Here is a 55,860-nt window from a genome sequence, read left to right on the forward strand (position 1 = left end):
CAAAGCTTGAATACCCATAGCCTCTGGCATAACAACAGTTGTAGATGTGTGGTGCTCAAGAGCTCCAAAACCTTTAGCGTCGTCTTTTGCCATTGTAGATAGATACAACAAAATGTCATAAGTCTTGGTACTATTGATTTCTCCAAGAAAAGTTTTTTGTGCTTTCATCATTTTTTCCATTGCTGGTTTTATGGCTGCTGCCGTAATAGAACCTGATGGAGAAAATACCGATAGTGTTACTTCAATATCATTTACCTTAAATTTGGCTTGATCTAATTTTGAATACATGATAGGATTATCAGTTACTTCAAAATATCTGTCAGCGTAGAAAACATCTGTATTTGGTGTTGCTGTCTCAGTTTCTTCAGATCCGCTAGGTAAAGAAGTAGAAGCTTCAAATCCTGCCGGATGTTTGAAAGTAAGTTGGTATGGTCTTTCAGCCAAATCAGAAAAATAACCAACTAACATATGAAGGTTCAAAAAGAAATTTTTTCCTTCTAAAATATTGGTTCCCGCTGGTGAAAAAACATCTTCTCTATCTTGAAAAGAAGCACCGCTTTCGGAATCAAAAGTATCGTTTACCCAATATGTAACTTTATCTAATTGAGTTGCATTACTAATAACCCAAGAGTTTACATCTCCTTTGGTTACTGTAAGTTCGTTACCTTCATAATCATACGCTTTGAAATCGTCTATGAACTGACCGTAATTGTCTGCGCTATACGTTCCAGGAACGGTTTTAGGAATATAAAAAGTAATGGTTTCTGTAGTGAATCTTCCCGGATCTATTGTAGACATTACTTTGTCGTCTTTTACATTGGTAAGATCTACCATTGCTTTAACCGGACTGTTTGTTGCTAAATCATTCGCTGGTTTGGTTCCACAGCTTACAATGAATCCTGCTGTTACGAAGGATAATACAAGTTTTTTAATCATAAAAAAGTGCTATTTATTGCGTCAAAATTAATCATATGACGAACTTTTCTTTTGTTGTTACAGTAATTAACAAAAAATTAGGAGAAAACTTTGGTTAGATATTTAGCTACTCCATCTTCTTTGTGATGAGCGGTAATGTCTTTGGCAACAGCTTTTACTTCGTCTCTGGCATTTTCAACGGCAATTCCCCAACCAACATTACCAATCATTTCAGCATCATTATAATTATCGCCAAAAGCAATAACATCTTCGGTGATGAACTGTGGATATTTAAATTCAAATACCTTTTTGATACCAGTAAGCTTAGAAACTTCTTTTGGAGCAATTTCTATATACGTATCTTTTGCTCTGTATAAATGTAAATCGTTCTCAAATTTTTCTTTGAAATGAGCAAAGGCTTCTTCTATCAAATCAGCATCACCCATGCAATTGATTTTGTGAAGTCCTTTACCTTCTGATTTAAATTTAGCAATGGCTTCTTTATTCGATAAAAATTCAGGAGTTACTTTGGTGTTGTTTTCTTCCCGTTTTGCCCAAAAGTCGTTTTGAGGAGCATACCATTCATCGTGATGATATAAACTAATGTGAAACTGACCTTTTGGGTTACTTTCGTTATACTCCATTAAATATTCGGCAGTTTCTAGTGGAACTTCAACAGAATGTACTGGTTTATTATCTACCAAAACCAAAGCGCCATTATAGGCAATAAGTGGTTCATAACCCACGCCAAGTTTTTCTTGAATATGTTTCATTTGTTTTGGCATTCTTGCGGAAACTAAAACAAATGGAATGTCTTTTTTAATTTTTTCTACAATGGATAAAGTTGCTTCAGAAAGATCTCTGTCAGCATTTAAAAGGGTACCGTCAATGTCAGTAAAAACAATATTAGGCTTCGTCATCTTTTTTATCTTTTGGTTGTCTGTTTGCGTTTTTTAGGGTTTGCATTAGCATCCATTCAATTTGGCCATTGGTACTTCGAAACTCGTCCGAAGCCCATTTTTCAATGGCCTTGAGCATATCTTCATTTAATCGTAATGCAAAAGCTTTCTTCTTAGACATGTTATTGTTTAATAAATTCTGAAATAGTATCTACTAGTTGAGATGATAATGGGAATTCTGAATTATAATATGACTGTTGATTTTCGTTTGGATTTTCTACAGTTTTCAGAACGTGATTCATTTTAGTTACCAAAACTAACTGCGCTTTTGGTTGAGCGGCTTGTAGCATTTTAGCATCTTCCAAACCAACCTGTAAATCGGCTTCTCCCTGAATGATTAAAACAGGAATCTTCAATTTTGCAATTTCCAAGGTAGGGGAATAACTATTCCAGTTTTTTAAGAACTTTTGATTTTGAGGAACAAAGATATTCATTAAAAACGGATGCACCTGAACGATGGTGTCTGTTTTCTCTAATTCGTCAAAATGTTCTCTAGCTTTGGTAACCAATTCAGGATAATCGCCAATTTGTTCTATGATAGTTTCGCTGATTTTATTACCAGGTCCGTTTAAAGAAATGTATTTAGAAACTGTTCCTTTTTGTGCAACCAGCATGGCAATAAGAGAACCTTGACTGTGACCAATAAGTACAATTTCTGAAAAACGTTTGTCGCCTTTAAAATGATCAATAGCAACTTCTGCGTCTTCTACAAAATCATCCAGTGTTACATTGGTTGATTTTTCAAGGTTTGAAACAGTAGCCGTACGTTTATCGTATCTGTAAAACGCTATATTTTCGGTGTTCAAAGAATCGGCGAGTTGCTGAATGTATGCTGCATTGATGTTAACGCCAGCTTGATTTCCATTTCGGTCTACATTTCCGCTTCCATGAATAAATATAACTAGTGGAATTTTTTCCGAAGTTTTTGGATAACTTAATGTTCCCGGAAGCTCAATATGATCATTAAAAAGCTGAATTTCTTCAGTACCAACTTCTTGTGCTTGGGAAATTTGACTTACCAAAAATGTGATGAGTATGAATGCAATTTTATACATAATCTATTTCTTCAGTATTTTTCAATTTATGTAGGGTGTTGTAAAATTCGGTAGCCTTGTCTGTCGCAATAAACAAAGGTTTTTTAGCATGATACACTATTCTGATAGCTTTATCGGTTCCTATGGTATTGACCGAATCTTTCTTAGAGAACCAGTTCCATTTTCCAACCGAATAGCTATGATTCATACTAGCATGATTTTCTATGGAGTATTCAGTTATCTGATGTAATTCGATAGTTTTCCACTGATTACAAAACGGCGGAAATCTGTAATGAACACCAGATGTGTTTACTTTGGTGTACAACACGCTTTTGTAAATGAAAAAAGCTATCAGCGAATTGATTATAATAATGCTGCCAATACTCCAAAGTAATTGATTTAATGGGATTTGGGTTTTGTTATATTCGTTGTAAAGAATGGCACTCACTACAAAGAAATCTGCGCCAAGTAACATGTAAATCCAACTCCCAATTCGTTGTTTTTCATTGAATTCCTGATTCATCTTTCTCGTTCTAGAATAGCTTTCATATAATGTCCGCCTTGGCCGGCAACAACACTTACCAAACGCCAGCCGCCACGTGCTTCTTGATTTAATAAATCCATGAATTCTTCATCTTTCAGAACTTTCAAGAAGCCTTGGGCTTGTTTTACCATTTTGTATTCCTTCATTTTTTAGTGATTTAGGGTTCCTGCATTTACTACCGGAGAGGCATCTTTATCTCCACAAAGTACCACCATAAGATTGCTTACCATGGCAGCTTTTCTTTCTTCATCTAGGTCCACAACTTGCTTTTTACTAAGTTCGTCGATAGCCATTTCTACCATGCTCACGGCGCCCTCCACAATTTTATGTCGGGCAGCAACAATGGCGGTGGCTTGTTGGCGTTTTAGCATGGCATTGGCAATTTCTTGTGCGTAAGCCAAATAACCTATTCGTGCTTCCAAGACTTCAATTCCTGCCATAGCCAAACGTTCTTGCACTTCATTTTCAAGATTTTCACTAACCTCGTTTACACTGGAACGTAGCGTAATATCTTCATCATGGCCTTCGTCATTAAAATTATCGTACGGATACATACTTGCCAGTTTTCTCACGGCAGCATCGGTTTGTACGCGGACAAAATTTTCGTAATTGTCAACATCAAAAGCAGCTTTGTAAGTATCAATAACTCTCCAAACTAGGATAGTGCTAATCATAACTGGGTTTCCTAGTTTGTCATTTACTTTTAAACGTTCACTATCAAAATTACTGGCTTTTAAAGAAACTTTCTTTTTGGAGTAGAAAGGATTTACCCAAAACAAACCGTTTTTCTTTACGGTTCCCACATATTCTCCAAAGAGAAGCAACACTTTGGAATCGTTTGGATTGATGAGAATGAATCCGAAGAACAAAACGAAAATAACCCCTGTTAGAATAAATAGAAACGGTAATTCAAAGTGAATTGCCAGAAATATACTGGAAGCAAAAAGAGCTAATAATACTATGAGCATAAAATAGCCGCTCGACGGAACAATAGTTTTTTCAGAAGTCATGATTAAATTGATATTAAAATGATATCATAAATATATGTAATTAAATTTTAATTACAGCTTGTTTTTAACAATTTGTTTAAAATAGCATCTGTACATTTGCAACGAATAAATAATGAGAACATGAAAAAAATAGCTTTTATACTGACTTTACTAATAACAAGCATTTCATTCGCTGGGAACGAAAATCCTTTTTTTTGGGGTCCAACAGGCCATAGGGTAGTGGGAGAAGTTGCTTCAAAATATATTAAGAAGAGTACGGCAAGGAAAATAGAGAAGTTGTTAGACGGGCATTCTATTGCCGAAGTAGCTACGCATGCCGATGACATCAAATCTGATAAGCGCTTTAAAGGTTTTGGACCTTGGCACTATGTAAACATGGAATTAGGAAAGTCCTACGGAGATGATCCAGTTAGTGAAAAAGGAGATCTTGTAAAAGCTATAGATACCTGTATGACGGTTTTAAAAAGTGATACATCAAGCAGAGAAGACAAGCAATTTTATTTAAAATTGTTAATCCATTTTGTTGGTGATTTGCACCAGCCAATGCATGTAGGTCGATCAGAAGATTTAGGTGGAAACAAAATAAAGGTAACTTGGTTTGGTGATAAAAGTAATTTACACCGTGTTTGGGATAGCGATATGATTAATGGATATGAAATGAGCTACACGGAAATTGCAGATAACTATCCGAAATTAACGCGTAGACAAGTAAAGTTTCTTCAAAAAGGATCTGTTTTAGACTGGGTTGCCGATACTCAAAAATTGGTAGAAGAAGTGTATGCTTCTGCGGAAGATGGTGACAAATTAAGCTATCTCTACATGTATGAGAATTTCCCGAAAGTAAAAGTACAATTAGAAAAAGGAGGCGTTCGTTTGGCTAAAATGTTAGATGAGGCTTTCTAGGTTTTTCAAAATAAAATAATGTATTAAAAACCGTTTCCTTTGTATCTTCGTAGGAAACGGTTTTTTTATGAAGAATTTCTTTTCAGAATTGATAGATTATAATCAAGTGAGCAACCAAGCTTTGTTCGTGGCTTTTCAAGAAAATCAAGTTCCACAAAAAAGTATGCAGCTTTTAAATCATATGATTATTACACATCATGTTTGGAATCATAGAATTATAGGGGAGCCCTCAAGTATTGAAATTTGGGGAGATTTTCCGTTGGAAGAATTGATAAACATGAACCAACAAAACTTTATTGATACTGAAACTATTTTGTCAAAATTTCCGGAGGAAGAAGTCATTCACTATCAAAATAGTAAAGGAGTGCCGTATGAAGCCACAGTAAAAGATATTCTTTTTCATGTGATGAATCACTTTACGTATCACCGCGCACAAATTGCTACTAACTTTCGTGAAAACGGATTAGAACCCGTGGTTACAGATTATATTTACTACAAAGTGCGCTAATTCGTATTGTTAAAAACTTTTCGTTTTCAGACTGTTAAAGTACTTTTTTCAAGATGTTCTAAATTTTATTTTTGAAAAAATGCAGGGATGAATTACGATCGAATCAAAGAGAAATTAGAGATTTTAGCAGACGCAGCCAAGTACGATGTGTCTTGTTCTTCCAGTGGTGGAAACCGGCAGAATAAGAACAAAGGTTTGGGAAATACTGGTAGCGGCATTTGCCATACCTATACGCAAGATGGTCGCTGTGTTTCGCTCTTAAAGATTCTGTTGACCAATCATTGCATTTACGATTGTGCGTATTGCGTTTCTCGCCGAAGTAACGATGTAAAACGCGCTGCTTTTACTGTGGAAGAGGTGGTAGATCTTACGATTTCTTTTTACCGAAGAAATTATATTGAAGGACTTTTTCTAAGTTCTGGGATCTTTAATAATGCCGATTTTACGATGGAACGTTTGGTTCGAGTAGCGAAAAAACTCCGTTTAGAACATAATTTTCATGGCTATATTCATTTAAAAACCATTCCTGGAGCTTCGGACGAATTGATGCGAGAAGCTGGTTTGTATGCCGATAGATTAAGTGTGAATATCGAAATTCCTACGGAATCGGGGTTGAAATTATTAGCTCCTGAAAAAGATCACAAGCAAATGATGGAGCCGATGGGTTTTGTGAAAAATCAGTTGATTCAATATAAGGAAGAAAAGAAAATTATTAAAAGTACACCTAAGTTTGCACCAGCCGGACAAAGCACACAGATGATTGTTGGGGCTACTAACGAAAATGATTTACAGATCATAAAAGTGGCAGATCATTTTTACAATAACTTCAAATTGAAGCGCGTATATTATTCGGGTTACGTTCCGGTGTTGGCCGATGATCGTTTGCCGGCTTTGGGTTCACAAGTGCCTATGGTGCGCGAAAATAGATTGTATCAAGCCGATTGGTTGATGCGATTTTATGGTTTTCAGGCTGATGAAATTTTAGATAGAAGCAATCCTTTTTTAGATTTAGAAGTTGATCCCAAAATGGGTTGGGCACTCAGAAATGTGCATCAGTTTCCGGTGAATGTGCAAACGGCTTCGTTAGAAATGATTTTGCGTGTTCCGGGCATTGGCGTTACTTCGGCTCACAAAATTGTGAAAGCGCGTAGGTACCAAACCTTATCCTTAGAACATTTAAAACGAATGGGCGTTGCTACAAATAGAGCAAAGTATTTTATCGATTTTCAATACGGAAATCAGCATTTGAAATTCTTGCAGAAAACCGATTTAAAGCAAATATTGGTTAACCAGACCAAAAGCAAATTCAAAAGTCCGTTTAACGCGCAATTATCCTTGTTCTAATGCATTTTTTAGTGTACGATCATACATTTGACGGATTTCTTTCGGCTGTTTTTCATGCTTATGAATACAAGTTGAAAGCTGTGCGTATTATGAAACGTGAGTTGTTTCAACCAGGAATGTTTCAGGAAGCAGAAGAGATTTTTACCGATGTTGAAAAAGCAAAGCGTGTTTGGAAACGATTGGAAGAAATTCTAGGAAAACAAGCTGTTCAAGTTTTATTGTTGAGTTTTTTGTCTGAAGAGGAATCGGTAGAAATTCCTTTGTTAGAAGTAATCCGAATAGCTTTTGCAAATCCGAATCAAAATGTATTGCAAAATTACGGGAATGAACATGTGGTTGCACTTCAGAAATTGACAAAAAGTGTGAGTAGAGAACGCCACCGTATGAAAGCTTTTGTACGTTTTGAATTGCTAAAAGACGAAATTTATGCGGCAAAAATAGATCCGGATTTTGATGTGTTGTTGCTCATCAAAAATCATTTCAAGAATAGATATCAAGATCAGAAATGGTTGATTTATGACATCCGAAGGAATTACGGTTTGTTTTACGATTTGGAAAAAGTTGAGGTAATTCAATTAGATGCGGAGTTTTCAAAATCGGTCCGATTTCAAAAAGAAATACTTTCAGAAAAAGAGCAAAAATACCAACACCTCTGGCAAGAATATTTTGATCATACAAATATTGTGGAACGCAAAAATACCAAGCTGCATTTGCAGCACGTGCCCAAACGTTATTGGAAGTATTTAACAGAGAAACGGTAATATCTGTTATTTTGCAGATAAAAAATGTTATCGGCTTTTTATCAGATATATTTAATTATCGGCTTTTTATCAGATATTTTGTTATCTTTGAAGTCTAAGAGGTTGTAAATGATAGCAGTATTAACAGGCGATATAGTCAATTCCAGAAGTTTAGATAGCGCAGTTTGGCTTCCAAAATTCAAAGAACAATTGCGTGTCTTTGGAAGTACTCCAGCCGATTGGGAAGTTTTTCGGGGTGATAGTTTTCAGTTAACCATTACTCCTGAATATGCTTTGTATGCGGCGTTCATGTTGAAAGCAACTATCAAACAATTTAAAGATTTAGATATTAGAATTGCCATTGGTTTGGGCGAGCAAAGTTATAAAGCAACTCATGTAACCGAATCTAACGGAAGTGCTTTTGTGAATTCGGGAGAATGTTTTGATGAGATGAAACCTTTGATGGCTGTAAAATCTACAAATCAAGAAGTTGATGAGGTAATGAATTTGTTGCTTGATGTAGGTTTACTTACTTTTAATACTTGGAAGCCAATGAGTGCTTTGTACATGAAAACCGCTTTGGAACATCCAAATTTATCGCAAACAGCATTGGCTAAATTATTAGGAAAAAGTCAAGGAAGTGTGAGTGAAGGATTGTCGAGAGCAGGATTTGATCAGCTTCAAAAAATCATTACATTTTATAAAACGAACTATACATACTAATGGGATTATTCTTTTTAAAAATACTTTTGGCACATGTAATAGGTGATTTTCTCATTCAACCAACAAAATGGGTGAAAAGTAAAGAGAAGAAAAAGATTCAATCTCCTTATTTGTATGCGCACTTGGCTGTTCATGCCTTGTTGCTGCTTATTTTTTTAGCTTTTAATTCCACTTATCTTTTAGGAATTGTAGTGATTTTAGTCTCTCATTTTGCGATAGATGTGGCTAAACTATACTTCACAAACAAAAAGAACAGAAGAATCTTGTTTGTAGCAGATCAGTTTGCGCATTTATTGGTTTTGTTCATAGTCGCTAATGCTTATTATTCGGAGCTAAAATGGTCTATGTTAGCTACTTATGAATATTCAATTTTATTAAGTATTTTATTTTTGTTATTGGTAACCGTAGTGGCTTCAATACTCATAAAAGTATTGACTTCTGCTTGGGATGTAACCACCAAAAAGGAAGAATCACTCTCCAATGCAGGGATGTATATTGGAATGTTAGAGCGTTTGTTTGTTTTCGGTTTTGTGTTATTAGATTTTTGGGAAGGAATTGGATTTTTACTTGCCGCCAAGTCGATATTTAGATTCGGAGATTTGACAAGAGCAAAAGATAGAAAACTCACAGAATATGTTTTAATAGGAACTTTGTTGAGTTTTGGAATTGCGATTCTTTGCGGAGTTCTGTTTCGGTATTATTTATAATAAAAAAACCGGCCAAAGTTTTTGACCGGTGTTACTAGGGGATGTAAACAGAATTGTTTGATACTATGATTAAGTTTCTAGAACCAAATCAAACTTAAAAATCTAAAAATGTAAATAAGAATTTAGGATGTGACAAAATGTGACATACAAATGTTATTCCTTGATAAACTTAATGTTTTTGGTATTCCCTTGCTCACTCATGATTACTGCAAAGTAAAAACCTTTGGAAAGTTTTGAAACATTGATGTTTGTTCCTTTAGTTTCTTGCAATACTCTTTGTCCATTCACATTGTAAATAGAAATGTCTTCAATAGCAATGTGATTTGGGTTTGCAATAGAAAGTGTATTTGTGACTGGGTTATTAGAAATGCCTATCGTTTCCAATTCGTATTGATCTGTGTTCAATCCACAATCATCTCCATATACTACGGTATAAGTAGGGCTAGTTTGAGTTACGTCTGGGCAGTATTCTGGAGCAGCAGTTACATAATAATCGCCAGGTTCTGTAATTACAAATGTGGTGTTTGTAGCGCCTTCAATAGCTTGGCCATCTTTGTACCACTGAGCTATAGTGTAAGGTTGGCTAATGGTGTTCGTAAGTTCGTCTCCTGGACACATTATAAAGTTGCCATTACTTTGGTCTATAGTAATATCATCTTCAGATTCGTGTTCAACGAGTAATCCTGCCCAGTTATAGGAGTCAATCTGTATTGTGTTGGATTCATAAGTGTTACCGTTTTTCGTGGCAATTACTTTTATAAGTGCTTGGTCATAAGTATACCAATCATACTCAAAAGTTGAACTTGTGGCGTTTGGAATACTTTCAAAATCACCACTTAGAAACCAATATTTATAATACCATTGGTAAGAGTCATACGTTTCGTCATTTACAATGCTTGCAGTACCATCAGAGTATGGACAAAGCATGGTGTCTCCTTCAATAACAGGAGCTTCGGTTGTTTGTGCATTTATCAAATTTAGACTACCAATGATAAGTGCGATGTAGAATAGTTTTAATTTCATAAGCTGTAGTGATTTTATGTATTTAGTGGAAAAAATATTTTTGCTAAATACTATAATATTTTTCTAAAGCTTGATTATGAATTGGCTACAAGTTGTGACAGTAAGTGTGACAATTTGTGACCTTTATAAGGAGGAGAGATATTCAAATAGGGATTTTCCTGATGAAAGTTCCATTTTCTTTGTGACACGTTCTTTTCTCTTACGGCAACTTTCTGGTGAAATGTTTAGCAATGATGCAATTTCTTTATAAGATAGATTCAGGTATATGAAAGATAGAAAACGAATGTCGTTTGCGTTTAAATTTGGATGTTTTTTCTTTAATTTGAGGATAAATTCATTGTTCACATTTTCAAAATTTGAAGTAAATTCTTCCCACTTTGTATCTTCTTTCAAATGTAGTTTTAGATGATTGATTGATTTGTAAAGTTGGCTGTCTTTCTTTATTTGTGGTAAATCAGAAACTTTTGCAATGATATTTTCAATAAGTTCGTTTCGGGTATTTTGAAACAAGATTTTATCAGAAAGTTGTTTGTTGCTTTGCGCAACTTCTTGTTTTAGTTGCAACTCTTTTTCTTTTAATTTCTCTTTTTCAAGCTGATTTCTTAGTTCTTTTTCTTTCAACTCCTGATCTAATAATTCTGTTTTTTGTTTTTCCTGAGCAAGTTCGAGATCTGTAATTTTTAAATTTTGTTCAGCTAAAATGTGTTTTTGCTTTGAAGCTTCGTTTCTTTTATAAAAAGCCCAAATTGTGATAAGTGAAATAATGAGTAGAAAAACAATAGAAATGGTGTATAATAGTTGCTGATTTGCAGTTTTTTCTTTGTTGATTTCTAGCTCATGATTACTAGCAGCAAGCTCAAACTTAAGTTGAGAGTTTACTAAAATCTCTTTGTTTTTATTGGTGTTGATACGGTTGTTAATGGCTACAAGACTATCTTTTGTAGCGTAAATAATGTTGATTTTATTGGTTTTTAGAGCAAGAAGTGATTTCAATTCGTAGAGATCTAACTTATAAAAATCGTTTGCAGCATTGTTGAGGGCTTGTTCTACAATTTCATTTGCTTTGGTGTAGTTACCTTTCTCATAGTATGCCTTCGCAATTAAATATTCAAACTCTGATGCAGATTCGTGCAGTTGGTATTTTTGACTCTCTTTTAAAGCGCTGTTGGAAACTTTGATAACGCTGTCAAAAAGTTGATGTTGAAATAATAATTTATTTTGAGTACTGAAGGCATTCAAACGAACTGCCGGATTTTTAACCGGGTGTTTGAGAGTAAGCTGAATAAATTCCTTAGCTTTTTCTGTATCGCCTTGTTCCAGATTTAATTTTGATAGGTTTGATGCATAGAGTGCTATTTTTTCAGGAAGTTGTAATTTCTTGGCAATCAGTAATGATTTTTCAAAATACTCTTTTGCTTTTTCTGCATTTTCATCTTTTACATATACAATGGCAATATTGTTTAAAACCGTCATTTCGTCCATCGCATCACCATTTTCAATAGCAACTTCATAGGCTTTTAGATAATGTGTAATGGCGTTTCCATAATCTAGCATGTTATAATAGGCTGCCCCCAGATTGTTTTCTGCCAGAAAATGTTGCCTTTGAAAACGCTTTTTCGATGCAATGTTTTTAATTTCATTCAATCGGTTTATGGCGGAAGCATAATCTTCCTTTTGGAAAATTTCTTGTACAGCAATATTGATGATAGAATCGCATTCTTCCTTACTTTGAGCTGATGATATGAGAGATATCAGCAAAAAAAGAAAGCAGAAAAAGTAACTCTTGAATTTAGAAAATAACATTGATCAATGATAATTTTGGCTCAAATGTAGTTAGTTTTTAAGGTTTTATAAAGCAGATAACTTTAGATACCCAATATGTAGTTTATCTTCTTTAGTTGAAGTGGTTTCAGTAATAGAGATACTATATTTTTCTTTGAATTTTGGATGTAAAATATCTTCCACCTTGTAAACATCATCCACATCAATGCCATATTTGTCATCAATATGAGATTCGGCTCCTTTAAATCCGTAATGTTTGTAAAAAGTTGTCTTTTTAGCTTTTTTGATCGCTTCACTCTGTTTGGTTGCGATTGCTAATTTTTTATAGTGATATTCTTCAAATTCTCCTTCTTTGTAACCTCCTAAATTCAGAAAGAACAAATGTTGCTCTTTTTCAATACCTGAATTTTTAGAAATAATGGTTATTTCATAATCATCTACAACTGTAATTTTTCGCCATGCATCAACATGGATTTTGCCTTTTGCTTCTGGCCAAAAATCAATTAAATCCTGTTTAAGGTCAGAAATGTTTTCAGCGATTCCAAAAAAAATATCGTGTTGTTCTGTATACCTGCCTTCTGGAGTGCAGCCAATCATAATCATGAAAAGATTCATTTATGCGTGTTTTAATTAATCTTAAGATAAAGTTATGATAATTCTGTTTGGAAGATCATATAGAGCCTTGTTAATTTTGCGGAAATTTTTTTCATATGAAATACCTATTACTCTGGTTAACCATTTTCATGTTTGTAAACGTTTCAAGAGCTCAAATTATAGACAGTTTAGTTGATATTGAAGAAGAAAATCCAAAAGAGCAAAATGTTTGGCAACGTTTTAAATATGATGGTTTAACTGCTTATCAGGGGTTAAAGTATACGTACTCACGACCTTTCCATTGGAAAGAAAAAGATTTTTTAACTGCTGGAGCTTTTGTGGCAAGTGAAGCCATTTTATATTCAGTAGACACCAATCTTAATAGATATTTTCAAGATCAATCTCCACATGCACCACAGTTTTTAAAAGATTTTGGTTGGTACTACGGAAGTCCTCAGAATAATTACATGGCCATGGGAGGGGTTTATCTTTTTGGTCTTTTTACCAATAATCAAAAAGTAAGGAGAACAGGAGTTTTAATGATTTCGGCAGCATCAGCAGCAGGATTGATTCAAACTATAACTAAAAATGCAATCGGACGGGCTAGACCTGGAACAGGAGACGGAAAACATTTTTTTAAGCCTTTTAGTAAAGAAGGTGGATACCATTCAATGCCATCAGGACATTCAATTTTAAGTTTTACCATGGCGCACGCAATAGCAAAACAGTTTGATAATATTTGGGTGAAGTCGGGGATTTATGCTGTAGGGTTAGTAGCTCCGGTATCACGTTTATGGGCAGGAGCGCATTGGGCAACAGACATAGGCGCAGGGATATTTATAAGTGTTGTTACTGTAGATGCCGTTGATAATTTCTTGTTTAAAGAAAGAAAGTATGATGTAGATGTTCCTTACAAACAGCAAAGGAAAATTTCATGGCATTTTACACCTGGAGCTGGAACTATAGGTTTTGTGGGTGTTTTTTAAAATTATTTTTTTAGAAGATTATTTTCCCAAGTATTGTGAGCTTTGCGGTAATGTGCAATTTCTTTTCGAAGCAAAGCAACATAATCCCTAGAATGCTCATATCTTTTTTCCAAATAGTCACAATATCTATATATACGAATCAAAGTTTTTTTCATTCTTCTAATTCGATATCTTTTTAATTTAGAATCGTATGTGATAGATGCTTCAGCAATATCGGGAGCTAGGCTCATGGAATCCATTACCAATTGTAGGGAGTAACTATCCGATGTATTTCCTGATTGGTACATGTTATTAATATCTTTATTATCGGTGATATAGGTAGCCAAATGTCTGCTCATTTTAAAAAGAGAAATAGCTCTTTTGTACACTTCTAAATGAGTGACAATATTGCCGCTAGGATGATGTGCTTCGGGTGATGACATGGTAAACTTGGATTTATTCAAATTTAAGAAGATGAAAAGTTAGTTTGATTTAATTTTTTAGGTAGAAATTAATATTTACCTTAGTATTTAAGGTTTTTATAAAATATTTCCTTTATGTTGAAAGATGAAATCAATTGGTCAATTTTACTGCTGCTGCAGCAGAATGCTAGATTTACCAATGCAGAAATAGGTAGGCGAGTAGGTTTATCATCGCCGGCTGTTGCAGAACGTATTAAAAAGATGGAAGATTTGGGTGTAATTAAGGGATACTCAGCCAATATAGATCATAATGCAACGGGGCATCAGTTGAAAGCAATTATTACTCTTAAAGTGTTTTCTGGTAGGTTGAAACCTTTTTTAGAAACGGTAAAGAAATATGAAGAAGTAATTAACTGTTACCGAATTACCGGAGTTGAAAACATTATTATGGAAGTGTTACTTTTTGATCAGCAACACTTAGAAGATTTTATAGACAGAGTTATTCAGTACGGAGAAACAAGAACACATATTGTACTTTCAAATGTTGTGGAGAATAGAGAAATACGTAAAACTCCACGAAAGCGTACTTAAACACTTTCGCGAAGTTGAACCTCTGTTTCTTTTTGTAAAATGGATTTCAATACAAATAGTAGGGCTATCCCGGCAATTCCAATGGTAAACATAATGATCCATGTGTTTGTATAGCCAATTTTTGAAATACTCATCATACCGCTGAAATGGGCAAAAATATGAGCTAATGATATGGAAACGCTATACATTCCCATGTATTCTCCAAAATTTCCTCTCTTTGCTCTTTTAACTGCGAAAGCGTTAGAAAATGGAAATGCAATCATTTCTCCAAATGTTAATACAATCATACTTACAACAACAGAGTATTCCCAAAACGTCCAAAGCATGATACCAAAACTTAGCGAGGTTAACGCGAGGCCTACGATAATACTTGTGATATTATCTATTTTCTTTTTCTCAAAATAACTCACTAATGGCATTTCGGTTAGAAAAATGATAAAGCCATTCATTCCTAAAATCAGACCAATTGAATCTTCTGGTAGTTTATGAAATTCTTTGTAGAAAAGTGGAACAGTTGAAAAAAATTGAACAAAAATGAATCCAAAAATTACCATTGCAAAGAAGAAAATCCAGTAAGGGAAATCAGTATAAACAGATTTTGGATTTTGATTTCTAAATGAATCCAATTCTTTTGCTTTTTTTGGGTGCAATACTTTTAATAGCAGTAAACTAGCTAAAATACAGGTAATGGCATCTACCCAAAATAAACCTGCAAAACTCAAAGAAACTATAATGAGTCCACCAACCGCAGGTCCGGCTGAAAATCCTAAATTGATAGCTAATCTAATGAGTGTTAATGATCTGGTTTTGTTTTCTTCTTTGCTGTAAGCATTTAAAGCTGTGAAAACAGCAGGACGAAAAGTGTCTCCAAATGTCATTACAATAAAGATTCCAAAACAGAATTCCCGAAATGTACTTAAAAACTGGAGTCCAAAAAATAATATTCCGGTAAGCAATAAACTACCAAACATTACTTTGTAGTAGCCTAATTTATCAGTTAGTTTTCCACCTATCCAAGAACCACAAACAGATCCTAAACCAAAAAAGAGCATTACAAGACCAACTTCTTCTTTTGAGAAATTTAAATGTTCATTCAAATAAATAGATAAAAAGGGAATAACCATTGTGCCTGCTCTGTTAATAAGTGTAATAAATGCAAGCCACCAAACTTCTGTTGAAAGTCCTTTGAATGTAGAAATGTAATTGAGTACAACTTTTTTCATAATGGTATAGCAAAAAAAATCCCGATATTTTCATATCAGGATCTGGTTATATTTGAATTTATATTTCAAAAAATCACAGCACAGCCCGATGTTGCCATATATATTTATATGAACAATTCACGGTATATGTTGTAATTCTTTGCACGGATTTCTTTTCTTTGTTTCTCAAATGTAGTTAAAAAATCAATCCAAAAATAAATCGAATTAAAAAAATAACATGATTTTGAAGTTAAAATATGTATTTATTGCGTTTTTACTGTTAGGATGGGCTTGTAAAAATGATAAACGCTATTTGTCTCATGAAGAGGTAAATGGCTTTCAGATTACAGATAGTACGGATGTTGTTCAAGATGTAAAAGCATTTCAGGCAGAATTGAATGAAGAATATAAGAACCCCGATACGTCACCACTTGCGGATAAGGATAGAAAGAAATTTGTAGCATTAGATTTTTTTGAAATAGATACTACCTACAGGGTTGAGGCGAGGTTTGAAGAAACGCCTTTCGAAAACTCTTTTTACATGCAAACCACTACAGATAGAGCTCCGGAGTATAAACGTTTTGGAATTGTATATTTCACTTTAAAAGGAAAAGAGTATCAGTTAAATGTATATCAAAGTCAGGAACTGAAACTTCAGGATGAATATAAAGACTATCTTTTTATTCCTTTTTTAGATGATACCAATGGAGATGAAAGTTACGGTGGTGGACGTTATTTAGATGCCACAATTCCAGATGGTGATAAGATGATTATAGATTTTAATAAAGCTTATAATCCTTATTGCGCCTACAATAAAAAGTACTCATGTCCGGTAGTTCCACAAGAGAATAGGTTGGATGTAGCCATTAAAGCTGGAGTAAAGAAATTTCATTAAATAAAAAAACCTCCCAAAACTTTGGGAGGTTTTTTTAACCAAAAAATTATATTACAACTACTTAAAAAGAATATACAACTGCTACTAAGAAAGAAGCTAAACTCTTTGAAGCCATTAAATCATTATCAATAAATGCTTCTTCTGAAGCGCTATCCAATCTTAATTCTGGCTTTATGGTTAAATCTTCAACCATGTAGTTTCCTGTAAGTGTCAAAGCCATTACACTTGAATCTTCTACACCGGTACCAATTGCTCCGAAATCTCCGTTTTCGCCAAAGTATTCAGCTCTTAGTCCAAGAGCAAAATCTTCTGAAACAGAGTATTGAGGGTAAAGTGCAGCACCATAGAAACCAACACCGTCTGTATCATTATACGTTGCATTTATTCCAAGGAAAAAGCTGTCAGATAAATCGAATCCTCCAGTGTAGTCAATTTGGAAAGTAGGTTCTGTTGCTAACCCCATTGTAGAAGTTTGATTTCCGTATAATAAATTTAAGAACTGACCTTTGTAACCAAGTTGACCACCTAATGTATATTTTCCATCAGGATTAAATTCTGTGAAGTCTGTACTGTTCATAACAGCTAACATTGCTGAAAAATCTTCAGAAATTGCAAAATCAGCTTTTAAACCAGTATGAGAGAATGGTCCATATGAGAACATGTAAGAAGTACTGTAGTTAAAGTTTCCAACAGGTGAAATAACTTCATAACCTAAGAATGTATTGAAATTACCAAAAGTGAAAGTAACTGCATCGCTCACATTCCAATAAGCGTATAGCTGATTTATAATATCACCAGTTGCAGAATACATAGGTGAAACAAAAACAGCATCTGTACCTCTTGGACCAAATACAAGGTCGGCTACAAAACCAACTTTTTCACCTTCGTAACTAGCTACAACATTTGCCATACCTAGGGCAAAACCAGGTAAATTTGCAAAAGAAGTTCCTGGAGCTATGGCGTTTTCATCATTTGGTGCGGTAATGTTTGCACGGTAATATGCGTCTACAGATCCGCTTAAAGAGAATTTCTTTGTTGCGGTTGAGTCAGCATCTTGAGAAAATACTGAGGAAGTACCTAGTACTGCTAGTATAAAAACAGATTTTTTTACGATATTTGCAAGGTTAATCATTTTCATTTTTCTGAATTGTTTAAGATTATAAGTTTGACCAATTAAATTGTAATTGAAATAATTCTTAGAAAATGGTTTTTTAGAGGAGCGTTCTGCCAAACGCTCCTTTTTTATTTTCTATTAATTATTTTCAGTACTTGTTTTAAGAAATTTTATTTAGTAAAAGAGATATTGTTGTTTTATTCTCTTTCATTAGAAATATGTTCAGGATAAGCATCCATTCCGTGTTCATGAATATCAAGTCCTTCGATTTCTTCTTTTTCAGATACTCTAAGACCAATAGTAGCTTTTAAGATGAATAACAATACAAATGTTGTTACCATTGCCCAAAGTACGTACGATAAAGAACCATAGAATTGTACCCAAAGTAAACCAGCTCCACCACCGTGGAAAAGTCCACCATCTGTGGCAAATAATCCTACTAAAACAGTTCCAAGGAAACCACAAGTTCCGTGGACTGAAATAGCACCTACTGGATCATCAATTTTAATTTTTTGATCGATTAGCTCAATAGAAAGAACTACAGCTATACCACAAATAAGTCCTATGGCTAAAGCTCCAAATGCATCTACAGCACCACAACCGGCGGTAATACCTACAAGTCCTGCAAGAGCACCGTTTAAGGTCATAGAAATATCTGCTTTACCATATTTTATCCATGTAAGGAATAAAGCTGCAATAGCACCAATAGCTGCTGCTAAGTTTGTATTGATGATTACCCTTCCTGCTGCAATGGTGTCATCACCACCCCAAGCTAATTGCGATCCTCCGTTAAAACCGAACCATCCTAACCAAAGGATAAGAACTCCTAAGGCTCCAAATGTCATATTGTGCCCTGGAATTACATTTACTTTTCCATCAGGACCATATTTTCCAATTCTTGGACCAACCATTTTAGCTGCCACTAAAGCTGCTCCACCACCTACTGCGTGTACTACTGAAGATCCTGCAAAGTCTACAAATCCTGCAACGTTTAACCAGGCATTATCATCAAAAGGCCAATACCAGCTACCTGAAATTGGATAAATAATGGTAGTTATAATCGCTGAAAAGATTAAATAGGTTGAAAATTTTGTTCTTCCTGCTACAGCTCCAGAAACAATTGTGGCAGCTGTTGCACAGAAAACAGTTTGGAAAAATAAGTTATACCAGTCATCAGCACTAAAAAAGAAGTATCCTTGATCACTAGGGCTTGTTCTAAAAAAGCCTCCTAGAACAGTATCACTACCATACATAATGCCATATCCCAGAGCCCAGAACATGATAGATCCAATACAAAGGTCCATTATGTTTTTCATGATAATGTTACCTGAGTTTTTACTTCGTGTAAAACCTACTTCAACTAGTGTAAATCCTGCTTGCATGAAGAATACCAAAACTGCTGCAATGGTAATCCACAATGCGCCCATATCTCCTTTTACAGCATCTAAAGCTTCTTGTACTTCGTTCATAATTAATAGTTTTTTAGTTATTTGTTAGAGGGTTTAAATTGTTACTTTAAAGAAATTTCATCTTTCTCTCTTGTTCTAATTCTATAGGCACTGTCTACGGGCAATACAAAAACTTTTCCATCACCTACATTACCGGTGTAGGCTGTTTTTAGAATTGTTTCAACAGTTTTTTCTACAAATTCATCGGAGACTACAATAGATAAAAATCTTCTTTGAATATCCGAAGTACTGTAAGTTACCCCTCGATACACATGGCCCTGTTTCTCGTTTCCAACGCCAGTGACATCCCAATAGCTGAAAAAATTAACTTCAATTTTATGAAGTTCATCTTTCACCTCGTCGAATTTCGACTTTCTGATAATCGCTTCAATTTTCTTCATGTTGCTAAATTTTATGAATGTTAAATTTATATTAAATTAGTTATAGATGAAATAAAAAATAGATTATGTTTTGATATTTATTTATTTGATAAAATAAACGGCAATGTTTTTTGTCTTTTGTAAAATAAAACACAATACGTTAACATATCTGTGTTTTTGAATTAGGATGAAGTAATAAAAAATAAAAGTTTTCTCTTAAATCTATAACGAAATTACTTTTTTTAAGGTTTTTATGTAACAAATTGAAATGTAAAATTCTAGATTAGATTATAGAGTATAAAAAAACTTCTAATTCTCAATTGAATTAGAAGTTTTAAATTTTTGTTTAGGGAGAATTTAGTGTTTCATCAGCTTATAGAATACTGATGTCCTTCTTCAACCTTCATTTTGGCTAAACTTGGTTTAAAATAAACCTTGTTTAGATCAGATGAAGAATTTTTGTTGGTCTTGTTTACACTGAATACCAACAAAAGTAAATTCAATACAAGAAGAATTGATAGAGTGGTAAAAAACAAAATCATAGCAACGTGTTTTTGGGTTTCACATGTTAAAAGTACAAAGAATATCTTCTGTAATTACATGTACACGTTATTTTTGTCAGAAATTAAAAATTAATTAACTCTATCCGTTAAATTAGTTAATAATGTAGTGTTTAATTAAAATTATCGTAAGAATAAACAGAAGGAAGGCTACTAAAACCCATACTACACCGTTGTAATTTTTCTTGTGTAACTTTTTATCTCTTGAATAACTGATAGTTATGATTGTAATAAATACAATTACAAAAGCTGCTGCAAATATCCATTGTCCGGTACTGAACATATTTTTTTATTTTTGAGCAAATTTAATACAATACATTTGATGAAAAATAAAATAGCAGCAGTTTCTGAATTTCATAAGGCTTTTGGATTGGGAAAAAGTGAGTCTCCTATTACTGATTTAGGAGAAGCAAAAATCCGTTTACGACACAATTTGATGGCTGAGGAAAATGATGAATATTTAGAAGCAGCTTTGAATGGTGACCTTGTTGAAGTAGCAGATGCGCTGGGTGATATGCTCTATATTTTGTGTGGAACTATCATAGAACATGGCATGCAGGATAAGATTGAAGAAGTTTTCAATGAAATTCAAAGAAGCAATATGAGTAAACTAGGTGAAGATGGGAAACCTATTTATAGAGAAGATGGAAAAGTGATGAAAGGGGCAAATTACTTTAAACCAAATATTAAAGATATTCTAGAGAGTAAATAAAAAAAGCCGTAGAATTTCTACGGCTTCTAACAGTGCTATATATAATATGGTGTAAAACTTTTTATTTTACCTCATACCTCCATCCAAAAGGATCTTCTGCTGCATTGTATTGAATGTCTAAAATTCCTTTTTTGATTTGAGCAGAATAACAATCTTCTGGTTTCACTAAATCATATGTTTTGTCTTTATAACCAATAGTTCCTATTGGGCTAATTACCGCAGCGGTTCCACTACCAAAACTTTCTTTCAAGCTTCCGTTTTCAGCAGCTTCAATTATTTCTTTTACCGTTACTTTTCTAACTTCAACTTCAATACCTAGTTTTTCTGCCATCGCAATAACACTTTTACGAGTAACACCGTCTAAGATACGATCACTAGTTGGGCACGTAATTAATTTATCGTTTACACGGAAAAAGATATTCATAGTTCCTGCTTCTTCTAAATATTCATGAGAAGTATCGTCTGTCCAAATTACTTGATCAAATCCTTCTTCTTGAACAAGCTTAGTAGGGTAAAATTGTCCTGCGTAATTACCTGCGGCTTTTGCAGCACCAAATCCACCGTTCGCAGCTCTACTGTAATAGTCTGCAATTTTTACTCTTACATCTTTAGTATAATATGCTTGAACAGGACAACAAATAATCATGAATTTATATTCAGTTGCAGGAGAAGCCATTACGCCAGGTTGTGTGGCAATTACAAATGGTCTAATGTATAGCGCATTTCCAGCTTCTTGTCCGCTTCTAATCCAATCTTTATCGAGTTTTAATAACTCATTAAGCCCTTCAAAAAAGAAATCTTCCTCAAATTCAGGAATATTTAATCTTTTGGAAGACTTGTTAATTCTTTGAAAGTTTTCTTCAGGTCTGAAAAGCCAAACTTTTCCTGCTTCGTCTTTGTAAGCTTTCATGCCTTCAAAAACAGCCTGCCCGTAGTGGAATACTTTGGCAGATGGCTCAATAGTGAGCGCTTGGTAAGGTAAAATTTCAGGAGTTTGCCATTTACCGTCCTTGTAATCGCAAACAAACATGTGGTCTGTAAAAGTTTTTCCAAATACCAGATTGTCAAAATCAATCTGTTCTAATTTACTTTTCTCAGCCTTAGAAACTTTAACTATACTTGTGGTTTTCATATAAAATAACTTTAAAGGCCAAATTTAAGCAAATATTGCGTTTTATATGAGTACTTATTGCGGTAAAATTTATTTACTTTTTGTCTAATACCGTTATATTTGTAAAATAACTACTACCTAATTTTAAATTTGAAACAATGAAAAAGCTACTTTACACTTTGGCAGCCACTTTAATTCTTACAGCATGCACAAAAAAAACAAATTATAAATCTTTTGGTGAACAAATTGAAGCAGATGGAGCTGTAGAGGTTTCTAAGCTAGCTGCTGAATATAAAGATCTAAAACCGGGGGATTCTTTAGAGATAAAATTTGAAGGAACTATAGACGAAGTTTGTCAAAAGAAAGGTTGTTGGATGACGGTAGATCTTGGTGATAATAAAGAAACTTTTGTGCGCTTTAAGGATTACGGATTTTTTGTTCCGTTAAATGCTGGTAAAAGAGAAGCTGTGGTAAGTGGTAAAGCTTTTGTTACCGAAACTTCGGTAGATGAATTAAGACATTATGCAAAAGATGCCGGAAAAACAGAAGAAGAAATATCTCAAATAACTGAGCCAAAAAAAGAATATGCATTCTTAGCTAATGGTGTTCTAATTGAAGAGAATGAGGTTGTTACAGAATAGATTTTTAACCAATACTTTTAAATTTTTACTATTGATGATTTTAGTTTCTTGTGATCAAAACAAGAAAGATCAAACTAAACAGTCTTCAAATGAAAATTTCCAGATGTACTCCATGTCTGAAATGGCCAGATTAATGGAGAACATGGCTCAAGAACATAAGAATGTAAAAACAAAGGTTTTGGCTAATGATAGTCTAGGAAGTATTCCAGATTATTATTATGACATTCACTTTGCAACGTTTACAGATGAAAGTGATAACGATGAATTCTTTAAAAAATGGGCAGACTTGTATCTGGCTGCTGAAGAAAATTTGTATAAAAAACAGACTGTTGAAGCTTTCGATAATGCCATAAACGTTTGTTTGCAATGCCATCAGCAAAAATGTGGCGGACCAATTCCTAGAATTAAAAAGCTTTTTATAAATTCCTATGAATAGAAAAGTTGTAAAAACAGCAGATGGTTCTACCACCATACATATTGAAGAATGGAATGAAAATTACCATTCCTCACATGGCGCCATTCAAGAGGCATATCATGTTTTTATAAAGTCAGGACTCAATCTTTTTCCAAACGATAGTACGTTGGGGATTTTAGAAATTGGGTTTGGTACAGGTCTTAACGCTTTTATCACTTTTTTGGAAGCCGAAAAACGAAATTTACATATAAAGTATCATGGGGTAGAAGCATATCCCGTTCAGCAAGAAGAATTGGACGTGCTTAATTATGTAGAACAATTGCAAGCACAAGAAAAGCAGTCTTACTTCAATGTAATGCATGCTGAAGAATGGGAAAAAGAATTTGAAATAGCAGAAAATTTTATACTGAAAAAAAGAAAACAATTCTTTTCAGAGATTGAAGATAAAAATTCATTTAATCTCATCTATTTCGATGCTTTTGGAGCCCGTGTGCAACCTGATTTATGGACGGAAGAGATTTTTCAAAAAATGTATGATGCTTTGGAAACAGGAGGAGTTTTGGTAACGTATGCTGCAAAAGGTAGTGTTCGTAGAGCTATGCTTTCTGTTGGGTTTTCGGTTGAAAAATTGGCAGGTCCTCCAGGGAAAAGAGAAATGCTTCGAGCTACAAAAAATTAACAAATATTTGTAGTTGAAGGTTTTGTTCTTCAATTTGTTAACAGCTTTTTGTCCGTAATTGTTAAACCTAATTTAATTAATATACAGTCTTGTAGAAAACCTAGTAAATTTGAAGAAAAACTACGAATGAAGATATTAATTACGGGAGCGACAGGATTAATTGGGAAAGAAGTAGTTAAAGCATGCAGGAATAAAAATATAGCTATTAATTATCTTACAACAAGCCGGGAGAAGATTGAAGATAAAGAAGGAGTAAAGGGGTTTTTCTGGAATCCAAATGCAGGAGTAATTGATAGCAATTGTTTTAGCAATGTAACTACCATCATTCACTTAGCGGGCGCTAGTATAGCAAAGCGCTGGACACCATCGTACAAACAAAAAATTGTGGAAAGTAGAACGCTGTCTACAAGTTTACTTTTCAATTCTTTAAAAAAACTTTCAAACCATAGCGTGAAGCATGTTATTGCGGCTTCGGCAATTGGCGTATACCCAACCTCGTTAACCGCGTATTATAATGAAAATGATAACGAAATTGATGATTCATTTCTGGGTGAAGTTGTAGAGAAATGGGAAAAATCAGTTGACAATTTCGAAATGCTTGGAATTCCAGTGACGAAAATTAGAACCGGACTTGTGTTAACATCCAAGGGAGGAATGTTAGAACCATTAGTAAAAACGGTTAAATATTATATGGGCGCGCCACTCGCTTCAGGAAAACAATGGCAATCTTGGATTCATTTAGAGGATATGGTAAATATCTATTTACATGTAATGGAGCACAAATGCTTTGGCGTTTTTAATGCAGTAGCTCCAAATCCTGTTACCAATGAAAAAATGACAAAAGAGATAGGTGTTATTATGGACAAGCCTGTTTGGCCATTTCATGTTCCAAAATTTATGTTGAAATTGGTGTTAGGTGAAATGAGTTATTTGCTATATGCCAGTCAGAGAGTAGATTCAAAAAAAATTGAAGCTCAAGATTTCACATTTAAATATCCGCAATTAAAACCTGCCTTGAAAAATCTTTTAATACACAAATCCATTTTTTAATTCTGAAGAAAAATTACATCTATAAATTTCGGTGACATTTTGGCATTTTGAATATAATGGCAGTACTTTTGCCAATCTTTGCATATCAAAATAAAAATTTTTTGACCGTCATGAGTAAAAAAGATATCGAACAGAATAAAGCAGAAGTAGAAGAGCAAACTACAGATGCAACACAAGCTACAGAAAATCAGAATGAAGCAGCAGAAAAAGAAGAACTCTCTGCAGAAGAAAAGCTAAAAGAAGAGCTAGGGAAAGAGAAAGACAAATTTCTTAGATTGTTTGCAGAGTTTGAAAACTACAAGAGAAGAACAGCAAAAGAACGTGTCGAAAACATGAAATCGGCCAACAAAGAAGTCATGTTGGCAATGTTGCCGGTTTTAGACGATTTTGATAGAGCGTTGAATGAATTAACAAAATCTGAAGACAAGGAAATGTTGAAAGGAGTTGAGTTAATTCATGGAAAATTCAAAAATACATTACAACAAAAAGGATTAGAGCAAGTAGAAGCGGCAGCTGGAGAAAGCTTTGATGCTGATATTCACGATGCAATTACTCAAATTCCTGCACCTACAGAGGATTTAAAAGGAAAAATTGTTGATGTAATTGAAAAAGGATATAAGTTGGGCGATAAAATCATACGTCACCCAAAAGTTGTTGTAGGACAATAATAACCGAAACTAATACCAATGAAGCAAGATTATTACGAAATATTAGGATTAAGTAAAGGAGCGTCTGCAGCTGAAATAAAAAAAGCATATCGCAAGAAAGCAATTCAATATCACCCAGATAAAAATCCAGGTGATAAGGAAGCTGAAGAGAAATTTAAACTTGCAGCAGAGGCATATGAGGTATTAAGTGACCCTAACAAAAAAGCAAGATACGATCAGTATGGACATTCTGCTTTTGAAGGTGGTCAAGGAGGCTTCGGAGGCGGAGGTATGAATATGGATGATATCTTCAGTCAATTTGGAGATATTTTCGGTAGTGCTTTCGGAGGCGGTTTTTCAGGATTTGGCGGTGGCGGTGGCCAGCGCAGAATGAAAGGGAGTAACCTGCGTATTCGCGTAAAACTTACGCTCGAAGAAGTTGCCAATGGAGTAGAGAAAAAAGTAAAAGTTCGCCGAAAGGTTAAGGCCGAAGGTGTAGATTATACCACATGTCCAACCTGTCATGGTACTGGTCAAGTTACTAAAATTGTGAATTCTATTTTAGGTAGAATGCAAACATCAGCTCCTTGTAATCATTGTGGTGGAACTGGTCAAATTATAGGAAATAGACCAGCCGGAGCGGATGCGCAAGGAATGAAAGTATCAGAAGAAACTGTATCAATCAAAGTTCCTGCGGGTGTTGCTGATGGAATGCAGTTGAAAGTAGGCGGAAAAGGTAACGATGCTCCAGGTAATGGAATTCCAGGAGATTTGTTGGTAATGATCGAAGAGGTTGAGCACGAAACTTTAAAGCGTGAAGGTGAAAATCTTCATTACGATTTATATATTTCCATGCCAGATGCAGTTCTTGGAGGATCAAAAGAAATTGATACTGTGTCGGGTAAAGTGAGAATTAAAATTGAAGCGGGTATTCAATCAGGAAAAATTTTAAGATTAAGAGGTAAAGGTATTTCTAGCTTAAATGGATATGGTGCGGGAGATTTATTAGTTCATGTAAATGTTTGGACACCAAGAACTTTGAGTAAAGAACAAAAAGATTTCTTTGAGAGAATGAGAGATGACGATCACTTTTCTCCAAAGCCGGAAAAGAGCGATAAATCATTTTTTGAGAAGGTAAAGGACATGTTTTCTTAATTTAACATAAACTTTATCAAAAAAAATGTATATTTGACACATGCTAGTTGAAATACTAGCATTAATTTTTTCTTTTTCATAGCAATTTTTTCCCATCCTTACAACCTAAGGATGGGTTTTTTTAGGCCAAATCAAAAGCTTAAAGCAAATCAAAAGCTTATTTAAACTACTATTTATCTTCCCTTTTATATACCTTTGGTAAAAACTTATTAGAGATATGAGTAATCTGTTAGTAGCTACTAACGTTTCCAAAAGATACGGCGACTATACGGCGTTGAATAACTTATCTTTAGAAATTCCTAAAGGAAGTGTTTTCGGACTTCTTGGTCCAAATGGAGCGGGTAAAACTACCTTTATAAGAATCATTAATCAAATCACATATCCAGATCAAGGTGAAGTGCTTTTAAATGGAGAAAGACTTCAGCCTAAGCATATTGCTAAAATTGGTTACATGCCAGAAGAGCGTGGCTTGTATAAAAGTATGAAAGTCGGTGAACAAGCTTTGTACTTGGCTCAATTAAAAGGTTTGAGTAAAAAGGAAGCTAAAGAAAGACTTCAGTTTTGGTTTGATAAGCTGGAAATTGGCGGTTGGTGGAGCAAGAAAATTCAGGAGCTTTCAAAAGGAATGGCACAGAAAATTCAATTTGTAGTAACTGTTTTGCACGAACCAGAGTTATTGATATTTGATGAGCCTTTTAGTGGCTTTGATCCAATTAATGCAAATATCATCAAAGATGAAATTCTCGAATTGAAGAAAAATGGAGCTACAATCATATTTTCAACACATAGAATGGAATCTGTTGAAGAATTATGTGATGAAATTGCCTTGATAAATAAATCTAATAAAATATTGGACGGTAAGTTAATTGACATCAAAAGGCAATTTAAAAACAATGTTTATGAAGTTGCTTTAGAAGCAGAAAACTTTGGAAGTTTGAAAGAAGAGATTTCTAGTAAATATTTAGTTTCGGAGGCTGAATTTAAAACATTGGGGAACGAATTGAAGATGAACATTCAGTTGGAAGAAAGTCATAGTCCTAATGAGTTATTGAGTTTTTTAACGCAAAAAGCGCCGGTAACACATTTCAAAGAAGTGATTCCGAGTGCCAATGATATTTTTATTAAAGCTGTTAAAAGTTACAACCAATGAAACAGTTAAAACTCATTATAAAAAGAGAGTATCTCAATAAGATACGAAACAAGTCATTTATTGTAATGACGTTTTTAAGTCCGTTGATCTTTATAGGTCTTATAAGTTTGGTAGCTTATCTTTCAAGAGTGAACAATGACGATAAGCAAATTGTTACTGTTTTGGATCAAACAGGAAGGTATGCAAACCAGTTTGAAGATTTTGATAGTTTTACTTTTCAATATTTGAATACATCACAGCAGTTTGAATCGGCTAAAACAGCGGTTGAAGAACAAGAAGGTTATGGACTTTTGTTTATACCCAACTTGCCAGAAAATCAATTAAAATCTAAGATTACATTTTACGCAGAAGATTCTCCTAGTATCGATTTACTTCGGTATTTATCTAAAAAAATTGAAGACAAAACGTTTGAAGATAATCTAAAAGAGAGTGGTGTAAACTTGTCTCAAATAAGTGAGACTTCTTCAAATATTGATATTCGTGTAGAAAATTTTAGTGGAGAAGAATCCTCAAAAATTGCGGGTGTATTAAAATTGGTTTTTGGTGGTGCAGCTGGTTATTTCTTGATGATGTTTATTATTATCTACGGAAATATGATCATGCGAAGTGTTATAGAAGAAAAAACAAATAGAATTATAGAAATTATAATTTCTTCGGTAAAACCTATCCAATTAATGATGGGGAAAATCATAGGAACTTCTCTTGCGGGAATTACGCAATTTGTAGTATGGTTGTTTCTCGGTTCGGTTTTATTTTTCACAGTTTCTATCATTTTTCATGTTGATTTAGGAAGCGTTGATACGCCGCAAAAAGCAATGCTAGAAAACAGCGGAGCTATGGAAGCTATGGTACAAACAGGATTTGCAGAGATTGCTAATTTACCTTTAGCAACCTTGATCATTTCATTTTTAATTTATTTCATAGGAGGGTATCTTTTATACAGTTCTATCTATGTTTCTATTGGAGCGGCGGTAGATAGCGAAACCGATACACAACAATTTATGATGCCGGTGATCATGATGTTGATGCTGGGAGTTTACGTTGGTTTCTTTACGGTAATCAATAATCCTCATGGAACAGTGGCTACTGTTTTCTCCTTTATTCCATTTACTTCACCAATTGTAATGCTCATGCGAATACCGTTTGGAGTTCCTCTATGGCAAATCATACTTTCAATGGTTATTCTTTATATCACTTTTACTGGAGTGGTTTGGTTGGCAGCAAAAATTTATAGAGTAGGAATTCTTATGTATGGTAAAAAGCCATCATACAAAGAATTATACAAGTGGTTAAAATATTAAAAATAGGTGTTAAATAGAACCTAAACTAAATGTAGGACTAGCTTTTTTTATGTAACTAGCTTTATTGTTTCAAATAAAAGTTATGTCAAAGAAAACTAGTCCTATTTTTTTTGTTTTACTGATGATACTATCAGTACATGTTTTAAGATCACAAACTACCGATCTTTTTAGAGTTGAGTACACCTATTTGCCAAACAGCGGAACAGATAATTCCATCCAGCGTTTTAGATCTTTAGCGCAAGTTCCCATTCCTATCAAAGATGATTATTTAGTTTTCAGTTTTGATTATCGATATTTAAAATTAGAGCTGAATGATGTTCCTTTTGAAACGAATGATCTTAATTCTACTCAAAGAATTGAAGGTACAGTTGGTTATGTTTATAAATATAATGAAGATTGGAGGTTTGCCTTAAGAGGTGGAGTTCGTTTGGCTTCAAATTTTGATTCCAAAATGGTAAGTGACGATATGTTATATTTAGTTTCTGCCTATGCAATTAACGACCGATTGGAGGATGAAACATTGAAAAATCCCTACAGGCTAATTTTGGGACTTTTATATACTACAACTCCTGGTAGAAATTATCCATTACCTTTTGTAAACTATCATGTAGAACACGAAAATTGGAGTTATTCTCTAGGTGTTCCAAAATCTAATATTCACTATTACCTAAATGATAAAAATAGAATTCAGGCCTTTGGAACATTAGATAACTTTTTTGCCAATATTCAAGGTGATAAAATGGTTGATGGTCAATTGGCTCAAAATATTTCTATGACAAATGTACTTTTAGGTATCGGATATGAGTATTACTTTACAGATCATTTATTATATTACGGCTATATTGCACATTCAGTCTATAACGATTACCGACTTCGAAACAATGACAGAGATGATATTTACGTTATAGATGATAAAAATTCTATATATTTTAGAACGGGAGTTCGATTTAAATTTTAAATATGTCCAAAATACTCGTTATCGAAGATGAAGCAGCAATCAGAAGAGTGCTGGTTAAAATTCTCTCTGAAGAAAGTGAAACTTACCAATTAGATGAAGCTGCAGATGGTGTTGAAGGGTTAGAAAAAGTAAAGAGCGAAGATTATGATCTTGTACTTTGCGATATCAAAATGCCTAAAAAAGATGGTATAGAAGTACTTGAAGAAGCTAAAAATATAAAACCTGAAACTTCTTTTGTAATGATCTCCGGTCATGGAGATATAGATACAGCCGTCAATGCAATGCGCATGGGAGCCTATGATTTTATTTCAAAGCCACCAGATCTCAATAGACTTTTAAATACTGTTAGAAATGCGCTAGATAACAAAACTTTAGTGACCGAAAATAAAAGGTTGCGTAAAAAAGTGAGCAAAAACTATCAAATGATAGGCGAGAGTGATCAGATTCAACAAATAAAACAAATGGTTGAAAAAGTAGCTCCAACAGATGCTCGCGTATTGATTACAGGAAGCAACGGTACCGGAAAAGAGCTGGTAGCGCATCAATTACATGAACAAAGTGACCGTAGCAAAGCTCCTATGATAGAAGTGAATTGTGCAGCAATTCCATCAGAATTAATAGAGAGCGAATTGTTTGGACACGTGAAAGGAGCGTTTACTTCTGCTGTAAAGGATAGAGCTGGTAAATTTGAAGCTGCCAATAAAGGAACTATTTTCTTGGATGAAATTGGAGATATGAGTTTAGCCGCTCAAGCCAAAGTATTGAGAGCGCTTCAGGAAAATAGAATTTCAAGAGTTGGTAGCGATAAAGATATTAAAGTAGATGTTCGCGTCATCGCGGCGACAAATAAAGATCTTAAAAAAGAAATTGCGGAAGGTAATTTTCGTGAAGATTTATACCATCGTTTGGCAGTGATTTTAATTCAGGTTCCCGCTCTAAATGATCGTCGAGAAGATATTCCAGAATTGGTACATCACTTCTCTAAAAAAATAGCTCAGGAACAAGGTTCAGTTGCTAAAAATTTTACAGATGATGCAATTAAGGTATTGCAAGGTTACGACTGGACAGGGAATATTCGCGAATTAAGAAATGTAGTGGAGCGATTAATTATTTTGGGCGGACAAGAAATTTCTGAAGATGACGTAAAATTGTTTGCTAGCAAATCATAAAACTTTCTTTTCAATATGAAAATCAAAACCGAAGACTATTTAGCTAAAACACCTGTAGATTTAAGTGAAGTTCCTACTTGTGAAGATTTTGGAAAATCTGGTAAAAAGTTAGAAAAGGAGCTTGAAAAAGTGAGGGTAGATTTAGGCGATTTTCAAAATACATTATATGCTCACGGAAAATACGGTGTTCTTATTTGTATTCAAGGAATGGATACAGCTGGAAAAGATAGTTTGATTCGGGAAGTTTTTAAAGACTTTAATGCTAGAGGAATTGTAGTGCATAGTTTTAAAAAACCATCAGAGTTAGAATTACGTCATGATTTTCTCTGGAGACATTATATAGCATTACCGGAAAAAGGTAAATTTAGTGTTTTCAATAGAACGCATTATGAAAATGTGTTGATTAGCAGAGTACATCCAGAGCTAGTATTGACAGAGAAAATCCCCGGAATTCATTCCGTAGAAGACATTACTCCAGAATTTTGGCAAGAACGATTTCATCAAATCAATCATTTTGAAGAGCATATTGAAAAAACAGGAACTATTGTGTTTAAATTCTTTCTTCATATCTCAAAAGATGAACAAAAAAGTCGTTTGCTAAGAAGATTGCGTAAGAAAAATAAAAACTGGAAATTTTCCCCAGATGATCTAAAAGAGCGTAAATTGTGGGAAGATTATCAATCGTATTATGAAGATGCTATCAATAATACATCAACAAAAGAAGTTCCTTGGTACATAATTCCTTCAGATAATAAAGATGCAGCTCGCTTCATCGTAACTAAAATAATGTATGAAGAGTTGAAAAAATTTAAAGATATCAAAGAACCAACCTTAGATACTTCAATACAAAAAAATATAGATTCTTTTATAGAACAACTTAAGCAAGAATAACCATGAAAAACCTAACCTTCCTTTTTCTACTTGTATTTTCAATTTCATTTAGTCAAACTTCAGAAGAACAACAACTCAAAAAATTTTACGATACTTCTTTATTAAACGGTCAAAGTTATGATTGGTTAGATTATTTATCCAATCGAATAGGAAGTCGTTTGTCGGGTTCCGTTGGTGCAGAACTTGCTGTGAAATATACCAAAGAGGAACTTGATAAATTAGGATTAGACAAAGTTTGGTTGCAACCGGTAATGGTGCCAAAATGGGTGCGTGGCGCTAAAGAATATGCATACATTAAATCTTCAACTGGAAATACAAATCTACCTGTTTGTGCATTAGGAGGTTCTGTGGCTACACCTGCTTTGGGAATTACTGCAGAAGTTATAGAGGTTAAGAATTTTGAAGAATTAAAGGAACTAGGTGAAGCTAAGATAAAAGGTAAAATAGTTTTCTATAACCGACCAATGCAAGCAGATTTAATTCAAACCTTTAATGCTTATGGCGGTTGTGTTGATCAGCGAGTTCATGGAGCCAAAGAAGCGGTAAAATATGGTGCTGTCGCTGTTTTGGTTCGTTCTATGAATCTTCGTTTAGATGATTTACCGCATACTGGAACTATGAGTTACGATGATTTGCCAGATTCAGAAAAAATTCCTGCCGCTGCTATAAGTACCAATGCAGCTGAATTATTGAGTACCATGGTTAAGTTAACACCAGATTTGAAAGTTCACTTCAAACAATCTTGTGAAAATAAAGGCGAAGTACAGTCGTATAATGTTATAGGAGAAATTAAAGGTTCGGAAAAACCAGATGAAATAATGGTTGTTGGAGGACATTTAGACTCTTGGGATTTAGGAGATGGTTCGCATGATGATGGTGCGGGAGTGGTTCAAAGTATGGAGGTTTTGCGCTTGATGAAAGAGACTGGTTATAAACCAAAACATACCGTAAGGGTAGTGCTATTTATGAATGAAGAAAATGGTCTACGTGGAGGTTTAAAGTATGCTGATGTCGCAAAAAATAAGAAAGAGAAACATCTATTTGCTTTGGAAAGTGATGCAGGAGGATTTTCTCCTAGAGGTTTTTCATTTGATTGTACTGATGAACAATTTGAAACCATAGCAAATTGGAGTATTTTATTTAAGCCATATCTTATTCATTACTTTGAAAAAGGTGGTAGTGGAGCAGATGTTGGACCGCTTAAAGCTGATGGCGTTATTCTAGCAGGATTAAGACCAGATTCTCAGCGTTATTTTGATTATCACCATGCAGCAAATGATCGTTTTGATGCAGTGAACAAAAGAGAGTTAGAATTAGGAGCGGCTACAATGGCTAGTTTACTTTATTTAATAGATCAGAATTTTTAAGAATTATTTTCTAGGGTGAAATGTATTGATGACTTCTGTCAAATGTTTTCTATCTAAATGCATATACACTTCGGTAGTGGTGATACTGCTATGACCAAGCATTTGTTGTATGGCTCTTAAATTTGCTCCATTTTCAAGTAGATGTGTCGCAAAGGAATGCCTAAAGGTATGAGGACTGATTTTTTTCTGTAGATTAATTTCTTTAGCTAAATTTTTAATGATTGTAAAAATCATGGCTCTAGTAAGTTGTCTCCCTCTTCTATTTAGAAAAAGAAAATCCTCGTGCTTCGGCTGAATTGGAATATGACACCGAATTTCGTTTCTGTAGATAGAAATATATTTTACCGTAGTATCTGCAATAGGTACAAAACGTTGTTTATTTCCTTTACCGGTAACATTTATAAAGCCTTCTTCAAAATAAAGATCAGAAATTCGCAGATTAACCAATTCACTTACACGAAGTCCACAACTATATAGTGTTTCAATAATAGCTTTATTTCTGGTGCCTTCGGGTTTGCTTAAATCAATAGCGTTAATAAGATTGTCTATCTCTTGTTCCGAAAGAACATCGGGTAATTTTCTGCCTGTTTTCGGTGTTTCTATAAGTTCTGTGGGATTATCAGTTCTATAATCTTCAAAAACTAGATAATTAAAAAAACTTTTTAATCCCGAAATGAGCCTTGCTTGTGTTCTTGGTTGTACGTCTTTGGAAACGCTGTAAATGAATTGTAATAAATCTTCTTCAGATATAGAAATCGGACTTTTATTAATATTATGTTCTGTTAAGTATTTGTGTAATTTTTCTACATCGAATGTGTAATTGTTGACCGAGTTTTCGGAGAGGCCTTTTTCAATTTTTAGATAGAAGGCATAATCGTGAATAGCATTTTTCCATTTCATAGGTAGCTAATATAATTAAAAAAGCCACCAAAAAGGTGGCTTTACATTTTGAAGTCATATTTACATTCCCCCAAACACAAAATGAATCTTCAAAAAAATCCTTAGTAATTAATAGTTCACTACTGGTACAAATATAACTATTATTTTGATTATGTCAATATATTTTAAATAAAAAGTCAAATCATCAAAATAAAGCAATGAATGTTGAGTATATTTTCATAAAAGTTTGTTAAATAATCCTACATCGTTTTAGTGTTTTACAAAAATTAGGTTTTATTTTTCGTTTTCTTAACGCTCACGGAATTTCTTACTTTATAAGTTAGCATTATAAATTTTAAAAGAAAATTTTTATGAAAAAGATTGTATTTACTGTATTCTTTACTGTAGCAGGATTATTGGTAACCCATGCACAAGCAGATCAGAGTTTACCACAAATTGGTGTAAAAGGTGGGTTTAACTTTTCAACAATTACAGGAGATGACTTTGATGATGGGCAAGATCCAAGAACTAGTTTTAATGTTGGTCTTTTAGCAGAGTTGCCGTTGTCTGATAGATTTTCTATACAACCGGAAGTTCTTTACTCGGCACAAGGTTTTGATATTAAGCAATATGATAATTCAGATGATTTGGAGTATCAATTAGATTACATTCAAGTGCCTATTCTTGCTAAGTTTTATTTAGTAAAGGGTTTGAGTATAGAAGCCGGTCCACAGTTTGGATTCAAGGTTAATGAAGAAATAGATTCTAATCCCGATAGTGATGGAGGAGATTTTGATATTTCTGAAGATAGTTCTTCAGTTAAGGATTTTGATACTAGTATTGCTGGTGGAGTATCTTATAAATTTGATAATGGATTCTTCTTGTCAGGTAGATATGCTTATGGTTTAAGTAGTATTTTTGATGATGATAGTATTTTTCAAAACATTGATGTGAAAAACGCGGTTTGGCAAGTAGGTGTAGGGTTTATGTTTTAAACTATTTTTTAAAAAGTAGAATTAAAAAGAGAGTGCTGGTAGGTACTCTCTTTTTATTCTTTGGAGATATAATTATTTTGAAATTATAAGTGTAATTCCACAAATACATGTAATTTTGGCATAATTATTTAAAAGAGAGGGATATTTATTTTTTTTTAAAGTTAATTTCTTCTTTTTTTGTAGATTTATTTAACCAAAAAACAATTCATTATGAAAAAAACTTTATTATGTGTTTTTATGACCTTTGCAGGTCTTTATATTTCCAACGCACAGAGCGAAGATAGCGGAGTAGAATTCGGTATTAAAGCGGGAGCAAATATTTCCTCTACTGTGGGGAGTAAATTTAGAGATAGTCAAAAAGATCGTGTAGCTTTTAACGCGGGTATTGTTTCTGAGTTTCATCTTTCAGAAAAATTCTCTTTACAGCCAGAATTGATGTATTCTGGGCAAGGATCTCAAGTAGTCCGAACAGACGCACAAGACGTTGAGCTTAAGTTGGATTATATACAATTGCCAGTGTTGGCTAAGTTTTATTTTGTAAAAGATTTTAGTAGTATTGAGCTTGGACCTCAAGTAGGTTATAAAATAAAAGAAGATTTAAGTGTAGACGGAATTGCTAGTGATGATAGAGTAAGAGATTTAGATCTTAGTTTGGCTCTTGGTTTTACATACGAGTTTAAAAATGGAATTTTTATTTCGGCTAGATATAATCATGGAATGATTGATATTTTAGATGAAACTTATCTTTTAGGTGCTGTTTATAAGAAAAATACTGTCATTCAAGTTGATTTAGGATTTATGTTTTAATCTGGGTTTATATCAATGATTGATAAGATATAAAAAATAGCCTGCAGAATGCAGGCTATTTTTTTATACTTTTCTAAAAGTAATTATTTAAATTTTGAAATTAAGTGATAGCATAATTGTTTGAAATTTGCTATTGACTGCTGCAGAATCTGTTAGCCCAACTGAATAAAGTTGATAATTACTGTCTTGTTCTGCAATATCATAAGAAAGGTCTAGAGTAGTAGCTCCAAAATTATATCCAAATCCAAACGAATAACCTGTTAAATCTCCTACAGTAGATTCATTTTTATAAGGGCTCTCTTCAAATCTGTATCCTGCTCTTAAACTTAACCTTTCAATTCTAGCTTCCCCACCTAAACGATATGAGTTCGTCGCTTGCAGTGAATTAGAAATTTGATTGTTTTGAGTGCTAAAATAGGCATCATTAACTGGTCTAAACTTTGTATTGCTATAATCCTTTCTGATGTAATCAAAGCTCAACAAGCCTGCCTTACCAAATACATATGATAAACTTCCAGTAAATTTACCGGGAGTTGTTAATTTATATGCTTCGTATATATTAGTTACATTTGGGTAAACAACATCTGGGCTATATTCATTACCATTTTCATCAATAGAAATTCCGAAAACACCTTGTGAAAGCTCCTCATTTATACGATACCAGGTTGGTGATTGGTAAACAGCTCCAAGTCGTAAGTTTTTTGTGGCTTTATAAATAGCTCCAGCTTGTAATGAAAATCCGTTACCATAGGTTTCCAAATAATTTTTAAATCCTGTTTCTTGTAAAGGAGAATCTGCATCAAAACCAATTTCAGAGAGATAAGTTTCCTTTTTTAGATCAATACTGTGAAAATTTAAATTAATTCCTAAATAGAGTTTTTTGTCATACTCAGTGGCAAAATTTACGGTGAACTTTCTATTCGCTCCTTTCGTCTCTAAAGTATATTCTTGATCTAAACCAGTGTAATAGGCGTTTGAATTATAATCTGAATTTAGATTATCAGAACTCACAGGGTCTATGATGTATGCTTGGTATCCTAGAAAAGCTTGTTGTTCAGCAAAGCCATAATTTTCGCCTAGCCATTGATAAAGGTCGTCAACAGTCTCATTTGGTAATAAGTCAATATTTTCAAGTGAAACGCCTTGAGCATAAGCTAAAAAATATTTATCTATACCATTATTGGTGTTTAATCCTTTTATAAAATTTCTATTGCTATAATTATTAGAATTTTCATAATTGAAACCTAATGACATTCTTCCCCATTTAGCATTTTGGTCAGTATTGTTATATACTAAAACGACACCTGCTTGTGATAAATCAAACTGATCTTTTGTGTCGGAAGTGTTATTACCGAAAAAAGTATTTTCGTTTTGAGTATTATAATTTCCAATAGTTAATCCTGCTTCGGAGGTTAGCATAACAGCAGAACCAGCTGGATTAATTGTTATAGAAGAAATGTCACCTCCAAGTGCTCCAAATGCTCCACTCATAGAGCGTACTCTAGCAGAACCGCTCAGTTCGTCTGAGCTGTATCGTAATGCGTCAGTAATATCTTGAGCATTAACTATGGCAACAGAAGTTACCATAATGAATAAAAAAGCAAATTTTTTCATTATATTTTGGTTTGAATAAATTTATAAGAAAATAAGGTCTAGAAGAAAAGTATGTTATCTTCCACCTCTTCTACCTCCTCCTCCTGAACTTCTAACAGAACCACCACCACTAGATCTAACACCGCCAGAAGATCTACTTGGAGAATAAGATCTCGTAGTGCTTCTACTAGGAGTATAAGTTCTTGTTGTATTGGTTCTTGGAGTATACGTATTGTTTGAACGGGTTCTTACATTATTATTAGATCTTGTAGAAGGAGTATAGGTTCTTCTTCTATAATTTGGACTTATAGTAGTATTTGATCTCGTTGTGTTAATACTCCTTGGGGTGCTTCGAACGGTGTTGTTACCTCTTCCATTTCGGTCAACTGAAACTTGGCTTCTGTCAATAGTTCTTGTTAATGATCTATTTGAATTATTGATTCTACTTCTAATGCTACTTCCTCCTCTTGACGAATTATTTAAAGTATGAGTATTTCGTCTTGCGGAACTTGCTAATGAAGTTCTGGTGCTTCCTCTTCTTCCTGTAGCATAAGCAACATTTTGTCTTCCGTTTCTATAATATGGACTTCCGTAGTAATAGCCATTACCATAATAATAGGGAGAATAGTAGCCGTAATAAGGATTGAATCCTCCATAAAAACCACCATACCAATATGGGTTTCCAAATCCTACGCTCCATCCGTAATAAGGTGAATTCCATCCCCAGTATCTATTCCATCCCCAACCATAATTATAGTATGGATTATTCCAGCCGTAATAATAATTATTCCATCCCCAATAAGGTCCGTTATCATATATATTTACAGTAACGTCTGTTGTATTTTGTCCCCATCCGCCATAGTTGTCAACATAATCATAATTCACAGCAGTTTTAGCAGCTACATTAGTAGAATCATCATTTACGCTAGCATAGGACTCAATATCAGTAAAAACATTAGTAGAATCTTGTTCAACATATTCGTAATCTACAGCAACTTGGTTGAAATAGTCTCTGTAGGCGTCTGCAGAAATATCTTTTGAGGGTGCTGTTTCGGCTACTCTAACTTCGCTTCCCGGGCCAGAATATGCTGTGTTGTAAATTCCATCATTATCGTAATACGATGAATTTTGATAAGTTCCGCAGGAAATTAGCAGCATACTTACTAATGTAAAAAATGAATATGCCTTCCAGCTTTTAGTGTATTTTGTAGTCATCATCATTGCACATTTTTATTGTTGAACATAACAAAAATAATTAGTTTTGTGGAAACAATTATTTTATTTAACAAAAGCACAAGTTTTGTGCCAAAATATTCATAATGAGCAAGAAATTGACAACGCGTGCAGAGGATTATTCCAAATGGTATAATGAATTAGTTGTAAAAGCTGATTTAGCTGAGAATTCAGGGGTTCGTGGATGTATGGTAATCAAACCATATGGTTACGCAATTTGGGAAAAAATGCAAGCAGAATTAGATAGAATGTTTAAGGAAACTGGACATGAAAATGCATATTTTCCTTTGTTTGTGCCTAAGAGTTTGTTTGAAGCCGAAGAAAAAAATGCAGAAGGCTTTGCAAAAGAGTGTGCCGTTGTTACCCATTATCGCCTAAAAAGTGATGAAGAGAATAAAGGGAAGCTAATTGTGGATCCTGAAGCTAAACTTGAAGAAGAGTTAGTTGTTCGTCCAACAAGTGAGGCTATAATTTGGAACACCTATAAAAATTGGATTGAATCTTATAGAGATCTTCCAATTTTGGTAAATCAATGGGCGAATGTTGTTCGTTGGGAAATGCGTACTCGCTTATTTTTAAGAACGGCAGAGTTTCTTTGGCAAGAAGGACATACAGCACATGCTACAAAACAAGAAGCAATAACAGAAGCAGAACAAATGATGAATATTTATGCTGAGTTTGCTGAGAATTTTATGGCAGTGCCTGTTGTTAAAGGTTTGAAAACTGAAGCAGAGCGTTTTGCAGGTGCAGATGAAACTTATTGTATAGAGGCGTTAATGCAGGATGGAAAAGCACTTCAGGCAGGAACATCTCATTTCTTAGGTCAAAACTTTGCAAAAGCGTTTGATGTAAAATACACTACAAAAGAAGGAAAACAAGAACATGTCTGGGCAACATCTTGGGGGGTTTCTACAAGATTGATGGGAGCTCTTATCATGACACATAGTGATGATAGTGGTTTGGTACTTCCTCCAAAACTTGCTCCAATTCAAGTAGTGATTGTTCCAATTTATAAAGGAATGGAACAATTAGACGCAATTAGAGAGCGTGTAACGCCTTATATAAAAGAATTGAGAGCTAAGGGTTTTTCTGTGAAATTTGATGATAGAGACACGCATAAACCTGGTTGGAAATTCAACGAGTATGAATTAAAAGGAGTTCCTGTGCGTATAGCTATAGGGAAAAGAGATTTGGAAAATGGTACGTTTGAAGTAGCGCGTAGAGATACTTTTGAAAAACAGAGTGTTGGTGGAGATGACTTGGTGCAGCTGATAGAGAATCTATTAGAAGAAATACAAGAGAATATTTATAAAAAAGCTTTTGATTATCGTGCTAATCACATTACTGAAGTGAATTCTTTTGAAGAATTTAAAGATGTTTTAGAGAACAAGGGAGGATTTGTTTCTGCTCATTGGGATGGCACTACAGAAACCGAAGAAAAGATCCAAGAACTAACAAAAGCTACTATTCGTTGCATTCCTTTAGACGCTAAAGAAGAAGAGGGAGTATGTGTGTTTAGTGGTAAAACTTCTTCCAAAAGAGTATTATTTGCAAAGGCATATTAATTTTTTAAATTTTTTTCGTCAAAGTATTGTGTGATTAAAAAATAGTTGTACATTTGCATCCGCAATAACGAAAAAGATGGTCCGTTCGTCTAGGGGTTAGGACGCCAGGTTTTCATCCTGGTAACAGGGGTTCGATTCCCCTACGGACTACAAAAGTTCTTTAAAAAGAAATTAGTTAACAAACGTTTTGAGTTAACATTTCGTTGGCCCGTTCGTCTATCGGTTAGGACGCCAGGTTTTCATCCTGGAAAGAGGGGTTCGATTCCCCTACGGGCTACAAGCTTAGTTTATATATTAGAGTAGTAAAATTTTGAACCTTTTGGTTTTTAAAACAAAAAGAAATGGCAAATCACAAGTCAGCATTAAAAAGAATTAGAAGAAACGAAGCAGTTCGTTTAAGAAATAAATATCAGCACAAAACTATGCGTAATGCTTTAAAGAAATTACGTGGAACAGAAGATAAGAAAGAGGCTGAAACTTTATTCCCTACTGTAGTTTCTATGATCGATAAATTGGCTAAGAAGAATATTATCCATTCTAACAAAGCTGCTAACTTAAAAAGCGGTCTTGCAAAGAAAGTTGCTTCTTTAGCTTAATTTTAAGACTAAAATATACTGTGAAGACTCATAACGATTGTTATGAGTCTTTTTTTTGTTTTGGGATAATTCTTAATTCTATATTTGAATAATGAATAAAGGATGATATAAAAAAAGCGCGAATGACTTTAGTTTCATTCGCGCTTTTCTGTATTTTGGAACTAGTGATGTTCTATTGGTTCATAGTCATCAAGAATTCGTCATTATTTTTAGTTTGCTTAATACGTTGTTCTATGAATTCCATGGCTTCTACAGGATTCATATCTGCAATGTATTTTCTCATGATCCACATACGCTGTACTGCCTTTTCGTCTAATAAAAGGTCGTCTCTTCTTGTTGAGGAAGAAACCAAATCTATAGCAGGGAAAATACGTCTGTTTGCAATTCTTCTATCTAATTGAAGCTCCATATTACCTGTTCCTTTAAATTCTTCAAAGATAACTTCGTCCATCTTAGAGCCTGTTTCGGTAAGTGCTGTAGCGATAATAGATAATGAACCGCCGTTTTCAATATTTCTTGCAGCTCCGAAGAATCTTTTCGGTTTGTGAAGTGCATTGGCATCTACACCACCACTTAAAACTTTACCAGATGCCGGCTGTACAGTATTGTAAGCTCTGGCTAAACGTGTAATGGAGTCTAGTAGAATTACCACATCATGACCACATTCAACAAGTCTTTTTGATTTTTCCAAAACAATGTTGGCTACTTTTACATGTTCAGTAGCTTCTTTGTCAAATGTAGAGGCAATTACTTCTCCTTTTACGCTTCGTTGCATATCGGTAACTTCTTCAGGTCTTTCATCGATTAGAAGCACTAATAAGTATACTTCAGGATGATTGGCTGCAATTGCATTTGCAATATCTTTAAGGAGCATTGTTTTACCGGTTTTCGGTTGAGAAACAATCATACCACGTTGACCTTTTCCAATTGGTGCAAATAGGTCCATAACTCTCGTGGATATACTGGTATTTTTTTCTGCGATTCTAAAACGTTCTTCCGGGAATAATGGAGTTAAATGTTCAAAAGAAACACGGTCTCTTACAGCTTGTGGTGAAAGTCCATTTATCTTATTCACCTTTATAAGCGGGAAATATTTTTCACCCTCTTTAGGAGGTCTTACGTTTCCAAGAACGGTATCTCCCGTTTTTAATCCAAACAATCTAATTTGAGATTGAGATACATAAATGTCGTCTGGAGATGATAGATAATTATAATCTGATGATCTTAAAAAGCCATAACCATCTTGCATAATGTCTAGAACGCCTTCACTTTCAATAATGCCATCAAATTCAAAATCGGGTTCTCTGTAACGATTTCGGCTATCTTTATTATAGTTGTCTTTTTCGTTTGTGTTACCGTTTTTATGATTTCTTTGGTTGTTGTTATTATTGTTGTTTCCTTTATTATTGCTGAAATCCTTCTTCTTTTTATTGTTATTAGGATTATGAGCTTCTTTAGCAACGTTTTGTTGTTCCCTTTTCTGAGTATTATCGTTTTTGATTTCAGTTTTTTGAGGACTATTGCTTGGAGTGTTGTTAGTATTATTCTTAGGTGTTACGGTTTTTGGAGTAACCGTTTTATCACTATGTGGAGTATTTTTTGTTACCGGAGTTTCGCTTTTTTCTGCAGTAATAGGTTTTGCAGTGGTTGAAACTCTTTTTCTAGGACGCTTTGGTTTGTTGTCAGAAGTTGAAGGAGTACTTTGGTTGTCTTGAGGAGCAGAAATAGTAGTTTGTTTTTCTAGAGTATCTTCTGCAGCTTTCTTAGGATTACTTGCCTGAACGTCTAGGATTTGATAAATCAAATCCATTTTTTTTAAACTTCTAAATTTAGGAACGCTCATGTCTTTAGCGATATCCTGCAATTCAGGTAGTTTTTTTGCTTTTAAATCGGAAATTTCAAACATGTATAATGAAAAATAAATTTTGTTGAAGTTGAAATAAAATTGAAATGTATTGAAAATAATTATTGGGAGGCGATTGCGTCTGGCAATCAGGTATTAATTCTAATGAATAGGGCAATAATACAAATTATTTTTTATGAATACAATAAAAAATTATGCTCTTTTTTACCAAAGAAATCTTATTTTTGTCATCCAAATTTGAGAAATGCTACAAAGAATACAAACTGTCTATTTATTATTGGTGGTGCTTGCAAGTGGAGTATTGCCTTTTTTTGTGGATATTTATAGCGTAAATGGCGAGTCTGTAACTGTAATGACGGAAGTTCTTTATTTAGTTGCTTATGAATTAATAGCTGTTTTAGCTTTGATAGCAATTTTTCTTTTTAAGAATAGAAAAAATCAATTTGTAGTGAACAGATTGAACATGATATTTAATCTTATCTTACTAGGAGTATTTGTGTATCGGTCACTAACTTTATCCGGAGAAAGTGAAATTTCTGAGAAGGGTATTGGGATGTTTCTTCCTATTATTTCTATCGTTTTTCTAGTGCTCGCTAATAGAGCCATTAAAAAGGACGAAGATCTTGTAAAATCTGTAGATCGATTACGATAAACCTAACATCTTAGTAGTATTAGTGCGTTAAAAACCCGATTCGTTAGAATCGGGTTTTTTTATTATTTGTTTCCAAGTTCTATAATCTCTAAATCTTTAATTTGTTCTTTATCTATAACAAAGCGAAGCATGGTCCTTTTTTGATGGAATCCATGTTTACCACATGCTCCGGGATTCATGTGGAGTAGATTTAGTTTTTTGTCCCACATCACTTTTAAAATATGTGAATGTCCGCAAATAAAAAGTTTCGGTGGATTCGCATTGATTTCTTCTCGTACTTTAATGTTATATTTATTTGGGTATCCGCCAATATGCGTTATCCAAACATCAACTTCTTCACAGAAAAATCGATTGTTTTCAGGGAATTCAACTCTGGCTTCATGGTTGTCAATATTGCCAAATACACCTTTTAGTGGTTTTAGTTTTTTTATGGAGTCGGTTACATTTAAGTTGCCAATATCACCGGCATGCCAAACTTCGTCTGCTTGTTTTACATATTTAAGTATTTGATCGTCAATGAAACTATGGGTGTCCGATAGTAATAATATTCGGGTCATGTGAATAGGGTTATAATACTAATTTGTACTTCCGTATCTTTGTAGGCTGTACGCAAAATTACTTATTTCTTTTGAGATACTTTTTGGAGTTTTCATATAACGGAGCGGATTATCACGGGTGGCAAAATCAGCCAAATGCTATTTCTGTACAAGAGGTTTTAGAGAAAGCTTTGAGTACGCTATTGAGAAAGGAAATAGCTATCACTGGAGCAGGAAGAACGGATGCTGGTGTGCATGCAAAACAAATGTTTGCTCACTTTGATGTGGAATCAGTATTAGATCAAAATTTGATTTATAAGTTGAACTCTTATCTGCCAAAATCTATTGCCATTCATAATCTTCATTTGGTTGCCGATGATGCGCATGCTCGTTTTGATGCTGAGAGCCGTACCTATGAATATTGGATTGTTACAAAGAAGGATCCTTTTTTAAATGAGTTCGCATACTGTTTAAAATATCCTTTGGATGTAGATTTGATGAATGAAGCAGCCAAAGTATTGTTTGAGTATAAAGATTTTCAATGTTTTTCAAAATCTAATACCGATGTGAAAACTTATCTTTGTGATCTCATGCATGCGGAATGGAAATGGCAAGGAGAAAAGTTAGTTTTTACCATTCAGGCCGACAGATTTTTAAGAAATATGGTGCGTGCGGTAGTAGGAACATTGTTAAACGTTGGTTCTGGAAAAATAACCATAGTTGATGTTCGCAAAATTGTTGAGAGTAAAGATAGAAGCAATGCCGGAGTTTCAGTACCTGCTCATGCTTTGTATCTTACCAAAGTTATTTACCCTTACATTAAAAATTAATGAGTAAAGAAAATACAGGAAAAGCATTTGACCTAAAATTAATCAAAAGGTTAGTAGCTTATACAAAACCCTATAAAGCCACCTATTATTTTGTGGTTATATCGGCTATTTTGCTAGCATTTTTGGCCGTGGCAAGACCTTACATGCTAAAAACGGCGGTGAATGATTACATAACCGATAGTGATGAAAAAGGACTGCTATTGATTTGTGCTTTAATGCTTGGAGTTCTTTTGGTAGAAGTTACTATGCAATGGGCTTACAATTTCTATGCTAATCTGCTGGCTCAGGATTTGATCAAAGATATACGTATCAAGCTTTTTCAACACATGCTTCGTTTTAAAATGAAGTATTACGATAAATCTTCGGTTGGTGTTTTGGTTACGAGAACCGTGCAAGATATGGAACGTATTGGGGAGATATTCAGTAATGGTTTCTTTCAGATTATTAGTGATTTTCTTAAAATATTTGTCATCGCTGCGGTAATGTTGTTCAGTAGTTGGAAACTCACTTTAATTGTTTTCAGTATTCTTCCTATCATTTTATATGCAACTTATTTGTTTCAGAAAGCCATGAAAAAGGCTTTTGTAGAAGTAAGAAGGGAAGTGTCTAATTTAAATTCCTTTGTGCAAGAACGAATCACTGGAATGAAAATTCTTCAAATATTCACAAGAGAAAAAGAGGAGTATAAACAGTTCAAAGCGATTAACGAACGCCATAAAAAATCATGGGTTGCTACTGTTTGGTATAATTCTATTTTCTTGGCAGTGATAGAGTTAGTTTCGTCTGCTACCATAGGTTTGGTTGTTTGGTTTGGCGGACTCGATGCTGTGAAGAACGGAGCGACTATTGGAGATATTTTTATGTTTATTCAGCTAACACAAATGCTTTTCCGTCCTTTACGCCAAATTGCAGATAAATTCAACGGATTACAAATGGGAATGGTAGCTGCCGGTCGTGTATTTGCAATTTTAGATACGGAAAGTAGTATAGATAACAAAGGAACTTTGGAAGCTTCTGAAATTAAAGGAGCTATTTCTTTTGATAAGGTTCATTTTGGATATACCGAAAAAGAAGAAGTTTTGCACGGTATTTCTTTTGATGTACATGTTGGCGAAACAGTAGCTATAGTTGGTGCCACGGGAGCAGGTAAGTCTACGATTATCAACTTGTTGAACCGCTTTTATGAAATTCAATCTGGTGAAATAAAAATTGACAATACAAATATTGATGATTTCACATTGACCTCTTTACGTAGTAACATAGCCATTGTTTTACAAGATGTTTTCCTGTTTGCCGATAGTATTCTGAATAATATTACACTGAAAAATGAAGAAATCAAAGAAGAAGATGTCATTGCAGCGGCGAAAGATATAGGTGTTCATGATTTTATCAACACGCTTCCTGGAGGATATCATTACAATGTAAAAGAGCGCGGAACCATGTTATCTTCCGGTCAAAGACAGTTAATTGCATTTTTAAGAGCTTATGTAAGCAATCCAAGTATTCTTATCTTGGATGAAGCAACTTCATCTGTAGATTCTTATTCAGAAATGCTTATTCAAGAAGCTACTGAAAAAATTACAGAAGGTAGAACCTCTATTGTTATTGCCCATCGCTTGGCAACTATCAAAAAAGCATCAAAAATTTTGGTAATGGATTCTGGTACTATTGTAGAATCCGGCACGCACGAAGAATTGCTTGAAAAGGAAAATGGCTATTACCGTAATTTGTATGAAGTTCAGTTTATGGCTGAAGAAAGAAGAGTTTCTTAATTAAATTATTCAAGATCTTCTGTCATCATGTTGATGAGTTCATCATGATCATCATACAACACAAATTCACCGTTTTTGATGAATGAAATTTGTCCGGTCTCTTCAGAAACAACTAGCGCCAAAGCATCTGTTCTTTCCGTAATTCCAACCGCGGCTCTGTGTCTTAATCCAAAACGTTGTGGAATGGTACGCTCATTAGAAACTGGTAAGATTACACGGGTAGCTACAACATGGTTGTCTTCAATAATAATGGCTCCGTCGTGCAACGGACTATTTTTATAAAAAATACTTTCTAAGAGCGGAATGTTCACCTCAGCATACATTTCATCTCCCGTATTTTTTACAAAATCTAAAGGGTTATTTCTCTCAATGACAATGAGTGCACCTGTTTTGGTTTGCGCCAATTTCTGACAACCTTTAATTATTACGCTTACATTGGTGCTTACGCTGGAAGTTTCATTTTTAAGAAAGTGAAAATGGCGCATGAAATTCTTTCTATTGGCTAAGTTAGATGAACCTACCATCAATAAAAATTTCCTGATTTCTTGCTGAAAAACCACAATTAAAGCGAAGAATCCTGCTTGGAAAAACTTATCAAAAATACTACTCAATAATTCCATCTGTAGCAATTTTGTAATTTGAAAAATCACATAAATAATTACAATTCCAATGAAAATATTAAGAGCGGCAGTGCCTTTTATCAATTTGTATAAATAATACAAAAGGGTAGCTACCAAAAGGATGTCGAGCAAATCTACAATGCCGATTTCCAGAAAATCAAACGGGTTTTTCAAAGCCTTGTTTTTTGTAAAAATATAAATTTAAACTACAGCGTACAACCACAATCTGGTAGTTTGCCTTCATTATAAACAAATTGAATGGGAGCAATAGTAATCAAATCGCCCGCTGCTTTTTTAGCGAGTTGCAGGTTTGTAATGTATTGCTGAAAGGTTAAATGCTCGTCAAAATTAAGATAGAGAATGGTTTCTTTATTTGGAGCAGAAAAGTCTGCAAATTCTTTGATAAAAGCTACGAGTTCACCTCTCTCAGCAGAAGTTCCGTTCAGTGTAATTTTGTTTTCTTTGTTGAAATTAATAGTGATTGGGAATTTATTTGTATAATCATTATGGTGTTCTTCAATATAAAATTTAGAAAACTGATCATCAACCAAATATTCCGTTTCGGTGAAGTCTATAAAGGATAGGTTTTCAATTTCTTTATTGTTTACTGAAAAATAATTCTTGGCATCTTCATTTTTGTGCATCTCATTATTTTTCTTTTTTTCTTGTAGCATTTTAATCGTTGGAATTGCCTGTTTTAAAGCTAATCTTTTGTCAACATGCAAAACCCAATTTGTGGTAGAAATAAGGTTTTTTCGGTTGAGTTCTACAGAATCCTTTTCGTTAGGATTGAAAAATAAATAAGCTGCCGAGTAATCTAACATATCAGTTTTGGTAGCCGTGGAAACTTCGGGCAATTCTATTTCTTTTTTATTTCCGCAGGAAATAAAGCTCACGATTAAAAATAGGAATATGTACTTTTTCATAATGATACAGTCGCTTTTAATTGTTCTGAAATGGCAATGCATTCCATGGCTTCTTTTACATCGTGAACGCGCAATAGTTGTGCCCCTTTTTGCAGTGCAATGGTGTTTAAAGCGCTAGTGCCGTTCAGCGCATCTTTGGCTGAAGTTTTCAGTAATTTATAGATCATTGATTTTCTAGAAATTCCTACTAAAATGGGAAGGTCAAAAATGTGTAGCATTTCTAGATGCTGCATTAATTCGTAATTTTCTTCCAATGTTTTTGCAAAACCAAATCCGGGATCAATTATGATATCATTCACCCCCAAATCTTTCACTTTTTTAACTTTTTCTGATAGATGAAGGTTTACTTCTTTGGTAATGTTGTGATAGCCGGTTTTCTCTTGCATATTTTGTGGATTTCCTTTCATATGCATCATAATGTAAGGAACTTGCAGCTTAGCTATGGTAGCAAACATTTCAGAATCAAGATCTCCTGCAGCAATGTCATTAATGATGGCGGCTCCGGCATTCACACAGGTTTCGGCAACTTTACTTCTAAAAGTATCAATGGATAAAAGTGCTTTAGGAAATTCTTTCAGAATTATTTCAATAGCAGGTAATAGACGATCAATTTCTTCATTTTCGGAAACGTCTGCAGCTCCGGGACGCGAACTGTAGGCGCCAAGATCTATAAAAGTAGCTCCTTCCGAAATCATTTTTTCCGTTTGCTCTAAAATAGCGTCTTGAGAATTGTGTTTTCCGCCATCAAAGAAAGAATCTGGAGTTACGTTTAAAACTCCCATCACTTTTGGAGTGGAAAAATCTATGAGTGCTCCTTTACAATTAATTGTCATTACTTTGTGTATTGTTTTGATTTTTAAAAGACTAAGTTTTGTTGTGGGTAGTGAACTAAAACTTTCAATCCTTGTTTTTGAACATTTGAAATATTTAAGCGAAATTTACGGAAATTTGAATGAAACAATGCAAAAAACCTCACAACAATATGATGAAGTAATTGCCATTTGCAGGCAGTTATTTATGAATAAAATGAAAGATTATGGATGTGCTTGGCGTATTTTAAGACTCCCTTCACTTACCGATCAAATTTTTATCAAAGCGCAAAGAATTCGTAGTCTTCAAGAAAATGAGGTGAGAAAAGTAGATGAAGATGAATCATCAGAATTTATTGGTATCATAAACTATTCTATCATGGCATTGATTCAACTTGAAAAAGGAGTGGTAGATCAGCCAGATTTGGATATTGATACTGCTGCGGAGTTATATGATAAACACATTGGAATCACTAAAACATTGATGGAGAATAAAAATCATGATTACGGTGAGGCTTGGCGCGAAATGAGAATTAGTTCATTGACCGATTTAATTCTGCAAAAACTATTGAGAGTTAAGCAAATTGAAGATAATAAAGGAAAAACAATTGTATCTGAAGGCATTGATGCCAACTACCAAGATATGATCAATTATTCGGTTTTTGCTTTGATCTTAATGAAAGAACAAACCGCAGCCAACTAATCAACCTCCTCTAAACCAACAACTATGAAGATAATAACCAATATTAGTAGATTTCTAGTCGGAATTTTATTTATCGTCAGTGGCTTTGTGAAACTGGTAGATCCGATGGGATTCTCTTTTAAATTGCAAGAATATTTTAGCGAAGCCGTATTAAACTTGACGTTTTTAGAACCATATGCACTTTGGATTTCTCTTTTTGTAGTGATTTTTGAATTGTTACTGGGAGTAATGCTCTTAGTTGGATTTAAACGAAAGTTTACGCTTTGGAGTTTACTTCTAATGATTGTTTTCTTTACGTTTCTAACATTCTATTCGGCATATTTTAATAAAGTTACCGATTGTGGTTGTTTTGGTGATGCTGTAAAACTTTCTCCATGGGGAACTTTCTGGAAAGATGTTGTATTGCTCGTTTTAATTCTGATTTTATTTGCCGGGAAAAAATACATTAAACCTGTTTTAAGTAAAAAATTTGCTTTCAGAATATCTTTATTATCCCTGCTTGGTTGTTGTGTGTTGGCAAATTACGTATTACAACATTTACCTATAATAGATTTTAGACCTTATAAGGTTGGAAATAATATTACCGAAGGAATGATTGTGCCCGAAGATGCTCCTGAGGCTGTTTTTGAATATGCTTGGAAGTTTGATGTAAATGGCGAAGAAAAAATCATCAAAACTACGGGTGATTATCCCAAAGTAGATGGAGAATTATTAGGGGTTGAAACTACAGAGATTGAAGAAGGATATCATCCGCCAATTCATGATTTTACCATAGAAAGAGACGGTGAAGATTATACGCAGGAAATGATGCAAGAGCCAAAATTGATCATCATGATTTCGTATGATTTAGAATTGTCATCAGATGAAGGCCTTCAGAACATTAAAGATGTAACGGATAAAGCTTTAAAATCAGGTTACAAGGTAATTGCTATGACTTCTTCTTCACCGGAACAAGCACAGCCTTTTAAAGAAAAGTATGGTTTTAACTTTGATTTCTACTTTACAGATATGACTACTTTAAAAACCATTGTACGTTCCAATCCTGGATTGTTGAAATTAAATGAAGGAACCATTGTTCAAAAACTGCATTACAATGATGCAGATGAGTTAGAATTATAATTTGCTACAATATATACTACATAAAATAGGTTATGCATTGCTCACATTGTGGGGAGTGGTAACGGTTATTTTTTTATTGTTCAATTTATTAAGCGACCCTGCTCGCATGATGTTAGATCAAAATGAAAGCAGTGAACAATTGGCCATCGTTCGTAAAAAATATGGTTTTGATAAACCGCTTACGACGCAATATGGTTACTATTTGAATGACTTATCGCCTATATCTTTTCATAGGAATCAGTCATCCAATTACACCTATTTTTCATCTGAAAAATATACAGGTATAGCGCTGTTTTCAATGGGAGAAACTACAGTAGCATTAAAATTTCCGTATTTAAGAACATCATTTCAAAAAACAGGAAAAAACGTTTCAGAAGTTATTGGGGATACTTTGCCCAATACAATTGTTTTGGCAATAGCTGCAATTTGTGTAGCTATGTTTATTGGGGTTGTTCTAGGAATTATTTCTGCCTTGGAAAAAGATACTTGGATAGATAAAGCAATTCAGGTTGTAAGTACTTTTGGAATGAGTGTTCCATCATTCTTTAGTGCCATTTTGTTTGCTTGGCTTTTTGGTTTTGTACTGCACGAGTATACGGGATTAAAAATGACAGGAAGTTTGTATGAAATGGATGATTTTGGAGAGAGAATATCTGTGCAATGGAAAAACCTTATTTTACCTGCACTTACATTAGGAATTCGACCTTTAGGTGTTGTGATACAATTAATGCGAAATTCCCTATTAGAAGTCCTGAGTTTAGATTATATTCGTACAGCAAAAGCAAAAGGATTAAAATCGTTTCAAGTGATTTGTAAACATGCGCTCAAAAATGCTTTAAATCCGGTAGTTACAGCAGTTTCAGGTTGGTTTGCAAGTATGCTTGCCGGAGCCGTTTTTGTAGAGTATATTTTTGGCTGGAATGGCCTTGGAAAAGAAATTGTAGACGCTCTAAATACATCAGATCTGCCAGTGATTATGGGAGCTGTTTTAGTAATAGCATGCATGTTTATTTTAATTAATATTTTGGTCGATGTACTGTATGCTTGGTTAGATCCAAAAGTTAGATTATAAACCCCCAATTGAATATGAATTACATGAAAAAAATAATAGCAATTTTAGTCTTCTTTACAGTTGCTAATCTTTCTGCACAGAAAACATCATTTTCCGATAAAGCCCTTGCTGAAAAAATGGTAACATTAGATGGTAAGCAAATTTCATTTGAAAATATTTTGAATGAATACAAAGGCAAAACAGTAGTAATAGATGTTTGGGCCAGTTGGTGTTCAGATTGTATCAAAGGAATGCCAAATGTTAAGAAATTACAGGAAGAATACGGTAATGAAGATACTGTATTCTTGTTTTTGTCCTTAGATAGAGTAGAGGATTCCTGGCATAAGGGAATCGAAAAATATAATGTAGAAGGTGAACATTATTTCATTCAAGCAGGTTGGAAAGCCAGTAAATTTTGTGCTGATATTGAACTTGATTGGATTCCACGCTACATGATTGTTGATAAAGAAGGTAACATAGCCTATTACAAAGCAATAAAAGCAAACGACGAACAATTCATAAATCATTTAAAATTTTTACAATGAGAAGTAAAATAGTTGCAGGTAACTGGAAGATGAATAACGATCTTTCTGCTACAGAAACATTAATCACTGCATTAAAAGAAACCATAAAAGATCCTCAAGTAGAAGTAATGATTGCTCCTACTTTTACCAACTTGTATAGTGCTTTTGAAGCATTAAAGGACAATAAAATTGAAGTAATAGCACAAAATATGCACTTTGCAGAAAACGGAGCTTATACCGGAGAAATTTCTGCAGACATGTTGAAAAGTGTTGGTGTTAAAACCGTTATTTTAGGACACTCTGAAAGAAGAGCATATTTTGCTGAAACCGATGAAACACTTGCTAAAAAAGTTGGAGCAGTGTTAGAAAACGGTATGCGTACTATTTTCTGTTTTGGTGAAGAATTAGAAGACAGAAAAGCAGAGAAACATTTTGAAGTTGTAGAAAATCAAATCAAAAATGCATTATTTGGTTTTGATGCAGAAGCTTTTAAAAGCATCGTTCTAGCTTATGAACCAGTTTGGGCAATTGGAACAGGTGAAACAGCTTCTCCAGAACAAGCTCAGGAAGTTCATGCTTTTGTTAGAAAAGTAATTGCAGATAAATATGGTGATGCTGTAGCTAGCGAAGTTTCTATCCTTTACGGTGGAAGTGTAAAGCCTGCAAACGCTAAAGAAATTTTCTCTAAAGAAGATGTTGATGGTGGTCTTATTGGTGGAGCAGCATTAAAAGCAGAGGATTTCAACGCTATTGTAGAAGGACTTTCTTAATAGTTTTAAATAGAATTTGTTAAAAGACGGGTGTACACCCGTCTTTTTTTTGCTCAAAACTTAAATCGGCGTTAAGGTGTTGCTTTTAGTTGGTCATCCATAAACATCCTTTTACCTTGGTCAAAATATTATGGAAACGTCTATAATAGTAGAATTGAAAATAAACCTTTAAAAACAGATTATGTTAAAATCAGCTAAAGCAAAATTAGTAATGTTCTTGAGTTTTGTAAGTATGTTAGGAGCTCAGGCACAAACGGAAAATACCAATGTAACAGATTCAGATCTTCAGAAATTTGCAGACATATTTATGGAAGTACAAACTGAAAATCAGAATGTGCAACAAGAAATGGTTAAGGTGATCAAAGAAAATGGATTGGAACCTCAAAGATTTCAAGAAATTCAAAAAGCGCAAATGGATCCAAACACTACTGCAGAAGTAACCGATGAAGAGACAAAATCATACGAAGCTGTAATGAGTGTTTTAATGGAAATGCAACCAAAATTTGAAGCGAAAATGCAAAAAATAGTTACCGATAATGGATTGACATTAGAGCGATACCAGAAAGTAGCGACTGTAATTCAAACGGACACAGCATTACAGCAGAAATTGCAAAATATCATTGTGGCTCGCCAATCAGGTAATGAAAATACCGAAGGATAAAAAAATACACTTAAAGAAAAATGAAGCGACTTCTTGAATGGAGTCGCTTTTTTATTTATTTCATTTGGTTTCGTTTGATTTTCTATTTGTTACCTTTGCAAAAAAATAAAATCAATGATCAACGCTTATATAGGATATCATTTCACAGTGGAGCCAAAAGAGCCGGCAGTAGAAATTCTTATTGCTGAATTATCAGAACTAGGTTTTGAAAGTTTTGTAGAAACTGATAAAGGTTTATCGGCCTACATCCAAAAGGAATTTTGGCAAGATGCTATTCTAGCTGATGTATTCGTTTTAAATTCTAATGAATTTCAAATTACATACGAAGTAGAAGAGGTAGAGCAAGTGAATTGGAATGAAGAGTGGGAGAAAAATTTTCATCCTATTAATGTTGATGAAAAGTGTACAGTAAGAGCTCCGTTTCATGAAAAAACGAATGCGGAGTTTGAGATTGTAATTGAACCAAAAATGAGTTTTGGAACAGGTCATCACGAAACTACACACATGATGATTCAGCATCTATTACAGATGGAACTTTCCGGTAAAAAAGTGTTGGATATGGGATGTGGAACAGGTGTTTTGGCCATTTTAGCAGCAATGAAAGGTGCTAAACCTGTGGATGCTATAGATATTGATAATTGGTGTTATTTAAATTCTATAGAAAATTGTGAACGTAATAATGTAGCTTTTATAGATGTTTTTGAAGGAGATGTTTCATTATTAAGCAATAGAAAGCAGACCTATGACGTTATTATAGCAAATATAAATCGAAATATTTTACTTGCAGATATTCCATTGTATACCAAGTGTTTAAATACAGGTGGAGTTTTGCTTTTAAGCGGATTTTATCAAGAAGATCTACCTATTATAACAGAGAAGTGTAATGAAAACGCGTTAAAATTTGTAGAAAATATTGAAAAAAATAATTGGGTTGCAGCAAAATATGTAATTTAGCTAAAAATTTGAAAATGAGTACGCAAGAACAATATTTAGAAGATTTATTACTTGAGGAAGAAGTGAAAAATCAAAATGAGATTGTTCTGTATAATGATGAAGTGAATACGTTTGATCACGTTATCGATACTTTGATAAGAACTTGTGATCACACACCAGAACAAGCAGAACAATGCTCTCTCATAGTTCATTATAACGGAAAATGTACCGTTAAAACTGGTGATTTTGATGACCTAAAACCACGTTGTACATCTATGTTGGAAGCTGGTTTGAGTGCGGAAATTGTTTAAAATGCCTTTGAATTAAATGCTGAAAATATTCGGTTTTATTAATAATATTATTTTATCCTTAGTTAAATATTAATCATTCAATAAAATATCTCCTTTTTTTAATTTAAAATTAAAAATATAAAAATGAAAATTTTTTATATTTAGGTTCTAAAATTAGCTCAATGAACAAACCTATTACTATCAAAGAAATTGCAAGAGATTTGGGAGTTTCGTTTTCAACGGTGTCCAAGTCCTTAAATGACAGCTCGGAAATTAGTGAAAAAACAAAGAAGAAAGTAAAAGAATATGCTGCTCTTCGTGGTTATACCCCCAACCAAATTGCATTGAGTTTGAAAAATAGTGCAACATTTACCATTGGGGTTATTATACCAGATATTCAAAATGCATTTTTTGCATCAGTATTGAAAAATATCGAGATTCATGCTAAAAGTTATGGATATAGAATAGTTACCTTTTTTACCAACGAGAAACTGAAAGAAGAAGAAGAGAGTTTAAAAATTCT

62 protein-coding genes and 2 tRNA genes (2 of these 64 running past the window's edge) are annotated in these 55,860 nt (G+C 33.9%); 40 read left to right on the plus strand and 24 right to left on the minus strand.

Features of this window, described 5'->3' with window-relative positions; all coding sequences use genetic code 11:
- The 7 genes from BM383_RS04185 to BM383_RS04215 all read right to left on the minus strand — a co-directional run.
- Positions 1-933, minus strand: the beginning of a protein-coding gene (locus tag BM383_RS04185) for a M61 family metallopeptidase (protein WP_449421144.1). The gene continues 966 nt to the left of window position 1, outside the view; 933 of the gene's 1,899 nt are visible here — the first part of the coding sequence; its start codon is at positions 931-933; the stop codon falls past the left edge of the window.
- Between the two features lie 80 nt (positions 934-1,013).
- Positions 1,014-1,835 carry an HAD family hydrolase gene (locus BM383_RS04190; protein WP_093023250.1) on the minus strand — a complete coding sequence of 274 codons (822 nt, stop codon included), beginning with the start codon at positions 1,833-1,835 and terminating at the stop codon, positions 1,014-1,016.
- A complete protein-coding gene (locus tag BM383_RS04195) occupies positions 1,822-1,995 on the minus strand; it encodes a type II toxin-antitoxin system antitoxin (RefSeq protein WP_093023252.1) in 174 nt (57 codons plus the stop codon). Before BM383_RS04195 ends, BM383_RS04190 begins: the two co-directional genes overlap by 14 nt.
- 1 nt (position 1,996) lies before the next feature.
- The gene (locus tag BM383_RS04200) at positions 1,997-2,929 is read right to left on the minus strand and encodes an alpha/beta fold hydrolase (protein WP_093023254.1); all 933 of its coding nucleotides are present in this window, start codon (positions 2,927-2,929) and stop codon (positions 1,997-1,999) included.
- Positions 2,922-3,431, minus strand: coding sequence for a hypothetical protein (locus BM383_RS04205; protein WP_093023256.1), 510 nt, complete (start codon positions 3,429-3,431; stop codon positions 2,922-2,924). The genes BM383_RS04200 and BM383_RS04205 overlap by 8 nt, the downstream gene beginning before the upstream one ends.
- Complete coding sequence (locus BM383_RS04210) at positions 3,428-3,598, minus strand: DUF4177 domain-containing protein (protein WP_093023258.1); 171 nt, start codon at positions 3,596-3,598, stop codon at positions 3,428-3,430. The genes BM383_RS04205 and BM383_RS04210 overlap by 4 nt, the downstream gene beginning before the upstream one ends.
- A gap of 3 nt (positions 3,599-3,601) precedes the next feature.
- Entirely contained in the window at positions 3,602-4,462 is an 861-nt protein-coding gene (locus BM383_RS04215; RefSeq protein ID WP_093023260.1) for an SPFH domain-containing protein, read from the minus strand.
- 120 nt (positions 4,463-4,582) lie between these two features.
- Here BM383_RS04215 and BM383_RS04220 point away from each other — a divergent pair, with 120 nt between their 5' ends.
- From BM383_RS04220 to BM383_RS04245, 6 genes are all read left to right on the plus strand, one after another.
- Positions 4,583-5,365 (plus strand): S1/P1 nuclease, encoded by a 783-nt coding sequence (locus BM383_RS04220; protein ID WP_093023262.1) that lies wholly within the window; start codon positions 4,583-4,585, stop codon positions 5,363-5,365.
- A gap of 67 nt (positions 5,366-5,432) precedes the next feature.
- Positions 5,433-5,873, plus strand: coding sequence for a DinB family protein (locus BM383_RS04225; protein ID WP_093023264.1), 441 nt, complete (start codon positions 5,433-5,435; stop codon positions 5,871-5,873).
- 87 nt (positions 5,874-5,960) lie between these two features.
- Complete coding sequence (locus BM383_RS04230) at positions 5,961-7,217, plus strand: putative DNA modification/repair radical SAM protein (protein WP_093023266.1); 1,257 nt, start codon at positions 5,961-5,963, stop codon at positions 7,215-7,217.
- On the plus strand, positions 7,217-7,978 hold the full coding sequence (locus tag BM383_RS04235) for a TIGR03915 family putative DNA repair protein (protein ID WP_093023268.1): 762 nt from the start codon (positions 7,217-7,219) through the stop codon (positions 7,976-7,978). Before BM383_RS04230 ends, BM383_RS04235 begins: the two co-directional genes overlap by 1 nt.
- Positions 7,979-8,086: 108 nt before the next feature.
- Positions 8,087-8,680, plus strand: a complete 594-nt coding sequence (locus BM383_RS04240) for a helix-turn-helix domain-containing protein (protein ID WP_093023269.1) — start codon at positions 8,087-8,089, stop codon at positions 8,678-8,680.
- Positions 8,680-9,387 carry a DUF3307 domain-containing protein gene (locus tag BM383_RS04245; protein ID WP_093023271.1) on the plus strand — a complete coding sequence of 236 codons (708 nt, stop codon included), beginning with the start codon at positions 8,680-8,682 and terminating at the stop codon, positions 9,385-9,387. Before BM383_RS04240 ends, BM383_RS04245 begins: the two co-directional genes overlap by 1 nt.
- Positions 9,388-9,540: 153 nt before the next feature.
- Here BM383_RS04245 and BM383_RS04250 read toward each other — a convergent pair whose 3' ends face one another.
- The 3 genes from BM383_RS04250 to BM383_RS04260 form a co-directional block, all read right to left on the minus strand.
- Positions 9,541-10,410: a T9SS type A sorting domain-containing protein gene (locus BM383_RS04250; RefSeq protein WP_093023273.1), complete on the minus strand. Its 870-nt coding sequence runs from the start codon at positions 10,408-10,410 to the stop codon at positions 9,541-9,543.
- Between the two features lie 123 nt (positions 10,411-10,533).
- Positions 10,534-12,168, minus strand: coding sequence for a tetratricopeptide repeat protein (locus tag BM383_RS04255; RefSeq protein WP_177229061.1), 1,635 nt, complete (start codon positions 12,166-12,168; stop codon positions 10,534-10,536).
- A gap of 90 nt (positions 12,169-12,258) precedes the next feature.
- Complete coding sequence (locus BM383_RS04260) at positions 12,259-12,807, minus strand: DUF1543 domain-containing protein (protein WP_245766519.1); 549 nt, start codon at positions 12,805-12,807, stop codon at positions 12,259-12,261.
- A 95-nt stretch (positions 12,808-12,902) separates the two neighbouring features.
- On the opposite strand from BM383_RS04260, the gene BM383_RS04265 reads away from it, so the two are divergent.
- The gene (locus tag BM383_RS04265; protein ID WP_093023278.1) at positions 12,903-13,772 is read left to right on the plus strand and encodes a phosphatase PAP2 family protein; all 870 of its coding nucleotides are present in this window, start codon (positions 12,903-12,905) and stop codon (positions 13,770-13,772) included.
- A 2-nt stretch (positions 13,773-13,774) separates the two neighbouring features.
- Here BM383_RS04265 and BM383_RS04270 read toward each other — a convergent pair whose 3' ends face one another.
- Positions 13,775-14,194 carry a hypothetical protein gene (locus BM383_RS04270; RefSeq protein WP_093023281.1) on the minus strand — a complete coding sequence of 140 codons (420 nt, stop codon included), beginning with the start codon at positions 14,192-14,194 and terminating at the stop codon, positions 13,775-13,777.
- 114 nt (positions 14,195-14,308) lie between these two features.
- Here BM383_RS04270 and BM383_RS04275 point away from each other — a divergent pair, with 114 nt between their 5' ends.
- Complete coding sequence (locus tag BM383_RS04275; protein WP_093023284.1) at positions 14,309-14,764, plus strand: Lrp/AsnC family transcriptional regulator; 456 nt, start codon at positions 14,309-14,311, stop codon at positions 14,762-14,764.
- Here BM383_RS04275 and BM383_RS04280 read toward each other — a convergent pair.
- On the minus strand, positions 14,761-15,987 hold the full coding sequence (locus BM383_RS04280) for an MDR family MFS transporter (RefSeq protein ID WP_093023286.1): 1,227 nt from the start codon (positions 15,985-15,987) through the stop codon (positions 14,761-14,763). The genes BM383_RS04275 and BM383_RS04280 overlap by 4 nt on opposite strands.
- Positions 15,988-16,204: 217 nt before the next feature.
- Between BM383_RS04280 and BM383_RS04285 the strand changes: the two genes are divergently transcribed.
- A complete protein-coding gene (locus BM383_RS04285) occupies positions 16,205-16,861 on the plus strand; it encodes a DUF1684 domain-containing protein (protein WP_093023289.1) in 657 nt (218 codons plus the stop codon).
- A 61-nt stretch (positions 16,862-16,922) separates the two neighbouring features.
- Here BM383_RS04285 and BM383_RS04290 read toward each other — a convergent pair whose 3' ends face one another.
- The 3 genes from BM383_RS04290 to BM383_RS04300 all read right to left on the minus strand — a co-directional run bounded on the left by BM383_RS04290 (position 16,923) and on the right by BM383_RS04300 (position 19,824).
- The gene (locus BM383_RS04290; protein ID WP_093023291.1) at positions 16,923-17,999 is read right to left on the minus strand and encodes a porin; all 1,077 of its coding nucleotides are present in this window, start codon (positions 17,997-17,999) and stop codon (positions 16,923-16,925) included.
- A gap of 173 nt (positions 18,000-18,172) precedes the next feature.
- A complete protein-coding gene (locus BM383_RS04295; protein WP_093023294.1) occupies positions 18,173-19,444 on the minus strand; it encodes an ammonium transporter in 1,272 nt (423 codons plus the stop codon).
- Positions 19,445-19,485: 41 nt separating this feature from the next.
- Entirely contained in the window at positions 19,486-19,824 is a 339-nt protein-coding gene (locus tag BM383_RS04300) for a P-II family nitrogen regulator (RefSeq protein WP_093023296.1), read from the minus strand.
- Positions 19,825-20,685: 861 nt separating this feature from the next.
- Between BM383_RS04300 and BM383_RS04310 the strand changes: the two genes are divergently transcribed.
- Positions 20,686-21,075 carry a pyrophosphohydrolase domain-containing protein gene (locus BM383_RS04310; protein WP_093023300.1) on the plus strand — a complete coding sequence of 130 codons (390 nt, stop codon included), beginning with the start codon at positions 20,686-20,688 and terminating at the stop codon, positions 21,073-21,075.
- Between the two features lie 61 nt (positions 21,076-21,136).
- Here the strand turns inward: BM383_RS04310 and BM383_RS04315 are convergent, their stop codons facing one another.
- Positions 21,137-22,207, minus strand: a complete 1,071-nt coding sequence (locus BM383_RS04315) for a branched-chain amino acid aminotransferase (RefSeq protein WP_093023302.1) — start codon at positions 22,205-22,207, stop codon at positions 21,137-21,139.
- A gap of 137 nt (positions 22,208-22,344) precedes the next feature.
- Between BM383_RS04315 and BM383_RS04320 the strand changes: the two genes are divergently transcribed.
- The 12 genes from BM383_RS04320 (at position 22,345) to BM383_RS04375 (ending at position 33,609) form a co-directional block, all read left to right on the plus strand.
- The gene (locus BM383_RS04320; protein ID WP_093023304.1) at positions 22,345-22,827 is read left to right on the plus strand and encodes a DUF4920 domain-containing protein; all 483 of its coding nucleotides are present in this window, start codon (positions 22,345-22,347) and stop codon (positions 22,825-22,827) included.
- Positions 22,828-22,858: 31 nt separating this feature from the next.
- A complete protein-coding gene (locus tag BM383_RS04325) occupies positions 22,859-23,263 on the plus strand; it encodes a hypothetical protein (RefSeq protein WP_177229062.1) in 405 nt (134 codons plus the stop codon).
- On the plus strand, positions 23,256-23,921 hold the full coding sequence (mnmD, locus tag BM383_RS04330; RefSeq protein ID WP_093023308.1) for a tRNA (5-methylaminomethyl-2-thiouridine)(34)-methyltransferase MnmC2: 666 nt from the start codon (positions 23,256-23,258) through the stop codon (positions 23,919-23,921). The genes BM383_RS04325 and mnmD overlap by 8 nt, the downstream gene beginning before the upstream one ends.
- A 126-nt stretch (positions 23,922-24,047) precedes the next feature.
- Entirely contained in the window at positions 24,048-24,971 is a 924-nt protein-coding gene (locus BM383_RS04335; protein WP_093023310.1) for a TIGR01777 family oxidoreductase, read from the plus strand.
- 110 nt (positions 24,972-25,081) lie between these two features.
- Positions 25,082-25,639 carry a nucleotide exchange factor GrpE gene (locus BM383_RS04340; protein ID WP_093023472.1) on the plus strand — a complete coding sequence of 186 codons (558 nt, stop codon included), beginning with the start codon at positions 25,082-25,084 and terminating at the stop codon, positions 25,637-25,639.
- Between the two features lie 18 nt (positions 25,640-25,657).
- Positions 25,658-26,773, plus strand: a complete 1,116-nt coding sequence (gene dnaJ / locus BM383_RS04345) for a molecular chaperone DnaJ (RefSeq protein WP_093023312.1) — start codon at positions 25,658-25,660, stop codon at positions 26,771-26,773.
- A 217-nt stretch (positions 26,774-26,990) separates the two neighbouring features.
- A complete protein-coding gene (locus BM383_RS04350) occupies positions 26,991-27,923 on the plus strand; it encodes an ABC transporter ATP-binding protein (RefSeq protein WP_093023314.1) in 933 nt (310 codons plus the stop codon).
- Complete coding sequence (locus BM383_RS04355) at positions 27,920-29,224, plus strand: ABC transporter permease (protein ID WP_093023316.1); 1,305 nt, start codon at positions 27,920-27,922, stop codon at positions 29,222-29,224. The genes BM383_RS04350 and BM383_RS04355 overlap by 4 nt, the downstream gene beginning before the upstream one ends.
- Positions 29,225-29,306: 82 nt before the next feature.
- Positions 29,307-30,182 (plus strand): hypothetical protein, encoded by an 876-nt coding sequence (locus BM383_RS04360; protein WP_245766520.1) that lies wholly within the window; start codon positions 29,307-29,309, stop codon positions 30,180-30,182.
- A gap of 2 nt (positions 30,183-30,184) precedes the next feature.
- On the plus strand, positions 30,185-31,351 hold the full coding sequence (locus BM383_RS04365; RefSeq protein WP_093023318.1) for a sigma-54-dependent transcriptional regulator: 1,167 nt from the start codon (positions 30,185-30,187) through the stop codon (positions 31,349-31,351).
- 15 nt (positions 31,352-31,366) lie between these two features.
- Positions 31,367-32,242: a PPK2 family polyphosphate kinase gene (locus tag BM383_RS04370; RefSeq protein ID WP_093023320.1), complete on the plus strand. Its 876-nt coding sequence runs from the start codon at positions 31,367-31,369 to the stop codon at positions 32,240-32,242.
- A gap of 2 nt (positions 32,243-32,244) precedes the next feature.
- Positions 32,245-33,609, plus strand: a complete 1,365-nt coding sequence (locus BM383_RS04375; protein WP_093023322.1) for a M20/M25/M40 family metallo-hydrolase — start codon at positions 32,245-32,247, stop codon at positions 33,607-33,609.
- 3 nt (positions 33,610-33,612) lie between these two features.
- Here BM383_RS04375 and xerD read toward each other — a convergent pair whose 3' ends face one another.
- Positions 33,613-34,509: a site-specific tyrosine recombinase XerD gene (gene xerD, locus BM383_RS04380; RefSeq protein WP_093023324.1), complete on the minus strand. Its 897-nt coding sequence runs from the start codon at positions 34,507-34,509 to the stop codon at positions 33,613-33,615.
- 350 nt (positions 34,510-34,859) lie between these two features.
- On the opposite strand from xerD, the gene BM383_RS04385 reads away from it, so the two are divergent.
- Positions 34,860-35,483, plus strand: a complete 624-nt coding sequence (locus BM383_RS04385) for a porin family protein (RefSeq protein ID WP_093023326.1) — start codon at positions 34,860-34,862, stop codon at positions 35,481-35,483.
- A 210-nt stretch (positions 35,484-35,693) separates the two neighbouring features.
- Positions 35,694-36,290: a porin family protein gene (locus tag BM383_RS04390; RefSeq protein ID WP_093023328.1), complete on the plus strand. Its 597-nt coding sequence runs from the start codon at positions 35,694-35,696 to the stop codon at positions 36,288-36,290.
- An 87-nt stretch (positions 36,291-36,377) separates the two neighbouring features.
- Here BM383_RS04390 and BM383_RS04395 read toward each other — a convergent pair whose 3' ends face one another.
- On the minus strand, positions 36,378-37,904 hold the full coding sequence (locus BM383_RS04395) for an OmpP1/FadL family transporter (protein ID WP_093023330.1): 1,527 nt from the start codon (positions 37,902-37,904) through the stop codon (positions 36,378-36,380).
- Between the two features lie 54 nt (positions 37,905-37,958).
- A complete protein-coding gene (locus BM383_RS04400) occupies positions 37,959-39,101 on the minus strand; it encodes a hypothetical protein (RefSeq protein ID WP_143106337.1) in 1,143 nt (380 codons plus the stop codon).
- Positions 39,102-39,202: 101 nt separating this feature from the next.
- Here BM383_RS04400 and proS point away from each other — a divergent pair, with 101 nt between their 5' ends.
- From proS to rpsT, 4 genes are all read left to right on the plus strand, one after another.
- Positions 39,203-40,681, plus strand: coding sequence for a proline--tRNA ligase (gene proS / locus BM383_RS04405; protein ID WP_093023334.1), 1,479 nt, complete (start codon positions 39,203-39,205; stop codon positions 40,679-40,681).
- A gap of 78 nt (positions 40,682-40,759) precedes the next feature.
- A tRNA-Glu gene (locus BM383_RS04410) sits at positions 40,760-40,831 on the plus strand.
- 55 nt (positions 40,832-40,886) lie between these two features.
- Positions 40,887-40,958 (plus strand) — tRNA-Glu (locus BM383_RS04415).
- Between the two features lie 64 nt (positions 40,959-41,022).
- On the plus strand, positions 41,023-41,277 hold the full coding sequence (rpsT, locus tag BM383_RS04420) for a 30S ribosomal protein S20 (protein WP_093023336.1): 255 nt from the start codon (positions 41,023-41,025) through the stop codon (positions 41,275-41,277).
- A 172-nt stretch (positions 41,278-41,449) separates the two neighbouring features.
- Here rpsT and rho read toward each other — a convergent pair whose 3' ends face one another.
- On the minus strand, positions 41,450-43,183 hold the full coding sequence (rho, locus tag BM383_RS04425) for a transcription termination factor Rho (protein WP_093023338.1): 1,734 nt from the start codon (positions 43,181-43,183) through the stop codon (positions 41,450-41,452).
- Between the two features lie 202 nt (positions 43,184-43,385).
- Between rho and BM383_RS04430 the strand changes: the two genes are divergently transcribed.
- Positions 43,386-43,793: a DUF4293 domain-containing protein gene (locus tag BM383_RS04430; protein WP_093023340.1), complete on the plus strand. Its 408-nt coding sequence runs from the start codon at positions 43,386-43,388 to the stop codon at positions 43,791-43,793.
- 62 nt (positions 43,794-43,855) lie between these two features.
- Here the strand turns inward: BM383_RS04430 and BM383_RS04435 are convergent, their stop codons facing one another.
- Positions 43,856-44,350, minus strand: coding sequence for a metallophosphoesterase family protein (locus tag BM383_RS04435; RefSeq protein ID WP_093023342.1), 495 nt, complete (start codon positions 44,348-44,350; stop codon positions 43,856-43,858).
- Between the two features lie 71 nt (positions 44,351-44,421).
- On the opposite strand from BM383_RS04435, the gene truA reads away from it, so the two are divergent.
- Together truA and BM383_RS04445 are read left to right on the plus strand one after the other, a co-directional pair.
- Complete coding sequence (truA, locus tag BM383_RS04440) at positions 44,422-45,159, plus strand: tRNA pseudouridine(38-40) synthase TruA (protein ID WP_093023344.1); 738 nt, start codon at positions 44,422-44,424, stop codon at positions 45,157-45,159.
- Positions 45,159-46,931: an ABC transporter ATP-binding protein gene (locus tag BM383_RS04445; RefSeq protein WP_093023346.1), complete on the plus strand. Its 1,773-nt coding sequence runs from the start codon at positions 45,159-45,161 to the stop codon at positions 46,929-46,931. Before truA ends, BM383_RS04445 begins: the two co-directional genes overlap by 1 nt.
- 5 nt (positions 46,932-46,936) lie before the next feature.
- On the opposite strand, the gene cdaA is transcribed toward BM383_RS04445, so the two are convergent.
- From cdaA to folP, 3 genes are read right to left on the minus strand one after another with little or no spacing between them, the layout of a single operon-like run.
- Complete coding sequence (cdaA, locus tag BM383_RS04450) at positions 46,937-47,725, minus strand: diadenylate cyclase CdaA (RefSeq protein ID WP_093023348.1); 789 nt, start codon at positions 47,723-47,725, stop codon at positions 46,937-46,939.
- 32 nt (positions 47,726-47,757) lie between these two features.
- A complete protein-coding gene (locus tag BM383_RS04455) occupies positions 47,758-48,477 on the minus strand; it encodes an ExbD/TolR family protein (RefSeq protein WP_093023350.1) in 720 nt (239 codons plus the stop codon).
- The gene (gene folP, locus BM383_RS04460) at positions 48,474-49,310 is read right to left on the minus strand and encodes a dihydropteroate synthase (RefSeq protein WP_093023352.1); all 837 of its coding nucleotides are present in this window, start codon (positions 49,308-49,310) and stop codon (positions 48,474-48,476) included. Before folP ends, BM383_RS04455 begins: the two co-directional genes overlap by 4 nt.
- A 127-nt stretch (positions 49,311-49,437) precedes the next feature.
- Here folP and BM383_RS04465 point away from each other — a divergent pair, with 127 nt between their 5' ends.
- From BM383_RS04465 to BM383_RS04505, 9 genes are all read left to right on the plus strand, one after another.
- Positions 49,438-49,989 carry a DUF1599 domain-containing protein gene (locus BM383_RS04465; protein ID WP_093023476.1) on the plus strand — a complete coding sequence of 184 codons (552 nt, stop codon included), beginning with the start codon at positions 49,438-49,440 and terminating at the stop codon, positions 49,987-49,989.
- 24 nt (positions 49,990-50,013) lie between these two features.
- Positions 50,014-51,108: a BT_3928 family protein gene (locus BM383_RS04470; protein ID WP_093023353.1), complete on the plus strand. Its 1,095-nt coding sequence runs from the start codon at positions 50,014-50,016 to the stop codon at positions 51,106-51,108.
- A 1-nt stretch (position 51,109) separates the two neighbouring features.
- Positions 51,110-52,180, plus strand: a complete 1,071-nt coding sequence (locus BM383_RS04475) for an ABC transporter permease (protein WP_093023355.1) — start codon at positions 51,110-51,112, stop codon at positions 52,178-52,180.
- A 23-nt stretch (positions 52,181-52,203) separates the two neighbouring features.
- Entirely contained in the window at positions 52,204-52,704 is a 501-nt protein-coding gene (locus tag BM383_RS04480) for a TlpA family protein disulfide reductase (RefSeq protein ID WP_093023478.1), read from the plus strand.
- Positions 52,701-53,453, plus strand: coding sequence for a triose-phosphate isomerase (gene tpiA / locus BM383_RS04485; RefSeq protein ID WP_093023357.1), 753 nt, complete (start codon positions 52,701-52,703; stop codon positions 53,451-53,453). Before BM383_RS04480 ends, tpiA begins: the two co-directional genes overlap by 4 nt.
- 181 nt (positions 53,454-53,634) lie before the next feature.
- Positions 53,635-54,114: a DUF4168 domain-containing protein gene (locus tag BM383_RS04490; protein WP_093023359.1), complete on the plus strand. Its 480-nt coding sequence runs from the start codon at positions 53,635-53,637 to the stop codon at positions 54,112-54,114.
- Between the two features lie 114 nt (positions 54,115-54,228).
- A complete protein-coding gene (gene prmA, locus BM383_RS04495; RefSeq protein ID WP_093023361.1) occupies positions 54,229-55,068 on the plus strand; it encodes a 50S ribosomal protein L11 methyltransferase in 840 nt (279 codons plus the stop codon).
- A 14-nt stretch (positions 55,069-55,082) separates the two neighbouring features.
- Positions 55,083-55,358, plus strand: coding sequence for an ATP-dependent Clp protease adaptor ClpS (locus BM383_RS04500; RefSeq protein ID WP_093023363.1), 276 nt, complete (start codon positions 55,083-55,085; stop codon positions 55,356-55,358).
- A gap of 161 nt (positions 55,359-55,519) precedes the next feature.
- On the plus strand, positions 55,520-55,860 hold the 5' end (the start) of the coding sequence (locus tag BM383_RS04505; RefSeq protein ID WP_093023365.1) for a LacI family DNA-binding transcriptional regulator. The gene runs 667 nt beyond the window's last position; 341 of the gene's 1,008 nt are visible here — the first part of the coding sequence; its start codon is at positions 55,520-55,522; its stop codon lies off the right edge, out of view.

This window comes from Pustulibacterium marinum, from assembly GCF_900116665.1.
Lineage (GTDB): Bacteria > Bacteroidota > Bacteroidia > Flavobacteriales > Flavobacteriaceae > Pustulibacterium > Pustulibacterium marinum.

What these genes read in the sequence shown, in the direction of transcription:
- BM383_RS04190 (WP_093023250.1), bottom strand. Translation starts at nt 1,835, where the DNA reads ATGACGAAGCCTAATATTGTTTTTACTGACATTGACGGTACCCTTTTA.
- BM383_RS04195 (WP_093023252.1), bottom strand. Translation starts at nt 1,995, where the DNA reads ATGTCTAAGAAGAAAGCTTTTGCATTACGATTAAATGAAGATATGCTC.
- BM383_RS04200 (WP_093023254.1), bottom strand. Translation starts at nt 2,929, where the DNA reads ATGTATAAAATTGCATTCATACTCATCACATTTTTGGTAAGTCAAATT.
- BM383_RS04205 (WP_093023256.1), bottom strand. Translation starts at nt 3,431, where the DNA reads ATGAATCAGGAATTCAATGAAAAACAACGAATTGGGAGTTGGATTTAC.
- BM383_RS04210 (WP_093023258.1), bottom strand. Translation starts at nt 3,598, where the DNA reads ATGAAGGAATACAAAATGGTAAAACAAGCCCAAGGCTTCTTGAAAGTT.
- BM383_RS04215 (WP_093023260.1), bottom strand. Translation starts at nt 4,462, where the DNA reads ATGACTTCTGAAAAAACTATTGTTCCGTCGAGCGGCTATTTTATGCTC.
- BM383_RS04220 (WP_093023262.1), top strand. Translation starts at nt 4,583, where the DNA reads ATGAAAAAAATAGCTTTTATACTGACTTTACTAATAACAAGCATTTCA.
- BM383_RS04225 (WP_093023264.1), top strand. Translation starts at nt 5,433, where the DNA reads ATGAAGAATTTCTTTTCAGAATTGATAGATTATAATCAAGTGAGCAAC.
- BM383_RS04230 (WP_093023266.1), top strand. Translation starts at nt 5,961, where the DNA reads ATGAATTACGATCGAATCAAAGAGAAATTAGAGATTTTAGCAGACGCA.
- BM383_RS04235 (WP_093023268.1), top strand. Translation starts at nt 7,217, where the DNA reads ATGCATTTTTTAGTGTACGATCATACATTTGACGGATTTCTTTCGGCT.
- BM383_RS04240 (WP_093023269.1), top strand. Translation starts at nt 8,087, where the DNA reads ATGATAGCAGTATTAACAGGCGATATAGTCAATTCCAGAAGTTTAGAT.
- BM383_RS04245 (WP_093023271.1), top strand. Translation starts at nt 8,680, where the DNA reads ATGGGATTATTCTTTTTAAAAATACTTTTGGCACATGTAATAGGTGAT.
- BM383_RS04250 (WP_093023273.1), bottom strand. Translation starts at nt 10,410, where the DNA reads ATGAAATTAAAACTATTCTACATCGCACTTATCATTGGTAGTCTAAAT.
- BM383_RS04260 (WP_245766519.1), bottom strand. Translation starts at nt 12,807, where the DNA reads ATGAATCTTTTCATGATTATGATTGGCTGCACTCCAGAAGGCAGGTAT.
- BM383_RS04265 (WP_093023278.1), top strand. Translation starts at nt 12,903, where the DNA reads ATGAAATACCTATTACTCTGGTTAACCATTTTCATGTTTGTAAACGTT.
- BM383_RS04270 (WP_093023281.1), bottom strand. Translation starts at nt 14,194, where the DNA reads ATGTCATCACCCGAAGCACATCATCCTAGCGGCAATATTGTCACTCAT.
- BM383_RS04275 (WP_093023284.1), top strand. Translation starts at nt 14,309, where the DNA reads ATGTTGAAAGATGAAATCAATTGGTCAATTTTACTGCTGCTGCAGCAG.
- BM383_RS04280 (WP_093023286.1), bottom strand. Translation starts at nt 15,987, where the DNA reads ATGAAAAAAGTTGTACTCAATTACATTTCTACATTCAAAGGACTTTCA.
- BM383_RS04285 (WP_093023289.1), top strand. Translation starts at nt 16,205, where the DNA reads ATGATTTTGAAGTTAAAATATGTATTTATTGCGTTTTTACTGTTAGGA.
- BM383_RS04290 (WP_093023291.1), bottom strand. Translation starts at nt 17,999, where the DNA reads ATGAAAATGATTAACCTTGCAAATATCGTAAAAAAATCTGTTTTTATA.
- BM383_RS04295 (WP_093023294.1), bottom strand. Translation starts at nt 19,444, where the DNA reads ATGAACGAAGTACAAGAAGCTTTAGATGCTGTAAAAGGAGATATGGGC.
- BM383_RS04300 (WP_093023296.1), bottom strand. Translation starts at nt 19,824, where the DNA reads ATGAAGAAAATTGAAGCGATTATCAGAAAGTCGAAATTCGACGAGGTG.
- BM383_RS04310 (WP_093023300.1), top strand. Translation starts at nt 20,686, where the DNA reads ATGAAAAATAAAATAGCAGCAGTTTCTGAATTTCATAAGGCTTTTGGA.
- BM383_RS04315 (WP_093023302.1), bottom strand. Translation starts at nt 22,207, where the DNA reads ATGAAAACCACAAGTATAGTTAAAGTTTCTAAGGCTGAGAAAAGTAAA.
- BM383_RS04320 (WP_093023304.1), top strand. Translation starts at nt 22,345, where the DNA reads ATGAAAAAGCTACTTTACACTTTGGCAGCCACTTTAATTCTTACAGCA.
- mnmD (WP_093023308.1), top strand. Translation starts at nt 23,256, where the DNA reads ATGAATAGAAAAGTTGTAAAAACAGCAGATGGTTCTACCACCATACAT.
- BM383_RS04335 (WP_093023310.1), top strand. Translation starts at nt 24,048, where the DNA reads ATGAAGATATTAATTACGGGAGCGACAGGATTAATTGGGAAAGAAGTA.
- BM383_RS04340 (WP_093023472.1), top strand. Translation starts at nt 25,082, where the DNA reads ATGAGTAAAAAAGATATCGAACAGAATAAAGCAGAAGTAGAAGAGCAA.
- dnaJ (WP_093023312.1), top strand. Translation starts at nt 25,658, where the DNA reads ATGAAGCAAGATTATTACGAAATATTAGGATTAAGTAAAGGAGCGTCT.
- BM383_RS04350 (WP_093023314.1), top strand. Translation starts at nt 26,991, where the DNA reads ATGAGTAATCTGTTAGTAGCTACTAACGTTTCCAAAAGATACGGCGAC.
- BM383_RS04355 (WP_093023316.1), top strand. Translation starts at nt 27,920, where the DNA reads ATGAAACAGTTAAAACTCATTATAAAAAGAGAGTATCTCAATAAGATA.
- BM383_RS04360 (WP_245766520.1), top strand. Translation starts at nt 29,307, where the DNA reads ATGTCAAAGAAAACTAGTCCTATTTTTTTTGTTTTACTGATGATACTA.
- BM383_RS04365 (WP_093023318.1), top strand. Translation starts at nt 30,185, where the DNA reads ATGTCCAAAATACTCGTTATCGAAGATGAAGCAGCAATCAGAAGAGTG.
- BM383_RS04370 (WP_093023320.1), top strand. Translation starts at nt 31,367, where the DNA reads ATGAAAATCAAAACCGAAGACTATTTAGCTAAAACACCTGTAGATTTA.
- BM383_RS04375 (WP_093023322.1), top strand. Translation starts at nt 32,245, where the DNA reads ATGAAAAACCTAACCTTCCTTTTTCTACTTGTATTTTCAATTTCATTT.
- xerD (WP_093023324.1), bottom strand. Translation starts at nt 34,509, where the DNA reads ATGAAATGGAAAAATGCTATTCACGATTATGCCTTCTATCTAAAAATT.
- BM383_RS04385 (WP_093023326.1), top strand. Translation starts at nt 34,860, where the DNA reads ATGAAAAAGATTGTATTTACTGTATTCTTTACTGTAGCAGGATTATTG.
- BM383_RS04390 (WP_093023328.1), top strand. Translation starts at nt 35,694, where the DNA reads ATGAAAAAAACTTTATTATGTGTTTTTATGACCTTTGCAGGTCTTTAT.
- BM383_RS04395 (WP_093023330.1), bottom strand. Translation starts at nt 37,904, where the DNA reads ATGAAAAAATTTGCTTTTTTATTCATTATGGTAACTTCTGTTGCCATA.
- BM383_RS04400 (WP_143106337.1), bottom strand. Translation starts at nt 39,101, where the DNA reads ATGATGACTACAAAATACACTAAAAGCTGGAAGGCATATTCATTTTTT.
- proS (WP_093023334.1), top strand. Translation starts at nt 39,203, where the DNA reads ATGAGCAAGAAATTGACAACGCGTGCAGAGGATTATTCCAAATGGTAT.
- rpsT (WP_093023336.1), top strand. Translation starts at nt 41,023, where the DNA reads ATGGCAAATCACAAGTCAGCATTAAAAAGAATTAGAAGAAACGAAGCA.
- rho (WP_093023338.1), bottom strand. Translation starts at nt 43,183, where the DNA reads ATGTTTGAAATTTCCGATTTAAAAGCAAAAAAACTACCTGAATTGCAG.
- BM383_RS04430 (WP_093023340.1), top strand. Translation starts at nt 43,386, where the DNA reads ATGCTACAAAGAATACAAACTGTCTATTTATTATTGGTGGTGCTTGCA.
- BM383_RS04435 (WP_093023342.1), bottom strand. Translation starts at nt 44,350, where the DNA reads ATGACCCGAATATTATTACTATCGGACACCCATAGTTTCATTGACGAT.
- BM383_RS04445 (WP_093023346.1), top strand. Translation starts at nt 45,159, where the DNA reads ATGAGTAAAGAAAATACAGGAAAAGCATTTGACCTAAAATTAATCAAA.
- BM383_RS04455 (WP_093023350.1), bottom strand. Translation starts at nt 48,477, where the DNA reads ATGAAAAAGTACATATTCCTATTTTTAATCGTGAGCTTTATTTCCTGC.
- folP (WP_093023352.1), bottom strand. Translation starts at nt 49,310, where the DNA reads ATGACAATTAATTGTAAAGGAGCACTCATAGATTTTTCCACTCCAAAA.
- BM383_RS04465 (WP_093023476.1), top strand. Translation starts at nt 49,438, where the DNA reads ATGCAAAAAACCTCACAACAATATGATGAAGTAATTGCCATTTGCAGG.
- BM383_RS04470 (WP_093023353.1), top strand. Translation starts at nt 50,014, where the DNA reads ATGAAGATAATAACCAATATTAGTAGATTTCTAGTCGGAATTTTATTT.
- BM383_RS04480 (WP_093023478.1), top strand. Translation starts at nt 52,204, where the DNA reads ATGAAAAAAATAATAGCAATTTTAGTCTTCTTTACAGTTGCTAATCTT.
- tpiA (WP_093023357.1), top strand. Translation starts at nt 52,701, where the DNA reads ATGAGAAGTAAAATAGTTGCAGGTAACTGGAAGATGAATAACGATCTT.
- BM383_RS04490 (WP_093023359.1), top strand. Translation starts at nt 53,635, where the DNA reads ATGTTAAAATCAGCTAAAGCAAAATTAGTAATGTTCTTGAGTTTTGTA.
- prmA (WP_093023361.1), top strand. Translation starts at nt 54,229, where the DNA reads ATGATCAACGCTTATATAGGATATCATTTCACAGTGGAGCCAAAAGAG.
- BM383_RS04500 (WP_093023363.1), top strand. Translation starts at nt 55,083, where the DNA reads ATGAGTACGCAAGAACAATATTTAGAAGATTTATTACTTGAGGAAGAA.